At 50.1% G+C, this 57,671-nt stretch carries 51 protein-coding genes and 1 CRISPR repeat array (1 of these 52 running past the window's edge); of the genes, 20 read left to right on the top strand and 31 right to left on the bottom strand.

Translation table 11 applies throughout. From position 1 onward, the window contains the following. The 3 genes from RBT11_00415 to RBT11_00405 form a co-directional block, all read left to right on the top strand. Window positions 1–1,221: the 3' portion of a heparinase II/III family protein gene (locus RBT11_00415; protein MDX9785216.1), read on the top strand. 1,074 nt of this gene lie to the left of the window's left edge; 1,221 of the gene's 2,295 nt are visible here — the last part of the coding sequence; the start codon falls outside the window, past its left edge; its stop codon occupies window positions 1,219–1,221. 144 nt (window positions 1,222–1,365) lie between these two features. After that, window positions 1,366–4,086, top strand: a complete 2,721-nt coding sequence (locus RBT11_00410; GenBank protein MDX9785215.1) for a hypothetical protein — start codon at window positions 1,366–1,368, stop codon at window positions 4,084–4,086. 81 nt (window positions 4,087–4,167) lie between these two features. Further along, window positions 4,168–4,662 (top strand): caspase family protein, encoded by a 495-nt coding sequence (locus tag RBT11_00405; protein MDX9785214.1) that lies wholly within the window; start codon window positions 4,168–4,170, stop codon window positions 4,660–4,662. Window positions 4,663–4,746: 84 nt separating this feature from the next. Here RBT11_00405 and RBT11_00400 read toward each other — a convergent pair whose 3' ends face one another. The 3 genes from RBT11_00400 to RBT11_00390 all read right to left on the bottom strand — a co-directional run bounded on the left by RBT11_00400 (window position 4,747) and on the right by RBT11_00390 (window position 5,799). After that, window positions 4,747–5,148 carry a HEPN domain-containing protein gene (locus RBT11_00400; GenBank protein MDX9785213.1) on the bottom strand — a complete coding sequence of 134 codons (402 nt, stop codon included), beginning with the start codon at window positions 5,146–5,148 and terminating at the stop codon, window positions 4,747–4,749. Then, window positions 5,141–5,461: a nucleotidyltransferase domain-containing protein gene (locus RBT11_00395; protein MDX9785212.1), complete on the bottom strand. Its 321-nt coding sequence runs from the start codon at window positions 5,459–5,461 to the stop codon at window positions 5,141–5,143. Before RBT11_00395 ends, RBT11_00400 begins: the two co-directional genes overlap by 8 nt. Window positions 5,462–5,553: 92 nt before the next feature. Then, window positions 5,554–5,799 (bottom strand): type II toxin-antitoxin system HicA family toxin, encoded by a 246-nt coding sequence (locus RBT11_00390; GenBank protein MDX9785211.1) that lies wholly within the window; start codon window positions 5,797–5,799, stop codon window positions 5,554–5,556. A 546-nt stretch (window positions 5,800–6,345) separates the two neighbouring features. On the opposite strand from RBT11_00390, the gene asnB reads away from it, so the two are divergent. The 3 genes from asnB (at window position 6,346) to RBT11_00375 (ending at window position 10,941) form a co-directional block, all read left to right on the top strand. Beyond that, window positions 6,346–8,358 carry an asparagine synthase (glutamine-hydrolyzing) gene (gene asnB / locus RBT11_00385; protein MDX9785210.1) on the top strand — a complete coding sequence of 671 codons (2,013 nt, stop codon included), beginning with the start codon at window positions 6,346–6,348 and terminating at the stop codon, window positions 8,356–8,358. An 8-nt stretch (window positions 8,359–8,366) separates the two neighbouring features. Then, window positions 8,367–9,467, top strand: a complete 1,101-nt coding sequence (locus RBT11_00380) for a glycosyltransferase (protein ID MDX9785209.1) — start codon at window positions 8,367–8,369, stop codon at window positions 9,465–9,467. 70 nt (window positions 9,468–9,537) lie between these two features. Continuing rightward, on the top strand, window positions 9,538–10,941 hold the full coding sequence (locus RBT11_00375) for a hypothetical protein (GenBank protein ID MDX9785208.1): 1,404 nt from the start codon (window positions 9,538–9,540) through the stop codon (window positions 10,939–10,941). 241 nt (window positions 10,942–11,182) lie between these two features. Here RBT11_00375 and RBT11_00370 read toward each other — a convergent pair whose 3' ends face one another. Together RBT11_00370 and RBT11_00365 are read right to left on the bottom strand one after the other, a co-directional pair. Continuing rightward, the gene (locus RBT11_00370; protein MDX9785207.1) at window positions 11,183–11,602 is read right to left on the bottom strand and encodes a type II toxin-antitoxin system VapC family toxin; all 420 of its coding nucleotides are present in this window, start codon (window positions 11,600–11,602) and stop codon (window positions 11,183–11,185) included. Then, on the bottom strand, window positions 11,599–11,877 hold the full coding sequence (locus tag RBT11_00365; protein MDX9785206.1) for a type II toxin-antitoxin system Phd/YefM family antitoxin: 279 nt from the start codon (window positions 11,875–11,877) through the stop codon (window positions 11,599–11,601). Before RBT11_00365 ends, RBT11_00370 begins: the two co-directional genes overlap by 4 nt. A gap of 310 nt (window positions 11,878–12,187) precedes the next feature. On the opposite strand from RBT11_00365, the gene RBT11_00360 reads away from it, so the two are divergent. From RBT11_00360 to RBT11_00350, 3 genes are all read left to right on the top strand, one after another. Next, window positions 12,188–12,865: a CPBP family glutamic-type intramembrane protease gene (locus RBT11_00360; protein ID MDX9785205.1), complete on the top strand. Its 678-nt coding sequence runs from the start codon at window positions 12,188–12,190 to the stop codon at window positions 12,863–12,865. A 177-nt stretch (window positions 12,866–13,042) separates the two neighbouring features. Then, window positions 13,043–13,396 (top strand): four helix bundle protein, encoded by a 354-nt coding sequence (locus tag RBT11_00355; GenBank protein MDX9785204.1) that lies wholly within the window; start codon window positions 13,043–13,045, stop codon window positions 13,394–13,396. Between the two features lie 103 nt (window positions 13,397–13,499). Beyond that, window positions 13,500–15,779 (top strand): tetratricopeptide repeat protein, encoded by a 2,280-nt coding sequence (locus RBT11_00350; protein MDX9785203.1) that lies wholly within the window; start codon window positions 13,500–13,502, stop codon window positions 15,777–15,779. Window positions 15,780–15,802: 23 nt separating this feature from the next. Here the strand turns inward: RBT11_00350 and RBT11_00345 are convergent, their stop codons facing one another. The 3 genes from RBT11_00345 to tpx all read right to left on the bottom strand — a co-directional run bounded on the left by RBT11_00345 (window position 15,803) and on the right by tpx (window position 18,561). After that, window positions 15,803–16,654: a J domain-containing protein gene (locus RBT11_00345; GenBank protein MDX9785202.1), complete on the bottom strand. Its 852-nt coding sequence runs from the start codon at window positions 16,652–16,654 to the stop codon at window positions 15,803–15,805. A gap of 745 nt (window positions 16,655–17,399) precedes the next feature. After that, on the bottom strand, window positions 17,400–17,930 hold the full coding sequence (locus RBT11_00340; GenBank protein ID MDX9785201.1) for a tetratricopeptide repeat protein: 531 nt from the start codon (window positions 17,928–17,930) through the stop codon (window positions 17,400–17,402). A 115-nt stretch (window positions 17,931–18,045) separates the two neighbouring features. Then, window positions 18,046–18,561, bottom strand: a complete 516-nt coding sequence (gene tpx / locus RBT11_00335) for a thiol peroxidase (GenBank protein ID MDX9785200.1) — start codon at window positions 18,559–18,561, stop codon at window positions 18,046–18,048. Between the two features lie 299 nt (window positions 18,562–18,860). Here tpx and RBT11_00330 point away from each other — a divergent pair, with 299 nt between their 5' ends. Beyond that, window positions 18,861–19,103, top strand: coding sequence for a type II toxin-antitoxin system Phd/YefM family antitoxin (locus RBT11_00330; GenBank protein MDX9785199.1), 243 nt, complete (start codon window positions 18,861–18,863; stop codon window positions 19,101–19,103). After that, window positions 19,100–19,363, top strand: a complete 264-nt coding sequence (locus RBT11_00325) for a Txe/YoeB family addiction module toxin (GenBank protein MDX9785198.1) — start codon at window positions 19,100–19,102, stop codon at window positions 19,361–19,363. The genes RBT11_00330 and RBT11_00325 overlap by 4 nt, the downstream gene beginning before the upstream one ends. A 17-nt stretch (window positions 19,364–19,380) precedes the next feature. Here the strand turns inward: RBT11_00325 and RBT11_00320 are convergent, their stop codons facing one another. Next, window positions 19,381–20,814 (bottom strand): DNA integrity scanning protein DisA nucleotide-binding domain protein, encoded by a 1,434-nt coding sequence (locus RBT11_00320; protein ID MDX9785197.1) that lies wholly within the window; start codon window positions 20,812–20,814, stop codon window positions 19,381–19,383. A 364-nt stretch (window positions 20,815–21,178) separates the two neighbouring features. Here RBT11_00320 and ettA point away from each other — a divergent pair, with 364 nt between their 5' ends. From ettA to RBT11_00305, 3 genes are all read left to right on the top strand, one after another. Further along, window positions 21,179–22,858, top strand: a complete 1,680-nt coding sequence (gene ettA / locus RBT11_00315; protein MDX9785196.1) for an energy-dependent translational throttle protein EttA — start codon at window positions 21,179–21,181, stop codon at window positions 22,856–22,858. A gap of 440 nt (window positions 22,859–23,298) precedes the next feature. Then, entirely contained in the window at window positions 23,299–24,519 is a 1,221-nt protein-coding gene (locus RBT11_00310; protein ID MDX9785195.1) for an aminotransferase class I/II-fold pyridoxal phosphate-dependent enzyme, read from the top strand. A 208-nt stretch (window positions 24,520–24,727) separates the two neighbouring features. After that, a complete protein-coding gene (locus RBT11_00305) occupies window positions 24,728–25,483 on the top strand; it encodes a DUF4126 family protein (protein MDX9785194.1) in 756 nt (251 codons plus the stop codon). Between the two features lie 276 nt (window positions 25,484–25,759). On the opposite strand, the gene RBT11_00300 is transcribed toward RBT11_00305, so the two are convergent. After that, window positions 25,760–26,404 carry an OmpA family protein gene (locus tag RBT11_00300; GenBank protein ID MDX9785193.1) on the bottom strand — a complete coding sequence of 215 codons (645 nt, stop codon included), beginning with the start codon at window positions 26,402–26,404 and terminating at the stop codon, window positions 25,760–25,762. A 458-nt stretch (window positions 26,405–26,862) separates the two neighbouring features. Here RBT11_00300 and RBT11_00295 point away from each other — a divergent pair, with 458 nt between their 5' ends. Together RBT11_00295 and RBT11_00290 are read left to right on the top strand one after the other, a co-directional pair. Then, complete coding sequence (locus tag RBT11_00295) at window positions 26,863–29,970, top strand: CHASE4 domain-containing protein (protein MDX9785192.1); 3,108 nt, start codon at window positions 26,863–26,865, stop codon at window positions 29,968–29,970. 170 nt (window positions 29,971–30,140) lie between these two features. Then, window positions 30,141–31,544 (top strand): AAA family ATPase, encoded by a 1,404-nt coding sequence (locus tag RBT11_00290; protein MDX9785191.1) that lies wholly within the window; start codon window positions 30,141–30,143, stop codon window positions 31,542–31,544. Between the two features lie 93 nt (window positions 31,545–31,637). On the opposite strand, the gene RBT11_00285 is transcribed toward RBT11_00290, so the two are convergent. The 14 genes from RBT11_00285 to RBT11_00220 form a co-directional block, all read right to left on the bottom strand. After that, complete coding sequence (locus RBT11_00285; protein MDX9785190.1) at window positions 31,638–33,005, bottom strand: hypothetical protein; 1,368 nt, start codon at window positions 33,003–33,005, stop codon at window positions 31,638–31,640. A gap of 191 nt (window positions 33,006–33,196) precedes the next feature. Beyond that, window positions 33,197–34,555, bottom strand: a complete 1,359-nt coding sequence (locus RBT11_00280) for a LytR C-terminal domain-containing protein (protein MDX9785189.1) — start codon at window positions 34,553–34,555, stop codon at window positions 33,197–33,199. 173 nt (window positions 34,556–34,728) lie between these two features. Continuing rightward, the gene (locus tag RBT11_00275; GenBank protein MDX9785188.1) at window positions 34,729–35,688 is read right to left on the bottom strand and encodes a tetratricopeptide repeat protein; all 960 of its coding nucleotides are present in this window, start codon (window positions 35,686–35,688) and stop codon (window positions 34,729–34,731) included. Between the two features lie 5 nt (window positions 35,689–35,693). Continuing rightward, the gene (locus RBT11_00270) at window positions 35,694–36,662 is read right to left on the bottom strand and encodes a type II secretion system F family protein (GenBank protein ID MDX9785187.1); all 969 of its coding nucleotides are present in this window, start codon (window positions 36,660–36,662) and stop codon (window positions 35,694–35,696) included. Between the two features lie 8 nt (window positions 36,663–36,670). Beyond that, window positions 36,671–37,639, bottom strand: coding sequence for a type II secretion system F family protein (locus RBT11_00265; GenBank protein ID MDX9785186.1), 969 nt, complete (start codon window positions 37,637–37,639; stop codon window positions 36,671–36,673). Between the two features lie 13 nt (window positions 37,640–37,652). Further along, window positions 37,653–38,993 (bottom strand): CpaF family protein, encoded by a 1,341-nt coding sequence (locus tag RBT11_00260; GenBank protein MDX9785185.1) that lies wholly within the window; start codon window positions 38,991–38,993, stop codon window positions 37,653–37,655. Window positions 38,994–39,014: 21 nt separating this feature from the next. Then, window positions 39,015–40,172 carry an AAA family ATPase gene (locus RBT11_00255; GenBank protein ID MDX9785184.1) on the bottom strand — a complete coding sequence of 386 codons (1,158 nt, stop codon included), beginning with the start codon at window positions 40,170–40,172 and terminating at the stop codon, window positions 39,015–39,017. 212 nt (window positions 40,173–40,384) lie between these two features. Further along, window positions 40,385–41,689: a TadG family pilus assembly protein gene (locus RBT11_00250; GenBank protein MDX9785183.1), complete on the bottom strand. Its 1,305-nt coding sequence runs from the start codon at window positions 41,687–41,689 to the stop codon at window positions 40,385–40,387. Window positions 41,690–41,732: 43 nt separating this feature from the next. Then, window positions 41,733–42,155, bottom strand: coding sequence for a TadE/TadG family type IV pilus assembly protein (locus tag RBT11_00245; protein MDX9785182.1), 423 nt, complete (start codon window positions 42,153–42,155; stop codon window positions 41,733–41,735). Between the two features lie 15 nt (window positions 42,156–42,170). Continuing rightward, a complete protein-coding gene (locus RBT11_00240; protein MDX9785181.1) occupies window positions 42,171–42,449 on the bottom strand; it encodes a hypothetical protein in 279 nt (92 codons plus the stop codon). A 408-nt stretch (window positions 42,450–42,857) separates the two neighbouring features. After that, complete coding sequence (locus tag RBT11_00235) at window positions 42,858–44,294, bottom strand: type II and III secretion system protein family protein (protein ID MDX9785180.1); 1,437 nt, start codon at window positions 44,292–44,294, stop codon at window positions 42,858–42,860. A 25-nt stretch (window positions 44,295–44,319) separates the two neighbouring features. Then, window positions 44,320–45,198 (bottom strand): Flp pilus assembly protein CpaB, encoded by an 879-nt coding sequence (cpaB, locus tag RBT11_00230; GenBank protein ID MDX9785179.1) that lies wholly within the window; start codon window positions 45,196–45,198, stop codon window positions 44,320–44,322. Window positions 45,199–45,226: 28 nt separating this feature from the next. Further along, window positions 45,227–45,781, bottom strand: coding sequence for an A24 family peptidase (locus RBT11_00225; GenBank protein ID MDX9785178.1), 555 nt, complete (start codon window positions 45,779–45,781; stop codon window positions 45,227–45,229). Between the two features lie 234 nt (window positions 45,782–46,015). Then, on the bottom strand, window positions 46,016–46,189 hold the full coding sequence (locus RBT11_00220; GenBank protein ID MDX9785177.1) for a Flp family type IVb pilin: 174 nt from the start codon (window positions 46,187–46,189) through the stop codon (window positions 46,016–46,018). A gap of 889 nt (window positions 46,190–47,078) precedes the next feature. Here RBT11_00220 and RBT11_00215 point away from each other — a divergent pair. Next, window positions 47,079–47,789, top strand: coding sequence for a retropepsin-like aspartic protease (locus tag RBT11_00215; protein ID MDX9785176.1), 711 nt, complete (start codon window positions 47,079–47,081; stop codon window positions 47,787–47,789). A 158-nt stretch (window positions 47,790–47,947) separates the two neighbouring features. Here RBT11_00215 and panC read toward each other — a convergent pair whose 3' ends face one another. Further along, window positions 47,948–48,802: a pantoate--beta-alanine ligase gene (gene panC, locus RBT11_00210; GenBank protein MDX9785175.1), complete on the bottom strand. Its 855-nt coding sequence runs from the start codon at window positions 48,800–48,802 to the stop codon at window positions 47,948–47,950. Between the two features lie 258 nt (window positions 48,803–49,060). Further along, window positions 49,061–49,228, bottom strand: a complete 168-nt coding sequence (locus tag RBT11_00205; GenBank protein MDX9785174.1) for a hypothetical protein — start codon at window positions 49,226–49,228, stop codon at window positions 49,061–49,063. A 35-nt stretch (window positions 49,229–49,263) separates the two neighbouring features. Between RBT11_00205 and RBT11_00200 the strand changes: the two genes are divergently transcribed. Further along, a complete protein-coding gene (locus RBT11_00200) occupies window positions 49,264–49,866 on the top strand; it encodes a GAF domain-containing protein (protein MDX9785173.1) in 603 nt (200 codons plus the stop codon). A 122-nt stretch (window positions 49,867–49,988) separates the two neighbouring features. Here the strand turns inward: RBT11_00200 and RBT11_00195 are convergent, their stop codons facing one another. From RBT11_00195 to RBT11_00175, 5 genes are all read right to left on the bottom strand, one after another. Further along, window positions 49,989–50,831 carry an HDOD domain-containing protein gene (locus tag RBT11_00195; protein MDX9785172.1) on the bottom strand — a complete coding sequence of 281 codons (843 nt, stop codon included), beginning with the start codon at window positions 50,829–50,831 and terminating at the stop codon, window positions 49,989–49,991. Further along, window positions 50,828–52,738 carry an ATPase, T2SS/T4P/T4SS family gene (locus tag RBT11_00190; GenBank protein MDX9785171.1) on the bottom strand — a complete coding sequence of 637 codons (1,911 nt, stop codon included), beginning with the start codon at window positions 52,736–52,738 and terminating at the stop codon, window positions 50,828–50,830. Before RBT11_00190 ends, RBT11_00195 begins: the two co-directional genes overlap by 4 nt. 208 nt (window positions 52,739–52,946) lie before the next feature. Continuing rightward, window positions 52,947–54,527 (bottom strand): MBL fold metallo-hydrolase, encoded by a 1,581-nt coding sequence (locus RBT11_00185; protein ID MDX9785170.1) that lies wholly within the window; start codon window positions 54,525–54,527, stop codon window positions 52,947–52,949. Further along, complete coding sequence (locus tag RBT11_00180) at window positions 54,518–55,270, bottom strand: 4'-phosphopantetheinyl transferase superfamily protein (GenBank protein ID MDX9785169.1); 753 nt, start codon at window positions 55,268–55,270, stop codon at window positions 54,518–54,520. Before RBT11_00180 ends, RBT11_00185 begins: the two co-directional genes overlap by 10 nt. A 44-nt stretch (window positions 55,271–55,314) precedes the next feature. Then, complete coding sequence (locus tag RBT11_00175; protein ID MDX9785168.1) at window positions 55,315–55,635, bottom strand: carboxymuconolactone decarboxylase family protein; 321 nt, start codon at window positions 55,633–55,635, stop codon at window positions 55,315–55,317. On the opposite strand from RBT11_00175, the gene RBT11_00170 reads away from it, so the two are divergent. Both RBT11_00170 and RBT11_00165 read left to right on the top strand, forming a co-directional pair. Further along, the gene (locus tag RBT11_00170; protein ID MDX9785167.1) at window positions 55,634–56,014 is read left to right on the top strand and encodes a hypothetical protein; all 381 of its coding nucleotides are present in this window, start codon (window positions 55,634–55,636) and stop codon (window positions 56,012–56,014) included. The two genes, RBT11_00175 and RBT11_00170, sit on opposite strands and share 2 nt — an antisense overlap. A 91-nt stretch (window positions 56,015–56,105) precedes the next feature. Beyond that, entirely contained in the window at window positions 56,106–57,023 is a 918-nt protein-coding gene (locus tag RBT11_00165; GenBank protein MDX9785166.1) for a transporter, read from the top strand. Window positions 57,024–57,268: 245 nt separating this feature from the next. Beyond that, a CRISPR array of direct repeats spans window positions 57,269–57,671; the repeat unit is 37 nt; unit sequence GCTTCAATGAGGCCGGAGCGGTAACGCTCCGGAAAAC.

The following is a 57,671-nucleotide window of genomic DNA, read 5'->3' as shown; positions in this document are numbered from 1 at the left end:
AGTCATCAGCATTTTGATTCCGGGACTTTCACCCTTTACCGAAGAGGTGCGCTTGCTATCGATAGCGGCTCTTATACCGCCGGGTACAGCAGCGATCATCATATGAAATACCAGATGCAAACCATAGCTCATAATTGCATAACCGTAACCGACCCGCTTGATGTGGACACGAGTTCCAAATGGAAGTTGCCCAACGACGGCGGGCAACGTAGGGTGGGTTCAGGCGGTTACAACAATTCCCCCGACCATCTGGCAGCGTGGATGAAAAGTGTGGATGATTATGAAATGGGGGATATCGTAACCATTTCGATGAACAAGACCTATGTGCATGTCCTCGGCGATGTGACATCTGCATACACCAATAGCAAGACCGGTTCCGGTGATTATCGCGCGAGGACGCCACGAGTTGAAAAATGGCTGAGGAATTTTTTATATATTAGACCTGAAATTTTTATCGTGTTCGACCGGGTGTCTTCTTTTAAAGCGACATATAAGAAGAAATGGCTTCTGCATTCAATTAACGAACCTCTGGTGGCAGATGCGAAAATAACAATAGACAGGTTAGAACAGGTGGAAAACGGCAGGAACTGGCATGGATCCTTAAAACATGCGTCAGGGAAAAAAAGGAAACTATACCAATATAATGGCAGACTTTTTTTGTATCCCTTGCTGCCGGAAAAGCATGTAGTTGAAAAAGTCGGTGGTTATGGGAAAGAGTTTATTGTTGATGGGTTTAATTTTAATACGGGTAGAAAGGGGGTTATCTCTACCGACCCAACAAAGGGTCCGCAGGAACCCGGTGCGTGGCGGATCGAGATATCACCGAAAGATTCCAGGAAATATGATACATTTTTCAACATCTTAATCCCTCTTAATGCCGATGATAAGAATGATTACAAAGTTGAATTAAATTCTGTTATTCTTGGCGACATAGCTTCAACACACATAAGCAAAAACGACCAGCATTTTTACGTCTCTTTTAAAAGTACAATCGAAAATAAAGAAGACCCCGAACAGATCAGATATAAACTGCATAGTGAAAATAGCAACGGTGAACACTATCTGTTTGGTTTTTCTCCTGGCACCTGCTACTCTTTGAGCCATGATTCAAAGCAGAATCAAACCGTCTTTCTCAATAAGACTTCAATGCAAAAAGGAGTTCTTGTCATTTGCGCCGATAAAAACGGTGCTATCTTTTTTACTACTGATGCTACGAAGTAGCTCCGCGGACCACCTATTGCATAGCCGAAAAGGCTTTAAATAAAAGCGTCTTCGCTCTTGGCATATCTTCTGAATCCCTTTATGGCGTCGTGTTTCCAGTCAGCAAAAGATAGGCTTGGCGGGTGTTGGCGCGGAGCTATTTTGATGATTTTTCTTTCTGTCATTGCTTTGTCCCTGCTGTTGCTGCCTATCTCGGGGGGGGCGGCGGCGCCCCCGGTACCGGTTAACGCCACGCCCGATCAGGTATTGGTTCTTTATAATCTCGATTGGGAAAAAGATGTGGAGGGTTCCGAGCCCGGCCAGGATTCAAAGGAGGTTGCGGATTATTATGTGCGAATGCATACAGACCCGGTAACGGGGAAAAAGCCCTATTTGCTGGGACTAACATGTGTGCATGGTAAAAAACATCTGAACGACTGGGTCATTCGAGAGGACAGCCAGGATAATAAGAATGGCGTTGTTTTTATTGGAAAAGGGGCTGGACCTAATGTTGGCGAATGGGCGCGGGATTCCAGACAGGTGGAAATTGTACTGGATCCTGAAGGCGAAGATATTGCGTGGGAATCCGTTCACCTATGGTGCGCGTCGGACCAAAGGTCGGATCGAAAAGTGGTCACGCCGAGAGTTTCGGGGGCGCCGCGGCGGGAAGGAAGAAAAGAGAGTTTCCCTGCCATTGAAGAGGGGAAACCCAGATGCTATCGATTTGATGCCCACGAATACTTCAGCGGAACCGTATGGGTGGGGCTAACAGCCCAAAACCGAGCAGGCAAAACAGTAAAAGATCTGAAAATTAAATATTACGACCGGGATGATTTTAAGTTCTCCGCCTTTGGCAAGGACGGCGTCGTTGATGAAAAGAATTTTCAGGAGGATGTGGCTGTTCCGGTTAAACGGTTTTTGGAAGATTCAAAAAATGCGGTCAAAGGGGGTGCCGATCTCAAAAAACATATTTTATATATTGTCGTTTGTCACGGGCTGCCGTTTTCGTGTGAAGGTGTATTTGGTATTGAGCGGGGGGTCACCTCAAACCCCAAAGACCATGGAGATTTGGGGTCGTTAGAGCAACGGTTGCAAACCCTTTATTATGGGTGGGGCACCAAGATAGTTCCCCCGGTGTTTTCGTTCTACATGAGGGGGGGCGCTGATTCCGAAAAAGGAGTCAGAAATTATCGTATTACGAGCGGGATGCGGTATCCGATGGTGGCGCGGCGTTGGAATCCCTACATGCATCCTGATACCTATTCATTTTTAGGGAATAAGCAACCTCCTGAATTTATCAACATAGCCCCTCTTTCAGAGGTAAGAAAGCATTTGCCCGAGTTCCTGTTTGCATTTGGTGTGTCTCGCATCGACGGACAGGGCCCCGGGGAAGCCAAACGATTGATCGATTATTCCCTGTATGCCTCAAAATTTCTTCGGCCCGAGATGGATGCGGCAGTGAGGAGACGGCTTGAAAAAGAGCGAAAGACAAAGATAACGGCTTTTCCGAAGAAAATTGCCTTGGCGGAGAAAGAAAATAAGTGGGGAAATGAGGAGTTAAAGGCGTTGGGCTTTATCCCCGTCTCCAGGCACGGCAAAGACGGCATTCCATTTTTAAAGCGTTTGTGGGATGACGTGCCGGGCGTTGAAGATGGCCGGGCGGACGCAAAAGAGGAAGCTTCCTATCTGGGATATTATCCTGGCGGAATGGATCGCACGGTGGTCAGTTCAAACGGCTGGAATATGGGGCGGTCAGCCGATATTTGGCAACAGGTGGACAGCGGGGTGACGGTCAGCGCTTGCGGCGGACCGGCCTATGGCGGGGGGCCGCATATTACCAACGCCTCATTCTGGGATAATCGTATTTTGATGCGGTATCTGTTTCGGGGCCGGGATTTGGGGGAGTGTTTTTTGCTCTCCACCTATTATGTGAATTGGTCTACCTCCCTTATTGGCGATCCGTTGTATTCTCCGGATCTATCAAAGACCATCCTTGATAACCGACCACCGGAGGTGGCTTCGCGGGAGGATATACAGGTAACCTTTGTGCCGACGATCGGAAAGATTGCCGGGATGATGACGGTGCCGGTCGTATCGACAAAGGCCGCACCTGAAGTGGCGACTTTGAGGGTTTATTATGCAAAGGTAGGTCAACAACAGATGCGGGTCGGTATTTGGCCCATTTACTCGACTCGACCCCATGTGATCTTGCGGGATTTAGAACCGGAAACGACATACGATTTCAAACCCGAGCTGACGGATCCCTATGGGAATCGTTCAAATCTCGCCGATATGTCCGGCGCTATTACGGTTAAAACCCCGGGGTACCAACAGGAAATTACCCGTCAAAGCGCGAAAAAAAGGAAGAATAAGTGGGCGTTCGATTTTTTTAAGCTGCCCGGCGTCAATGAACAGGGGACGATCGTCATAACATTTGCGGCGGGGCAAAACGGATTAATCCCTGCCATTGAATCCAAGCAGTTAAACTTCAAAGTGAAAAAGTGGCCTGACGGGCGCATGGATCTTTCCCTGGGGGTGGGGGGGCCGGTTCGGCGATGGTTTGTCAAATCCTTCCTGGCCAAAGGGGAAACAGCATCCCTTGTAATGAGATGGCGACGATTTCCATTGACAAGGGAGGTCTTGCTTGTTGCCCGGGATGGGGCTGAGTTTACGCTTGTCGCGGATGTTCGGACCCCATGGGAGAAGATGGTATTGGGCGGCGGGATCGATATAAAAGAAGATTATGACGTAAAAGTGTTGTCTGCGGAATTAATGAGTAATGCTCTTGTCGCATCGGAAACGGCTTGTATGATAACTGTGCCGCCGGTCAGCAAGGCTGATTGGGTGAAGGCGAATAAATCAAGCATACAACCGGAAAGATATTAAAGCTGAAGACTTAAAAATATAGTTGTTTGTTGATTGCCGGTTTATCTCTCTCTCATCTTATCGTTCAGAAAGGGGCTCATCATGGCAAACAAAGCGCTTCTCGTCGGTGTCAACAGGTACAAGCTCTCCAGAGCCGATCTTCAAGGTTGTTTGAACGATGTTACCAACGTGCGGGATGTTCTGCTGAAGTATTTCGGTTTTACGGTCAAGCAGATTCGGGTTCTGGCCGATGGCCGGGCAACGAAAAAAGCCATTCTCCATCGCTTGGACTGGCTGGTGAAAGACGCCAAATCGGGAGATCGCCTCCTCTTTCATTTTTCGGGTCATGGCTCACAAATTCGGGACCGGGACGGCGATGAGTTGAAGGACGGGCTCGATGAAATCATCTGCCCGCACGATATGGACTGGGACGGCATAGACACCCACCTGTCCACAGACCGACTGTTCAAGATCAAAGAGATATTGGGCTATGGATGGATCAGGCAACATTTTTTTCACTGCTATTTCTTCTCAGTTGGTCCCATTTTTTATTCGTTTTGTCCATATGTTGTGCATTATATTGACGGATCATTTTAGGGCCAACACAAATTTTGTAACGTATCAGGCGGTTAGCGGTGGTTGTGCCGCTGGGAGGCGAGGAGGCGAGAGGCTGCTTGGAGGCTAAAAACTTATGGTATCCCTAAGGGTTCCCTTGATTATTAGGGCTATATTTTTTGCTGCTTTCTGTGCCATCAGTGCTTCATTTTTATCATATTCGCTTTGCCAGTGGGCCGGATAGCGAGTATCGATATAATATCGATTCAGGATGTTACAATCATTTAAGAGCGGTTTTATTGAGGGTTCCTTTTTTACGCATATCTTATGAAGCGCAATCAGGTCATGAATTTTTTTGAACTCCAAATCATGAGCGACGATAAAGGCCTTGAAGTATTTCTCAGATGCTTGATGGAAATGAAAACATAATTGTGCATAAAAGGCGGTGTCATCAATAATAGATGAAGCAAAATTAAAGTCCTCATCCGCCTTTTTAAGCCATTCTTTAACAATTTGAGGGCTAGCCATAAAGTACCCGGCCTTCCGCGATGATACTCAAAATAAACGGGTCACACAGATTTTTACGTTCTTCAATTTCATCTGGCCGGTAGACCAGCAGATCAACAGCCATGTTTCGATCGATCAGGCTGTCCAATTCCCGCAATCGGTTAATCCCAATGGCAGGTACGTCGTGCTTAATCACCATAAAATCAAGATCATTGAGATTGTCATATTCGCCACGAGCCGCCGATCCAAATAATATGATTTTGTTGGGCGCATATTTGCTGACGATCTGATCAACGATGTATTTAATCTCATGATCGATTTGTTTTTTATCCATGATTCTTTTTAGCATAGGGTATGCAAAAAACACAAGGTTAAGCGGATAATATCATCTATATGGGAATAACTACCCAATCCTTAAACCAGATTCTACTTCAGCATCTCAATAAGTTTGTCTTTGGGTATTTGGTTCCATATGGCTACCTTGCCGAGAATATCATTCAAAGTCCCCTTAGCTACTGGATTATGGTTTGGTATGGTTATTTTGTGGGTGCCGGCTGTTGTCACTTTTTCCATGCGAACGTGGCTTCCACGCTGGCGCACGGCCGAATATCCAACGCAATTCAGGAAGGAAATAAGCTTTTTGCCCGAAATGACAGGCAATTTATCAGACATGTATTTCTCCTAAATCCATCATCGTGAAAAGGGATGGATTCGGGCTATAATCTGAAAGGCTTTCCGGATCATCTTCGAAATGGAGCTGGATCGCCTCCTTTAGATTTTTTGCTAGCTCATCCAACGTTTTGCCTTGCGTAAACACATCGAAATCGATGCACCGGCCACAATAAAATTCACCATCAAAATATATGTCGGCTCTTATCATTTTGTTCATTGTTATCGCCCCATTGTTCTATATTTTAAGTTTTTAGAAAATTCGCCGATTTTTCAATCAATTGGCGCACCCTGGTGCCGCCCCAAACAGTATGATCTTGCTGGGCGCATATTTGCAGATGGTCTGATTAACGATATATCAATAACCGTTTTCTTTTATGTTATTAATGGGATTTTTAGCATAGGGCATTCAAAAACACAAGTTTGACGGTTTTGTAAAAAGCTTGATTCTCAGCACAAGGGCACAAAGATCACAAAGTTAAATAAGGAAAAAACCAAGCGTCGTGCTCTTTAAGCCGTGGTGGTTCCATAAATTGGTTAGGAATAATTATGTGCGGAATTTGCGGAATAGTTAATTTGGACGGACGACCGGTTGATCGTGTTATCCTTGAAGCCATGAACCGGACTTTGACGCATCGGGGGCCGGATGAGGAAGGGTATTTTATAAATGCTGGGCGGCAGAAAGGCTGGGAGGCTGGGAGGCTGGGAGGCAGAAAGGCTGGGAGGCTGGGAGGCTGGGAGGCAGAAAGGCTAGGAGGCTGGGAAGCTGGGAGGCTGGGAGGCTGGGAGGCTGGGGAAGGCAGGGGAAATGTGGGGTTGGGGCATCGGCGGCTTAGTATTATTGACTTGGCGTCGGGGCAGCAACCGCTTTGCAATGAAGATGGAAGTGTTTGGATTGTTTTTAACGGGGAAATTTATAATTTTCAGGCGTTGAAAAAGGAGTTGGAGGGTCATGGGCATCGGTTTCGGACAAATTCGGATACCGAAACGATCGTTCATGGCTATGAGCAGTGGGGGGAAAAGGTTTTTGAACGGCTCCGCGGTATGTTTGCCATCGCGCTTTGGGATGAGCGAAGACGGCAGTTGCTGCTTGCCAGAGATCGGATGGGGAAAAAACCGCTTTATTATTCGAACAATAAGGGCCGGTTGGTATTCGGCTCTGAAATAAAGGCGGTTTTAGAGGCGCCCGATGTCTCGCGCGATGTTGATTTGACGGCGATGTTTGACTATTTGTCTCTTCTTTATGTGCCTTCTCCAAAGACGATATTCAAGGCGGTTCGAAAACTGCCGGCGGCGCATTATGCCGTGGTGACCGCGGAGGCCATTCGCATCGAAGCATACTGGGATCTTTCTTTTTATCCTCAGCATGCGGTTTCTGAAAATCAAATGATGGATGAGATGATCGGCATACTCGATGAGGCCACCCGAATGCGAATGATCAGCGAGGTTCCCTTGGGGGCCTTTCTTTCAGGGGGGGTGGATTCATCGGGCGTGGTGGCGTTGATGGCCCGCGCCTCGAATAATCCGGTTAAGACAAATTCCATTTCTTTTAGTGTCGCAAAATACAATGAAATTGAATATGCCCGGAAGGTGGCGAATCTGTTTGGAACGGATCATCATGAGTTTCATGTGACGCCTGACGCTATTCGGGTTATTGAAAAACTGGCTTGGCACTATGATGAACCGTTTGCGGATTCTTCCGCGGTTCCAACGTATTATGTATCTGAAACCGCGCGAAAAAATGTTACGGTTTCCCTGTCCGGGGACGGTGGGGATGAAAATTTTGCGGGTTATAGAAGGTATTATTTTGATTTAAGGGAAAATTATGTGCGAAACCTTGTGCCGGAAGGGTTGAGGCGGGCTGTTTTCGGGACGATCGGAAAACTGTATCCGAAAGCGGATTATCTTCCCCAAATTTTCAGGGGAAAAGCGTTTATCTCCAATGTGGCCAGGGATCCGGTGGATGCATACTATTTTTCGGTCAGTTCGATGTATGGCGATGAGAAGCGCCGGCTGCTGCATCCCGATATTTTGCGTGAAATAGGAGACTACCGAACCCGCGATCTGTTTTATAATATTTATAAGGCAGCCCCTGCGCCGGACCATCTTTCAAAAATTCAATACCTGGATATTAAAACCTATCTTTGTGATGATATTCTGACCAAGGTAGACAGGGCCAGCATGGCGGTGTCCCTTGAGGTCAGATGCCCGATACTGGATCATGTGTTCATGGAATATGTGGCAAAAATCCCCTCAAAACATAAGCTGGTTGGAACAGATGGAAAGCATATTTTTAAAAAAGCATTAAAAAAATATCTGCCCGATGAAATCCTTTACCGGAAAAAAATGGGGTTTGGTGTTCCGGTTGAAGAATGGTTAAGAAAGGATCTAAAGGAATATGGTGGGAATTTTGTTTTGAAGGGGGCGGCAAGTAAGCAATATTTTCAGAAAAGCATGCTTGATAAATTTTGGAACGAACACCAAAAAGGGCTTAGAAACCGTTCCACGGAACTCTGGATAATCATGATGCTGAATCTCTGGCAAAAGAATTTTGCTGCTTAAATTGCCATATGAAAAAAATTAAAGTGGTTCACATTATTTATTCTTTCGGGATCGGCGGGCTTGAGAAAGGCATTGCAACCCTTGTGAACCATGGCGCACCGGACATTGCGCATATTATCGTAAGTCTCACGGGTACCAACGAATCTGAAAGGCTTCTTTCCAGGAAAACAAAGATCGTTTTATTGAATAAAAAGGATGGCAACTCTCCCGGGTTTATTTGGAAGCTGTCAACGCTGTTGCGGCAAATCAAGCCGGATATCGTTCACACAAGAAACTGGAGCGGTATGGATGGCATTTTTGCGGCAAAGCTTGCCGGTATTGACAAAATAATTCACGGTGAGCATGGATGGGATATGCTGGATCCTTTTGGCGCTAATGTGAAAAGAAAGCTTATCCGCAAGGTTTCGTCCGCCTTTGTTCATGAGTATACATGTGTTTCAAAACAACTAAAAGACTGGTTGCAGCATGATATTAACGTCGGGAAAAAAATCACGCAAATATATAACGGAATTGATACACAAACCTATCGGCCCGCCCAATTTGACGAAAAAATTGCTTTAAAACAAAAGCTTGGATTTTCTGCTGAGAATTTTGTGGTCGGGATTGTCGGCCGGTTGGATGCCATCAAAAATCATTCCCGTTTGTTCAAAGCGTTTAGACGGGTTGTGCAGAAAGATCCGTGTGCAAGGCTTGTGGTGGTAGGGGACGGCGCCGAAATGCACTGGCTTAAATCGGAAGCCTTCGAAAATGTAGTGTTTTTAGGGTATCGTTCCGATACGGCTCGTTTAATGCGATGCTTTGATTTGTTTGTATTGCCGTCTTTGAATGAAGGGATATCCAATACCATACTCGAAGCCATGGCATCCGGACTGCCGATTGTCGCTTCGAATGTTGGCGGCAATCCGGAGTTGGTGGCGAATGGGGAAACCGGTTTTCTGGTGGATCCTTATGATATGTCACGACTGGCGGAAATGATCGCTCAGTATAGAGCGGCCCCCTCTCTTGCCGAGAGGCACGGCAATGCCGGCAGGGAAAAGGCGCTGTCGCGATTTTCAATTGAGTCAATGGTTAACGCTTATGAGGCCACATATAGAAACATCCTCTTCTGACGCTGTGTCGGATACATCACAATAAGTTAACGGGTTAACGCTTCCGGCACGAAGCCGGTCAGGTACGACTATGCATTCACAATTCGTCAAACATGTCATATCACCCCTTCACGAATCCATATTCAGACGAAAAACCTTTACGTATCTTACAGATTTGGAAAAGCTGCAATGGGTTGATTCGGAGAAGCTCGCGCAAATAAGATTTCGCAAATTAAAAGCACTGCTGCTGCATGCAAAGGAAACTATTCCATTTTATAAAGAATGGGTTGATCATGCAGGGTTTGATCCTCTGCGGATGCAGGCGATAGAAGATATTCGCGCTTTGCCCCTATTGTCAAAGGCTGACATACGCAAAAATCTGAATCGTATGAAATGGGCGGGCTGCCCGGGGGGCCTAACGCGGTTTAATACCGGCGGGTCTTCGGGTGAACCGTTGGTATTTTATTTCGACAAGCGGCGCCAGGCGTATGACAAGGCGGCGCGAGCGATGACGCATCGGTGGTGGAACATCGATATCGGCGATAAGGAGCTTTATTTATGGGGCTCCCCGGTAGAGATATCAAAGCAGGATCGGCTTAAGGCGTTTCGGGATTGGTTGACCAATGAGCGGCTTATCAGTGCTTTTGAAATTTCGGCGGAAAAAATTCCTGAAATGGTTCAACAATTAAAGCGATTCAGGCCGGCGTGTGTATTCGGATACCCCAGTACGATTTCTCTTTTTTGTAAGATGGCGAATGAGAGGGGCTTTTCTCTCGCGAGCGCCGGGGTGAGCGTGGTGTTCAGCACGGCGGAAGTTCTTTACAAAGCGCAGAAAGAAACCATCAGCCGTGCTTTCGGCGGGATTCCGGTGGTGGATGGATACGGCAGTCGGGAGGCTGGGTTTATCAGCCATGAATGCCCTCACGGCAATTATCATGTCATGGACCCTAACTATATCGTGGAATATATTAAGGAGGGAAAGCCGGTCGGCCCGGGGGAAGACGGGGAAGTCGTGATTACCCATCTGGATGCCTGGGGGATGCCCTTTATCCGATACCGGACCGGTGATGTGGCGCAGCAAGGGGAAGGGGCCTGTCAATGCGGGCGGGTTTTTTCCACCATGAAGCATATACGAGGCCGTACCACCGATTTTATTGTCACGCCGGATGGCCGTTGGCAGCATGCGCTCTCGTTGATATATATCGTCCGGGATATCGAAGGCGTGGATCAATTTAAAATTATACAGGAAGATGTGGCGCATGTTCGGGTGCTATTGAAGATTCATGAGCGGCTTTTCCCGGAGAGCGGGCATCAGAAAATTGTTGATGGGTTCAGGAAGCGCATGGGAGATTCCGTTCAGGTTACGATAGAGAGAGTTGATGACATCGCCAGGGATGCTTCGGGCAAGTATCGGTATGTGGTGTCCAAGGTGGCCGGTTCCGGCACGGGGTTTTCTGAGCCACGGCAAGACAACCTGCAACTCGTTAAAAATTAAAACCATGAAACAGTTTTCCATTCAAACATTAGCCGCAAATCTGAAAACCATACCGGAAATTGACTTTGCGCTCCTTTTTGGATCATCACAATCGGGCATATTGGGAAATAACTCAGATATTGATATCGGGGTATATCTTCATACCCCGGTAAAACCGGAGCTCATTCTTTCGATCGTCAAACCTGTTGAAAATACGGTAAATGCTGAATGCGACCGGACCATTTTAAATACGGCGTCAAATCTACTTGAACCAGTTTTGTAATTTTAATTCTGAGAATTGATTGAAGTCGGTGATGTTCCGGGTCACTAAAATCAAGCCGTGGACTTTTGCAATAGCTGCGATTTGACCGTCCGTAAAAGAGGGCATTTGGCCAATGGCAGTTAGTCGCGCGCGCTCCCTTGCATGCCAGCTTGCCGCGCTTTCATCATAAGGCAGAATGATCATTCCGGGCTTGAGCACATCCGAAAGGAAGGATTGAATAATATCCCGTTTTCTTGAAATGGGTAAACGCGAGCAGCCAAATTGGAGTTCGTGCCATACCGGCGCTGCGGTGGAAATTTCATGTTGATGCCGGGAAAGCTTTAGGAGCACGGATTTATTCGGGACACTCTTGATCGCTTCAGAAATGACGTTTGTATCCAACAGATATTTTAGGGTCAAATGTTAACCTCTCTTCCTGAGGTTACATCCCTGAGGCCCGCAAAGTCTGAGTCCGAAATATCAATGCCTTCTTTTTCCATGCTATTGCGAAATTCCATTAACAATTGCCAGAAACTACCCTTATTTTTTTTTAAAAAATCATATTCCCGAATCGACAATAAGATCGCAACCGGTTTTCCGTGGCGGGTAAGTTTTACCGGAACACCTGTTTCAACATCGTGGATTATCGATGTCAGGCTGTTTTTAGCATCTGCAACAGAATACTGCTTTTCCATAATATTCTCCTTTTTAGGGACGATTATCTGTCCATTAATTTAGCCATATTTATGGACATGATCAAGGAGTTTTTTGTCCGCACAATGAAAACCAAGAAAAGGATATCTTGTTGTGTCCGTTGTGCCTTTTCGGTAAACACCAATGTACGGAACCCGGGGAATGCTATTTTATCAGCTTGCCGTATTTGTCCTGGAAAATGGTGCTGATTGGAGACCCGCTGTATAGGCCGTTTAAAAATAAAAAAGGAACTTCAAATTGACGCTATCAACGAATGAAAATTATCTTAACGGTTGCTCGGTGGACGGTGGAATGACAAACTTTCGACTGCTGTTCCTTTATGCGGTGCCTTATTTTACCTATGTGGCGCTGGGTTCGCTCGATAGTTACCTGCCGATCGAATGGATTTATGCTTTGCGCCTTATCATTGTGCCGGGTATACTGATTTGGACGTGGCGATGGTACCGGCCGTTAAGAGGCCCCAAAAGCCCCGTTATTTCAATCGCCATTGGTATGTTGGTTGGGGCGTTGGGCACGGTGCTTTGGATTTTATTGATTGCCCCCTTTGTCGAAGAAGATGCGACTGCATGGGGAAAACAGGCCTTTTATCTAAGAATAGCGGCATCAACCTTGATTGTGCCGGTATTTGAAGAACTTTTGATGCGGGGGTATGTGTTCTTTTTTGTCATGCAATGGGATTTGGCCCGTAAACAAGGCGCCCAGGCCGCCTTCGATGAAACGCTGCATGAGAAGAATATTGCCGATATGCCTCATGTGTCATGGCATGTGCCGGCGGTTGTGATCTCTACGATGGCCTTTACCCTCGGGCATCAGGTGGTCGAGTGGCCGGCTTCGATTGCCTATGGATTGTTAATGGCCATATTATTAATTGTTCGAAAAGATTTGTTGTCTTGTGTGATCGCACATGGGACAACCAATTTTTGCTTGGCGCTTTATGTTTATTCTACTGGAAATTGGCAATATTGGTGATAGGTGATAGGTGATAGCTCATAGCTGATAGGTGATAGCTGATAGGTGATAGCTGATAGGTGATAGCTGATGGGTGATAGGTGATAGGTGATAGGTGATAGGTGATAGGTGATAGGTGATAGCTCATGGCTGATAGGTGATTGTTGATCATTGGGGGTTGGCTGAGAGGGGGTGGCTGTGGCGTTTGCTTTTGAGGAGTTGCATGTGTATAGAAAGGCAATAGATTTTTCTGTTTCAGTTATAAACACTATAGATTTATATGAAACGCCTCGGAAACACTATCGACTTATTGAACAATTGGAATCGGCAAGTACTTCAGTGGCGTTGAATATTTCAGAGGGTAAAGGGCGATATTCAACTAAGGAAATTAAACATTTCCTATTTATCGCCAGAGGTTCCCTGTATGAAACAGTCACGATGCTTCAAATTTTTAAAATGAAATCGTGGCTTGGAAATCCAAAATACAATGAGTTGTATGCAGAAGCTGTTGAAATCAACAAGATGCTCTCAGGCCTTATAAAGGCCATATAATTTTTAAGTATTATCAATCACCTATAAGCTATCACCTATGAGCTATCACCTATCACCTATCAGCTACACCCATCACCTACCCAAGTTAATTGGAGGTTCGGTAATGAATTATGTTAAAAAAGTTCTAATTGTTGCAATGATCGCGCTAATTTCCCTTGCCGGCTGCAAGAGCGACGCAGAAAAAAAGGTGGCCCATCTTGAGAAGGGCAAGGCCTTTATGGAAAAAGGCGAATATAAGAGCGCGGAGCTGGAGCTTAAAAATGCGTTGCAGATTGATCCGAAATATGTGGACGCATTAAAGGTGTTGGGTGAATCCTATATGAAGCTCGGGGATGCCAAAAATGCTTATAGGGTTTATAACACAATTGGGGGTCTGATGCCCGAGGATGTGGACACCCAGTTGAAGTTGGCCACCTTTTTAATGTTGGGCAAACAAACCGAAGAGGCCAGAAAAAAGGCGGAAGCGGTTATTTTTAAAGAGCCGAGCAATGTCGATGCCTTATATTTATTGGCCGGGTTGCAGGAACAGGATGAGAAGTTTTCGGAAGCGGCCAAGTTATACGAACGGCTCGTGGAACTCGATGCGAACAACACCAAGCCGTTTTTAAATTTAGGACGGGTTTTGATCAAGTTGGGAAAAATAGATGAGGCCGAGCAGACGTTAAAAAAGGCGATTACCCTTGACCCGAAGGCAGTTTCCCCTCGCCTGGTTCTTTCCTCTTTTTATATTGCCAAAAGAATGCCGGATGCCGCGGAGGCCGAACTACTGGCGGCTGTTGCGAACAACCCCGACACGGCGGATGTTCAAATCGCACTGGGCAATTTTTATTTGATGCTCAGAAAGCCGGATAAAGCAGAAGCGGCCTATTTGAAAACAATTGAAATTGAGCCCAACAAGACGAAACCGTATTTAATTGCCGCCGGTTTCTATGAGGCCACGGCTAAAAATGATTTGGCCCTGACCATGTATCAGAAAGCACTGGCGCTGGCACCGGAAGACATCGGAATCAAAAACGCGCTTGCCATGTACTATTTCAAGAACAAAAAATTCGAGGAATCGGAAAAGCTGATATCAGAAATTCTGGAAAAAAGGCCGAACCATAATCCAACGCGCGTTCTTAAAGGAGAAATGCTGATTGTAAAAGGAAAACCGGAAGAGGCGGTTTCAATGTTGGATCTCGTCATCAATGACGAGCCCAATTTTGCCCGGGCGCATTATTTTCGGGGGCTTGCGCTCTATGCGAAAGGCGATGCCCGAATGGCAAAAGCGTCGGTCGCCAAAGCGGTTGAACTGGCGCCCCGTTATGAAAAGGCCAAGCTCTTATTGTCCGAGATACACCTGAAGGAGAGAAACCTTGCGCTCGCGCAAAAGGAGTTGGAATCGCTTTTAGAGATATTCCCGGCAAATTATCAGGCGAGTCTTTATCTGGGAAACGCGTACCTGGGTCAGAAAAAAGTGGAAGAGGCGAGGGCGCAATATAAAAGACTGATTCAACTGGCGCCGGATAATCCCACAGGTGAGCATCGAATGGGGGTTTTAGAACGGCTGACGGGAAAGATGGATGCGGCCAAAGATCATTTTGAAAAAGCGCATGCGATGAACCCCAAGTGGCTGGAGCCGTTTACGCAATTGGTATTGATTGATTTAATGAATAAAGAGGTGGATAGGGCGCTTGAAAGATGTGATGCGCAGCTAACGCTGCTTGCCGAGACACCGATCGCGCAGGGCGTTGTTCACAATCTGAAAGGTCGGATTTACCTTTCACAAAAAAAATACACTGAGGCGGAGGCCGCGTTTAAAGCCGCGCTGGCGGCAAACGATAATTACCTTCAGCCCTATTTGGCCCTGGCGCGACTGTATTTAATCAACAAGGAGGAAGATCGGGCGATTGCGCAATACAAAGAGATTCTCGAAAAGAATCCCAATCAGGTGCAGGCCAACATGAGTATGGGCATAATCTACGAAATGAAAAAGCAACCGGATATCGCCATGGACCATTACCGGAAAGCCCTGGCGGCGAATCCGGATTTTTCGCCTGCAGCCAACAATTTGGCGTACAATTTGGCTGAAGGAGGGGGCGATTTGAATGAGGCACTTTCGCTGGTGCAAAAGGCGAAAGAAAAGTTTCCGGAAGATCCGAGCCTGATGGATACCCTTGGTTGGGTGTATTATAAAAAAGGGCTTTATGACAGTGCGATTGCCGAGCTGACCGACAGCCTGGAAAAGATACCGGACAATCCCTCAGTGAATTACCATTTGGGCATGGCCTATTACAAAAAAGGCGAAATTGACGATGCCAAGGCCGCCCTGAAAAAGGTGCTGGAGCTTTCGCCGGATTTTGAAAAAGCGGATGAAATAAAAGGCATTTTAGCCGAGATTTAAGAGAAAAAGGGCGACGCTGTTGCCTATAACCTACGCAACTCTCTGTTGCAGTAAAAATTATGCAGCCGGTTTTCCAGAATATGTTGGTCTATAGCGGCCTTGTCGAGAATCCGGGCGTCTATAAAAAATTTGCCGAGGGGCAGGTTGAAGCTGCGCTGCCGGCCCAAAAGGACGAACCGCCGGTAATCATCCAGAAATCCGAGCCGAACCGCGGCCCGGCCGAATGGTTCCCTAAACCGCCTGTTTTTCAGTATGGCGTAAACATCCTGAGGATCCATGTAGTTCAGATCCAGGGCGATTTGCCCCAGCCTGGGCCGAACCCGATGCTGCCATACGATGGCCTGAATCAGTGTGTGCCAGGTGATTACCCGTTTGTAGAATAAATATTCTCCCAACCGAAGCTTGCGGCGAGGAAGCGTGCCTTTGAAGAAAAAGGACTGGCGGTGTTGCCGTTGAAACGGCCTTGGGCTTGCCGAAGTGTCTTTCGGCCGCGTTCCGGCGCTTGCGGGCGATGCCTTGCCGGAATGGGGGGCGGCTTTTGGGGGAGAAGGGCGGCTCACTGTTTCCGCCCGGTGATACCCCATGTTCGGCTTGGGGACAAAGGGTGAGCGGACAATGAGGTAATCATCGGCCAATGCGGCTTTGAGTATGCCATAGGCATCGGTGATTTCTTTAAACTTTTTTTCCAGCAACCCTCTGCTTTTGCCCAATAATATCGCTCTATCCGGATGGAACAGCAAGGCTTTTTTGCGGAATTCTTTTTTGATTTCTTCCATTCCGACGCGATAGAATTTCGCCCCTTGCTCATCGAGAAAATGATCGGCGAAAAAAAGATGAACCGCTTGCTCAATATCCGGGCTAATTGAGTGAATCATGTGGTTCCCGTAAAAAAAAGTTATCATTCGATAAAAACACAGCAGGACCTGTGCGTTATGATAAAAGTCCTTTTGTATGTCAAGCGAAACCATTCTGCAAGATATGGCGCCGCTCCGGTCACGGTGAATTTGTTCTAACCCCTGTTGGGGCTGAGCGATATCACCCGCGGCAATAACAGTCGAGACGATGGACTGGGCCTACTGCCCCAAAGGGGCTGCATAATCCAGCCCAGGGTTGCGGCGTATGCCGCTACCCTGGGAAAGCAAGATGCCAACCCATTTATAAACTACCCCGGAGGGGTTGTGTCAAGGCATTGGGAAGGACAATTTCCATGGGATTGACACAACCCCTTCGGGGTAAGTGGGTAGGGTTCGACCCAATTCCCCAGGGTAGCGGCATATGCCGCAACCCCGGGCTAGTGGACAAAGCCCCTTCGGGGCATGGGGATGAGATCGGAATCGTACATAATATACTGAATTATATTATGATTTATATTAGAACAAAATAACCGTGCCGCTCCGGTCAGGGCAATCGCATGTAGAAATGGACTGCCGGAAGCGAAAGCCTTGAGGGGGATCGGATGGAAGCTGCGGCACCGTTTGAACGCGTTGCCGCGTGAGTTTGCCGCAGCTGGAATCCGATTTTTCTCAAAGCTGAAGCGGACTATGGGTTACATGCGATTGCCCTGCGACTCCGGTCGCGCCGTAAGTTGCGCGTCATGGATTGAGTTCGGTTTTGTTTTTCTCAGCTTTGTTTATGCGGCGGCTTGATTTTGGCGGAGACCTCCTTGAGCAGGTCTTGATGCCGGGTGTTTTCTGGGTCGGCCGCCAACGCTTTTTCTCCCCATTCCCTTGATTTTTCCCAGACGTTCATCTGCCTGAAGTTTTCCGCGATGGCGTAAAACAGGTGCCCTTTGGGTACCCTGCGATGTTCGTCCGGGAATTGAAGCACTTTCATGAAGTCGGCAATGGCTTCAACGTGCTGCTTGCCAACGGTGTAACAACTGCCCCTGCCAATAAGACTCTCCTCATCGACCGGATTGACGGCCAGTGCCCGGGTGTAATAAAAGACGGCGCTCTCGGTTCGCCCTTCCACCTCATGAATTTTCCCGAGATAAAAATAAGGGTTGTCGCCATCCGGATGACGATAAAGCGGCTCTAAGTCAATAACGCGCTCCATGGCGGCCACGGCCGCGACGCCATCGGGCTTGCTGAAATACATTCGACCTTCTTCAAACCACTCGGCAGCGTTTGAAGGTGTCTTTTTTTCGGTCATGGCAGCCTCTTTCCTTTTGATGACGGTCACGCGTATTGAATAATAGCGGGCTTTTTTTAAAGCCGGGTGCCGGCGATGGCAAGTTTCAGGTGCCGTCGCCGGCGTTCTGAAAAAGCTATTGTAGTGATTTTACGGCTGTGAGGACCGCGTCATAATCCGGCTCGCTGGCGATTTCATTCACAAGTTGAATGTAACGGATAACCCCCGCTCGATCCAGGACGAAAACTGCACGGGCCAGTAGCCGAAGCTCTTTGATCAACACCCCGAAAGCGGTGCCAAAGGCGGCGGATTGATAATCAGACAAGGTGGTGAGTTTATCCACACCTGCCGCGCCGCACCATCTGCTTTGGGCGAACGGCAGATCCATGCTGATGGTGAGAATGCGCACATCCTCTCCCAGCTTTCCGGCCTCCACGTTGAACCGGCGCGTTTCCATGTCGCACACGGGCGTGTCCAGCGACGGGACGGAAGAAAGGATACATATCTTTCCCTTAAAGGAGGAGAGCGATACGGGGCTCATGTCGTTGGCCGTCAACACACAGTCCGGTGCTTGTTGCCCCACGACGACGGTTTGTCCGCTAAGGGTCAGCGGATTTCCTTTCATGGTGACGATTCTTTTGGATTCAGTCATTTTCGTATCCTCCATTGTTTGTGAACACTGATGAGCGAACATATGTCCCAAACTAATGATTCTTTCAGGACGGGTCAATGTTATAATCATGTTAAAACTTGTGTAAGGGGTCACGTTTTCATTTTTGACAATTTTGGACCAGGAGCGCCGAACATGTCGCTTAATCAGAGCGGGATTACCTTCGGTTTTTCATAGAAAACATCGTCCACCGCCTGCTTAGCTTTGCGTTCTGCCTTAAGATATGCCTTGACTATGCGTACGCAATGACGTACACATAGCAGAAAAAAGTGAGGTTCAACATGCCAACATTATCAGCCACCGAGGCCAGAACAAAATTGTATCATCTTATAGATCAAGCTTCGTCAACACACGAGCCAATCCTTATCACCGGCAAACGTAGCAACGCTGTTTTAATATCCGAGGATGACTGGCGTTCCATTCAGGAAACCATATACCTTTTAAACATTCCCGGCATGCGCGAGTCCATACGTGAAGGATTGACGACACCGTTGGAGGAATGTGAAGAGGAACTCGATTGGTGAGCTGGCGGCTTGTCTATACGAAACAAGCTCAGAAAGACGCTAAAAAGATCGCCGTGTCCGGTTTAAAAGCAAAAGCCGAAACAATTATTCAAATCCTTCGCGATAATCCCTGGCAAAACCCACCTCCCTTTGAGAAGCTTGTAGGTGATTTGGCGGGGGCTTATTCAAGGCGAATCAATATTCATCATCGGCTGATTTACCAGGTTATGAACGATGAAAAAGTCGTTAAAATCATCCGCATGTGGACTCATTATGAATAATGTGGCAGAACCTGTCATTAATAATGAAAGGCGTCTTTCAGGGGAATGGGCATTAGCGCGCAATTATTAGCGGGCTGCCAGCGGCACAGCGCGTTAAGTTCAACCCCTTCTTGAATCACCGAAACCGGCCGATCCGACGAGACCACGACCACCAGAATGTTATTATGCGCGGCGGTGAATCGAAGCGCGGAGTTATAGCGCGCGCCGCGGGAACGATCCTCACCGGCAATGGCCATGCCGTCCAGCAGACAGGCAAAGCCATGAAGATGCAGGTCTTTTCCGATGTGCAAGGCGCCGTCCACCTTTGAGAGCGATTGCGCCAATTGAAGGCCGCCCACGTTTTGAAGATCGATTGGGGCCTCCAGTTTTTGGCCGGATAGGTGCAACCGCTCCGTGTTCAGATCGAGCACCAGGGTGCAACCGTGCTTGGTGTTCTCGGCGTTATGAACAATGGCGGCGAGAATCTTAAAGAGTGAATTGCCGAGGGTTGAATCCAGGTCCGACTCCAGAAGCGCTTCTTCCACTTGAACGAGTTTGGCCTGATAGGTCTTTGAATGAAAGTTGCCGTCCGCGAAACTGCATATGGGGTTGGTGTTGAGGTTCAAAAACCCATGTCCGCCTCTGAAATCTGCGGTGATGGAGAAATTCGGAAGATCTTTTTGCGCAATCCCCACAAGGGTCTTTCCGTCGGAGACCAGCACGCGATCCGAGTTTTCCACCGAGGTTAATAATTTGCGCACATGTTTGTGATGGGCGAGAAAAGGGCGTTCCAGGGTCGGAAACCGTGCCAGAAAGGAGAGCGTGGCCAGCGAGCGGGGTTCGACAAACCGGAGTTTGCCGCGTGCCCAGGCGCCTTCTTCGACGGTGCGGGAGATACCCAGCACCGCATCCAGAATGGGATAGATCCTGAGCTGGGTGTCCCACCCCAGGTAAATATTCATTTCATCGACAAGGGTGTCCCGCACTGCATGGGTAGCATATTCTCTTAAAAAAGCCCCGGAAATACCCGTATACAGATTCGGCTCATTGGCCATATCATGGGAAAAACGCCAGGCGGCGTGCTCCAGCCAGCGTTCCGTGGGACCGATGGAACTCATCTCCGCGTGGTGTTCGGTAAACCACATTTGATAGCAGACCGATCCGGAGTGTGCGCCGTAGGAAATGAGCCCCGCCAATGCCAGCTTCTCTGCGGGTTGCATGTTCCGGAAGGAGTTGTTGTCGGCCGGTGGTATTTTTGAGTGCCGCCAGCTTTCGTTATCCAGATACAGTTCCTTGAGAATCGGTTCGTGTCCGTTCAACAGGCCCTGAGGATCGTATAATTGAATGGAATCTTCCGGAGAGATGGCGTAGATGACCGCCACACGGCTCGGCTCTGAGTAATGGGAAAGCCCGTCGCTGAGGCCATCGACGGTGTCCATGATGCACTTGCAGACAAAAGCATTTTGATTCACGGCCTATCCTTCGCATTTGGCAACCGGGCTTATCCACTGGGTTACCAGCGCATAGGGGGGAAGCAGGGCAATCGCATGTAACCCATAGCCCGCTTCAGCCTTGAGAAAAATCGGATTCCAGCTGCGGAAAACTTACGCGAAACGCGTTCAAACAGTGCCGCAGCTTTCATCCGATCCCCCTCGAGGCTTTCGCTCCAGGCAGTTCATTTCTACATGCGATTGCCCAGGGGGGAAAGACGTGGAGGTGTTGCTCGGCGTCTCTTTATCATATATATGGATATTACCAAGAATTTTCAAGTACGGAGTCATTTTCGCGGCGACCGGAATAACCGGCCGGCGTTTTATCTTTCAGGAGGAGTTCATCGTGAGCAATGAGGCCAATAAAATCATTTACACCATGATCAGGGTCAGCAAGTTCTATGACAAAAAGCCGGTATTACAGGATATTTCCCTGTCCTATTTTTATGGCGCCAAAATTGGCGTGTTGGGTCTGAACGGGTCGGGAAAAAGCTCTTTGCTGCGGATTCTGGCCGGTGAAGACAAGGCCTTTAACGGTGAAACCATTTTATCCGAAGGCTATACGGTGGGGTATCTGGAACAGGAACCCCTCGTGGATGTACAAAAAACGGTCCGCCGGGTGGTGGAGGAGGGCGTTCAGGAGACCGTTGATTTGTTGAAGGAATTTGAGGCCATTAACGAACAGTTCGCGGAACCCATGAATGATGAGGAGATGAACAAACTCATCGAGCGGCAGGGCGAGGTTCAGGAAAAACTCGACGCACTCGATGCCTGGGATCTGGATGCGCGGCTTGACATGGCCATGAACGCCCTGCGGTGTCCCCCCGAGGACACGCCGGTTTCCGTGCTATCAGGCGGTGAAAAGCGACGCGTGGCGCTCTGTCGCCTGTTGCTGAAACGGCCCGATATCCTTCTTCTGGATGAGCCCACCAACCATCTGGACGCCGAGAGCGTGGCCTGGCTGGAGCACCATTTGCAAGCCTACCCCGGCACCGTGATCGCGGTGACCCATGATCGGTATTTTCTCGATAACGTGGCCAGCTGGATTCTGGAGCTGGACCGGGGACAGGGTATTCCCTGGAAGGGAAATTATTCCAGTTGGCTGGAACAAAAGCAGGAGCGGCTGCGCCGGGAAGAAAAAGCGGACAGCGCCCGGCAAAGAACCCTGGCCCGGGAATTGGAATGGATTCGCTTGTCCCCCAAGGGCCGCCACACCAAGAGTCAGGCCCGTATCAACGCCTATGAAAGCCTGCTTTCCCAGGAAGCGCAGCAACGGGAAAAAGAGCTTGAACTGTTTATTCCGCCGGGGCCGAGGCTGGGAGATGTCGTCATCGAGGCGGAAAAGGTCAGCAAGGCCTTTGGTGATCGGCTGCTGGTGGAAAACATGGAATTTAAGCTGCCGCCGGGGGCCATCGTCGGGTTGGTCGGCCCGAATGGCGCCGGAAAAACCACTTTATTTCAAATGATTGTGGGAAAAGAGCAACCTGATAGCGGCACCATTCGCATCGGCGAGACGGTCAAGCTGGCTTACGTGGACCAGAGCCGTGAGCTGGATCCGGAAAAAAGCATTTGGGAGGAGATTACCGGTGGCAACGAGCAGATCGAGCTGGGCGATCGATTGGTAAACTCCCGGGCCTATGTGGCGCGGTTTAACTTTTCCGGCGCCAATCAGCAAAAAAAGGTCGGAATGCTTTCCGGCGGACAGCGAAACCGCGTCCATCTGGCAAAAATGCTGCGGGAAGGGGCCAATGTCCTGTTGCTGGATGAGCCCACCAATGATCTGGATGTCAATACTTTGCGAGCCCTGGAAGAGGCGCTGGAAAATTTTGGCGGGTGTGCCATGGTGATCAGCCATGACCGGTGGTTTCTGGACCGGATCGCCACGCATATTCTGGCCTTTGAAGGCGATAGCCGAACGGTCTTCATGGCGGGCAATTGGTCGGACTATGCGGCGGATCGAAAACGGCGTCTGGGCGCGGATGCCGATGTCCCGCGCCGGGTCAAGTATCGACAACTGACCCGATGAAGCCCCGTGCACGTAAACGTACACGTGCGCGTGCACGTGCACGAAAAAGCGCCTGCATTGCCGGTTTATAAAGAGCAAAGGGGAATCAGCGTGATGGAGGACGAGGAAATAATTTGTCAAAGCCTTTAGTTTTAATACGACAAGCGTGTGTCGGTTTTAAAGCCCCGTGCACGTAAACGTACACGTGCGCGTGCACGTGCACGAAAAAGCGCCGGTATTGCCGGTTCATAAAGAGCAAAGGGGAATCAGCGTGATGGAGGACGAGGAAACGAGTTATCAAAGCCTTCAGTTTTAATACGACAAGCGTGTGTCGGTTTTAAAGACCCGTGCACGTGCACGCGCACGTGTACGTTTACGTGCACGGACGGGAACGGGCACTTTACGGTTACGTGCACGGAGAACCCGGCCGGAGGGGGAGTGGCCCGATTCGGAGAATGCCAATGCAAAAATTCGATCCTGAGCAATTGTTGAGTGAAGCGCGGCGAGAGTTTGGTCCGCACGGTGACGTCAATCCGTCCGTGTCGAGATCGTCCACCTTTACGGTCTCGGAGCCATGCGACATGGCCGATATCTTCAAGGGGATTAAAGGGCCGGATGCCGATGGATGTTACCTGTACAGCCGGCATGGCAATCCGACCGTCAAGGTGCTGGCGCGGTATCTGGCGGCCATGGAAGGCACCGAGGCTGCTCACTGCACGGCCAGCGGCATGTCGGCCATCTCGTGCACCCTATCTCAGCTATGCAAAACCGGCGATCATATCGTGGCCAGTGATACGATATACGGTGGTACGCACGCGTTATTGGGAGATTTGTTTCCGGAGATGGCCATTTCAACCACCTTTGTGGATGTGACGGATCTATCCGCAGTCGCCGCGGCCATTCAGAAGACCACGCGGGTGATCTATGTCGAGACAGTGGGCAATCCGACCTTGAAAGTCGCCGATATCCCCGCCCTTTCGAAGCTGGCCCGGGAAAAGGGGATTCTCCTTGTCGTGGATAATACCTTTACGCCCATGATTTTTTCGCCGGCCAGGCTTGGCGCGGATATGGTTCTTTATTCCATGAGTAAATTCATCAATGGCGCCAGCGACGCCATTGCCGGCGCCGTCTGCGCGGGCAGCGAATTTATCGGAAAACTCGTGAATATGCGCACCGGCCGCGCCATGTTGTTGGGGCCGACCCTGGACGCCCGGACCGCCTTTGATCTCATTCAGCGGTTGCCGTATCTGGCGCTTCGCATGCGGGAACACGGCAGGCGAGCGCTGGCGATTGCCTCCCGGCTTGAGGATTCGGGCGTCACCGTGCGATACCCGGGGCTTTCCTCTCACCCGCAATATCGCCTTTTTCGATCCATGATGAATGAGGGGTACGGCTACGGTGGTATGCTGACCGTCGATTGCGGAACGGTGGAGAAAGCGGAAGCCTTGATGCGCGTGCTGCAAAATCAAGAGCATTTCGGGTTGCTGGCTGTTTCTCTGGGCTACTACGATACGCTGATTTCCTGTTCCGGGTCTTCCACGTCCTCGGAAATACCGCCGGAAAGTCAGCGCGCGATCGGTTTGTCGCCCGGATTGGTAAGATTTTCCGTGGGGATTACCGGCAGCCTTGAATCCAGGCTGGCGCAGATCACCCGCGCGATTAAAACGGTGGGGCTGGCGTAAAGGCAGTCTATAACGGGCATGGGAAAAGAGGGCGGATCATTTAAAGCTGACGGCTCAAAGCTTCCGGCTTTGCCGGATTAGACATATAATCTGAAACATGCACGTTGTTGCGTGTATATTCGCTGAAGGTGAAAGATGGCTTTCATGCATCCCAGCATCCCAGCATCCCAGCATCCCAGCATCCGGCTTTGCCGGAATAGGAGGAATCATGGAAGCTTATCAACACATCATCCACACACTGGCCTTAACCATGGGTGCCTCATGGGCCAGCGGATTGAACTTGTATGCCGCAATCGCCATGCTCGGGCTTTCAGGTGTCTACGGTGCGATTCAATTGCCGCCCGATCTTCTGGTGCTAACCAATCCCCTGGTTATTTTTGCCGCGTGCGTCATGTATGTGGTGGAGTTTGTCGCGGATAAAATTCCGGGCGTGGATACGACCTGGGATGGCCTGCATACCTTTATCCGAATTCCCGCCGGAGCGCTGTTGGCCGCCGGCGCGGTGGGGACGGTCAACCCGGCCCTGGCGATTGCCGCCGGTATTTTAGGCGGCGGCATGGCGACGGCGTCTCATGCCACCAAGGCGGGCGGGCGGGTTCTGATCAATGCCTCGCCCGAGCCGTTCACCAACTGGATGGCCTCCATCTCCGAGGATATCGCCGTTTTCGGCGGGCTTTGGGTGGCCCTGCACCACCCCTGGATTTTCCTGGGGCTTTTGGTGTTGTTTTTACTCTTTGCCATCTGGTTGCTGCCGCGCATCGGCAGAGGAATTAAAACGATTTTTAAATTCATCGGCCGTTTATTCGGCATGCGCCCGGCGGACGGCGTTCCGGCGGATTTGCCGCCGCAAGAAGCGGACCGGTTGGACCGATTAAAAAAACTCAAAGAGCTTCTGGACAGCGGCGTGTTGTCCGAGGCGGAATTCAACCGGGAAAAAGAAAAAATTTTAGGCACCGAAATCTAAAGGCCGTGATCAGTGGTCAGTGCACCGTGACGGGCAAGCCATGCCCATCTGATAGCATGGATATAAAAACCACACTTCGGCAACCGGCCACCACAGTGAATTTGTTCTAACCCCTGTTGGGGCTGAGCTATATGACCCGCGGCAATAACAGTCGAGACGATGGACTGGGCCTACTGCCCATAGGGGCTGCATAATCCAGCCCAGGGTTGCGGCGTATATGCCGCTACCCTGGGAAAGCAAGATGCCAACCTTTTCACCCTTCACTAGCTTTCTTCCTTATCCCTGACGAATGGGGGTAATGACAATATTGACGCGGCGGTTCATGGCATGCTCCGATGAGATCGGCTCCGACTCACCAAACCCGACGGTGGTTATTCGCTGCGGACTCACATTCCGCTGAACCAGCGCATCGGCGACCGCCCGGGCTCGCTTCTCGGACAGTTTTTGGTTATAATCTTCCGGCCCGGTTGCGTCGGTATGTCCTTCCACGCGAATGGTGGTTTGCGGATACTGGTTGAGAATGCCGGCGACACGGTCCAGCTCGGGCTGAGCGCCCGGTAGTAGCGTTGCTGAATCGACGTTGAAGAAGACATCGCTTTTAAACGTCGCGGTCAGAACATCCTGATCCCGCTGAACACTGGCTGCCTCCGATGTGGCCACCGCATTTCTTAAATCCCGCTCCTGCCGGTCCATGTAGGCCCCGATCTGGTTTCCGGCAAGCCCGCCGACCGCGGCCCCTATAGCGGCGCCGATGAGTGTTGATTCCGTATTGCGCCCGATTGCCTGGCCGAGGGCGGCACCGGCTGCGGCCCCAACGCCTGCGCCAACGGCGGTCCCTTTCTGCTGCTTGGTTTGAGTCGCGCAAGATGCGGTGATAAGCGTTATCCCCAAAAAGATCATAAACACTGTTTTTTTAATCACGAATTGTCCTCCTTGTAATAGTTGTGGCTTGAGTTTGTTCCTTGTTTGCGGCTAAAAGATAACACCGGTTGACCCGGAAGTCCACCCCTGGCGAAACGGGGCTTCAGGGCAGTCGCATTGAGCAAATAACCGCCGAAAGCGTAGGCCTTGAGGGAGATCAGATGGAGGCTGCGGCACTGTTTAAACGCGTTCCGCGTGAGTTTGCCGCGGCTGGAATCTGATTTTCCTCAAGGCTGAAGCGGGCTATGGGTTACATGCGAATGCCCTGAACGGGGCTTTTGGTGGGTGTCTTATCGGTGCAGTCTAGCGCAACCCCAAAAGGCGGGTTTTGCGCTTCTGACTCCTGAATACCTGAGCAGTTACGAAATCATGTGAGTTAAAGGCCTGTATTCGCCCAACCCATTGAGTGTTCGTATCATTTTTCTAAATTGAAGCATCTCGGAAAGTCGCCGGTGGACATGCTGAAAAAGATAACTTCGATAAAGCATAAGGTGGTTCTAATTTTAATCAGCGTTTGGTTGATGCTCGGCGCAGTGAATATCCTGGTCGAGTATCAGGTGTTGTACCCTCGCTTTGCAACACTGGAGCAGGAGGGGGCCGGGAGAAATCTCTTTCGTTCAGTGGATGCGATCTGGGACAACGTGGATCATTTGAATACGACGTGCCGGGACTGGGCGTTCTGGGACGATACCTGTCATTTTATTGCGACCCGGAGCGATGATTATCAGCGTGTCAATCTGGGATTAAGCACTTTCAGGAACAACGGCATTCATCTGATTTATTTCTATGATTCCCAAGGCCGGATGGTCTGGGGGCGGGCCTATGATAAAGATTTCAAGCATCAGGCTTCTATTTCGGCCATGGGTGACGGATTCTTGCCGGTATCTCACCCTTTTTTTGCCTATGAGCGGGAGAATGTTCCGTTGGTGAATTTCAGCGTCAGCGGATTTTTAATGACCCCGCAAGGGCCCATGCTTCTTGCATCGCGCCCAATTCTGACCAGTGATGGCGGGGGGCCCATTCAGGGAACGCTGATAATGGGCCGGTTTTTAAATGACAAACTGATCAGGGACTTTGCCGCGCGGCTGCATCAACCCTTTAACGTGTTGCCGTATACTGCCGATGCCGTTCCCGAGACGGCAAAAGTGTGTAACATTCCGGATAGCACGGGCAGATCCTGCCGGATGGTCCATCTGGATCGCAAAACGTTGGCGGCGTATGCGGTAATAAATGATGTGATGGGCAACCCGGCCGTTGTGGTCAAAGCCGAAACCCGAAGAGAGATTTCTTCAAGGGGGCGAGAAGCGATTCGCTATTCGATCGTATCGAATTTTATCGGCATGGCCGGAATGTTCATTGTCGCGCTGTGCCTACTGCAACGCGCGGTCATCGGACCGATTGAACGGCTTAGAAAACAGATTGCCGATCTTGCGTTTTCGGGAGCGACCGGTGCCCATTTGCCGCCGCAGGGAAAAGATGAGATCGGTTCCCTCGGTGAGGCTTTTGGCGGTTTAATTTCACAGTTGGACGCCAAGGCCGAGGAGTTGCGCCGCTTTAACGAGGTGTTGAGACGCGACATTGAAAAGAGAAAGAAAACCGAAGCGGATCTGCACGAGGCGCAAGCGCTTTTGCAGGCGGCTTTTGAGCAGTCTCCGGCCGGGCTGGTGATCGCGGACGCGCCGGATGTGCGGATTCGCTTGGCCAATCCGGCCGGTGTGGCCATTATAGGCGGCGAGGAAAAGAACCTGACGAATATTCCCGGTGAACTGATTCCAACCAGATGGCGTACTTTTTACCCGGACGGTCGTGCCTATGCGCCCGATGATCTGCCGATTTGCCGTGCAGTGAAATATGGCGAGGTGACGCGAAACCATGAAATGATGTTGCGCAATGCAGCGGGTGAGGACCGGTGGATTTATATTAATGCGGGGCCGGTCTACGATGAAGCCGGCCAGATCATTGCCGGCATCGGTTTTTATATGGATATTACCGAGAGCAAGCAGGCTCAGGAAGCGCTTCGCGCGAGCGAGGAGCGGTTCCGCTCATACGTGGAAAACGCCTCCGAAGTTATTTTCACGATGGATTCAACGGGAAACTATACCTATTTTTCACCCAATATTTTTGATCTGTTCGGGATTACGGAAAGTGAAATGACTGGTAGAAATTATAAGGAATTCACGCATCCGGATGATATTGAAGCGCGTGACGCCTACATGGCAAGGGTGCTTAAAGGAGAGAAGATGGCGCCCTTGCCCCATCGGGTGCTGGGAAAAGACGGCGAGTATGTCTGGCGCCAAACCAGCTTGTCAACGGTGCGCAACAGGAATGGAGAGATTACGTTTTTAGGCATTGTCAGGAGCATTGATGAGGAGCGGCGAATGCAAAAAGAGCAGGAAGCGCTTCGGGAACGATTGGGGCAAGCTCAAAAAATGGAGGCCCTGGGGCTTCTTGCCGGCGGCGTGGCCCATGACCTGAATAATGTGCTTTCGGGCATCGTGAGTTATCCCGAGCTGCTGCTTCTGGATCTGCCGCAGGACAGCCCCCTTCGTCAGCCGATTCTTACCATTCAGCAATCCGGCCGGAAAGCCGCGGATATCGTGGAGGATCTCTTGACCCTGGCCCGCAGGGGGGTCATGAACACCGAGGTGTTGAATTTGAATGACATCATTACCGATTATCTGGCTTCAGCCGAACACCGAAAACTGTTGAGCTTTTATTCCGGTCTGTCGCTTGACGTGTCTCTTGACCCGGACGCGTTGAATATTCGGGGGGTTCCCATTCATCTAAGAAAGACCGTTATGAACCTCGTGACCAATGCGGCGGAGGCCCATCCCGTGGACGGGAAAATCGTGCTGGCCACCGAAAACCGCTATCTGGACAGGGCGTTAAAGGGCTATGATTCGATTCAGCCCGGTGATTATGTCGTATTGCGGGTGGCCGACAAGGGCATCGGCATTGATAAAGAGGATTTAAAAAGAATTTTTGAGCCGTTCTACACCAAGAAAGTGATGGGCAGAAGCGGCACGGGGCTCGGCATGGCCGTGGTCTGGGGCACGGTTCAGGATCATAAGGGCTATATCGATATCGACAGCGAGCCGGGAAAAGGGACGGTGTGCGAGCTGTTTTTCCCGGTGACGCAAGAATCACGCCTGCAGGTTCCCGAAACGTTTGATTTCGATCGTTACCGGGGAAACGGCGAGATGATTCTGATCGTGGACGACATCGAGGCCCAACGGGATATCGCGTCAAGCATTTTGACCAAGGCCGGCTATCGAACGGTCAGTGTTCCCAGCGGCGAGAAGGCCGTCGACTATTTATCCCATGCCGCGGTCGATCTGGTGCTCCTGGATATGATAATGGATCCGGGAATGGACGGGCTTTCAACCTATCAGCAGATATTGGGCCTCAATCCGAAACAAAAAGTTGTTATCGCCAGTGGGTTTTCGGAAACCGACCGCGTCAAAGAGGCGTTGCGGCTGGGGGTTATGGCCTATATCAAAAAGCCCTATAGCCTGGAAAAAATTCTCACGGCGCTGGCAGCTGCGTTAGCGCCGAATCCTTTGTGAGCTGCGGCCGGTTTGCCCAGTCATCTTCCGGCTTTTATTCGGAAATTGACAATGGCGCATTCATTTTATACATTACGGTGCCGGTTGATTCAATTGGCCTTACCCCCCCTGAACGTTGGCATGGCGTATTCACGAAGAGAAATCTTTTGAATGGATTGAGAGCGTGCAACATGGAAAAATTATTTGGTGAACGGGTTCTTGAAAAAGGCTTGGTCTCGATTGACGACCTTCGAAGGGCATTGGACAGACAACACGCCTACGGCGGCAGACTGGGCCATCATCTGGTGGCCCTGGGATTGGTCACGGAGTCTGAAATATCGAACTTTTTTCAGTTTTTCCCGAATCCCCCGACCCTTGTGGCGGATACCAAATTAGAGCCCGCTTTCATATCCGACCTGCTGCTCAAGCACGCATTGTATTTCAAAAGCTTCACGATTGCGAAATTGGTCGACACCATGAAGCTGCCCCAATCCGTAATCGCGCAATGCATCGATAGTCTGCGGCATGATTCCATGGTGGAAATATCAAAAGCGGGGGCATCCTTTTTATTGAAAGATTATGAATACCGGATCACCGCCTCCGGAATCAACCGCGCCCTGAGCTTAATGGAGGAGTGCCGGTATATCGGGCCGGCGCCGGTTTCTTTGGCGGATTACCGTTACGCGGTCGAAATGCAGACCATAAAAAGTATAGAAATTAATAGAGATAAACTTGAAAAGGCGTTTGCCCGTATCGTATTGGATGGGAAAATGATGAATACGCTGGGCGCGGCCATCAATTCCGGGGCGCCGATTTTTTTATACGGCCCGCCGGGCAACGGCAAGACGACGATCGCCAAAGCGATCGGTAACTCCCTGGCCGGTGACATTTTTGTCCCATACTCAGTGCTTGTCGGCGGTCAAATTGTCCTTTTATATGATCAGGTCAATTATGATGTGATTGATTCCGGTGTTGAACCGGAAAATTACGATAAGCGATGGGTTAAGGTTAAGAGACCGGCTATCATGTCGGGCGGCGAGTTAACCCTTAAAGCACTCGATCTGGAATTTAATCCCAATGCCAAGTACTATGAAGCGCCGCTGCAAATGAAAGCCAATAATGGGATTATCATTATTGATGATTTCGGCAGGCAGTTAATGGATCCGCAGACCCTTCTCAACCGGTGGATCGTGCCCCTGGACCGCAGGGCGGACTTTTTGACCCTTCATACGGGAATGAAATTTGAGATCCCATTTGACCAGTTGGTGATTTTCGCGACCAACATTGAACCGAGGAAACTGGCGGACGAGGCCTTTTTAAGACGGCTTCGGTATAAACTGAAAATCGATTATCCTTCCGTCGAAGCATATGCGAACATTTATCGAAAGGTATTCGATTCCAATGGATTGAAATTCGATCCAGCCAGCTTTGATTACCTTGTGTCAAAATACGAGAGCGCCGGAATGAACTTGAGCGGGTGTCACCCGAAGGACCTCATCGATCACATTATTGATGAGGCCCATTTTCTCGGCCGTCCCCCTGAAGTCACCCCGGAAACGCTGGATATGGCGTGGCGGAATTATTTTGTGAATTGATCGCGTTTCTCCCCCCGCGGGTCAGGCGGGGGGAGAAAGTTTTAATGCCCTTTGACATCATGGGGAATTTGGACAGGCTGTTTTCTGACGGCGTCAATTATCATCTAAAACGGTTACGGTATTTGAAGCGAAACTTTTGTTGTCTAATGGCGTGGTGAGCGTTGCGCTTATAACCCCTTGCGTGCCATCATTCTTGCTTGGAACGATGGTCACGGCATAGGTAATTCGGCCTAATGTGTTTGGAATGATAAATGGGTTGTCACCCAGCACGCTTCCGTTGGAAAGGCTCAAATTGACTTCCGAGCCTCGTGGAAGCGGATTTCCGTTTTCATCGGCGATGGTCATTACCAGTGTACCTGAATTTCCTCCCCGCAAATCGAGGGTGGAGGGGGACAGGGTAAAGGTATCGGCAAAACTGCCGGACATGACAATTTTGATTTCCGCCCGAACATAAACCAGTTCTTTGGTGCACAGCCCCTGTTGTTCTGCTTCGTTCGAGCACAATGAGCCGTTATAAATGCCGTTCGGCATGTCATCATATACCCCGTTGGTATTATAATCCCAAAAAGGTTCACACTCATCCCGAATAGAATTGCCGTTGTCATCCCGGAAAGCATCAGGCGCCATGTCTGTTTTCTCATCGAAGGTATCCACTGGGTCAAAATAGGCATTACTGTTCGTATCAAAAAAACTTTCTTCGCCGATCAGAAAGGCGGTGATGGTAGATAATCCAACCCTATCTGGCGGACAATTGGCATACCTCGGGTCCCCGCTTCGCCATATCACTTCGCAGACGCCGTCTACCAATACACCGGATTCACTGATGGAGCCGAGTTCGGTTGTGAAATAGACAACAGTGCCGTCCGGAACGAAATTATTGAAGTGATCGGCCGCTTGAAAAGTGATCGGCACTTCAACGTTATTATAATCCCAAGCCTCCGGGTTGAAGGTTTCGGTGGAAATGCTGATGCTGTTCTGGTCCGGCAAGCCGGTGCTGATGATGAGCGTGTCGGATGCTACGGTAATAGCCGGATTGCTGTCCCTCACCGTTGCCTGAACCTTTATTTCAGTGGCGACCGAGCCCGAATTAACAGTTGTCTGCACAAGACCCGACGCATCGGATACATCCTGCGTTTCGGATAAGGATAGCTCGCCGATCTGTGTTGAAAGGGCAAACTCAACGATACTGTTAGGTACCGGATTACCATCCGAATCCGTTACTTTGAAAACGATCACGGACGTTTCGGATCGAGCGGGGCCGCCCGTATTTTTGAGGGCGATAAAATTGGGGGTTGCGGAAACAAAATTAATGTGGGCCGCCACACCGGCAGGTGCAGGCGTATCATCATCCACAGGGGGCGTCGATGTTCCATTAGAATCACTGCCACCACCACCGCCGCAACCGAAAAGCAACAGCAAGACAAACAACAAAAATACCGCATCTCTATTGAACCGCTTCATGTACCATACCCTCCTTCATCGGAAGCTTTTAGCTCTTGGATTGTTGTAAATTCAGCCAGAGAATTCATTTCTCACCTTCAATGCCAATTAATTTATACTTATCCGCAGATAACGCAGATTTCGCAGATGGATCAAACCGGATTTATTATTTGTCCGAGTCAATCCATCATTGAAAATGTGAACGCATGTATTTAGAAAACCATATCCGAACCCAGCAGCACCCTTATCCGCGATCCTTTTTGGGCGGACTCAACCAGACGCGCGGTGCAGTTTCCGGGAAGCTCTTTTGCAATGACCTTGGCGATAGACTGCTGGCCGGGTCCGTAGCTGACGGTTGTTTCCGTATATGAAAAATGATCGGCATCGCTCAGACGGGCGATTTGAAAGCCGCGATTCTTCAAATAGGCGCCAACCTTTCTCGCAATCCCCCGGACGCCGTTTCCGTTCGCAATCTCCAATCTGGATGTGTGGCTGAAAAAAGCATTCAATGACGCCATGTCTCGTCCGATCAGCAAGCGAATCTGCGACCGTTCAAGCGCTTTTTCGGTAAGTTGAAGACTTTTGTTCGCCCCTGTCAGGAGGCCGGCCACTTCAGCGGCCTGATCCCCGTATCCCTTTTGATAGTAGATTATGGTTTTGGCATGCCCGAAGTGGTCGGCATTCGCCGCCCGGATAGCATTGACGCCGCAGCGCTTGAGGTAGTTCCGCAGGTTGGTTGCCAGCCTTCGAACCCCGTTGCCGTTGAGCACCTCGACCCTGGCTTCCCCTATTTCGGTTTCTACGGGAATCACATTGATGGGGTGGGCGACAGCCGCCATGGGGATAGTCACCGGGGTTTCCAAAATTTGTACTTTTTCGGAAGTGTTGGGTTCTGCCCGGGGGGCGGCGGCACGCTTCGGCTCATTCCCGACCGGAAGAGGCGCAGGACCGGTCGACAATTTTGCCATCAGCCGATCCGCGTCGGCCTTGTTCGCGGCAGTTTGAAATTCGGTGGTTGCCCGGTCATAAGCCCCGGTCATGAAATAAGCCAAGCCCAGGTTTCGGTGATACTGGTTTTGCGTGCTGTTTTTGGCGATGGCTTGTTTCAATGTCTCTTTGGCGGATTCAAAATCCTTCTCCAAAATAAAGGAATACCCGAGGTTGTTGAGCACATGGTCCAGGTCGGGGTTGATGATGAGGGCGGCTTTATAACACCGTTGGGCCGCCTTATAATCCCCTAAATGATCAAAGGAGTAGCCCATGGCGTTATAAGCTTCCGCGTGATCCGGCGCCATGTCGACCAGTTCCTGCAAGACGCTGACGGCGAGTCTGTGCTTTGAAATGCCCTGAAAATACTTTGCCAGCTTGTACTTGGCCTCGATTTCGCCGTTAACGGGTCGCACCGAAGCCCCGAAGGTGGTGATGCCTTGCTTATCAATGCCATTGACATGCCGCTCTTCTGCTTTTGAATGCGGATAAAGCTTGTTGGTCGAAGAGGAGGAAATGCACCCCCCCACCAGAAGAATGATTGCAACCGTCAACGGAAGGTATTTATTTTTTCCGTGCATCATGAGCCCCCTCTCCCATTTAACTCAGCCATCCTGAAACCCTGTCACCCCATATAGCCCATAACCTAATCCGGCAAAGCCGGATGCTGGAATGCTGGGATGCTGGGATGCATAAAAGTTATCTTTCACCTTCGGCGATTATACACGAAAAAGCGTGCATGTTTCTGGTAAAGGGCCTATAGCCCCTCTGCTCCCCCCGCTCTTTTTGCCTCTTTCAAATTTTCCCCGGCTTTCACATAATAAGAGGGAGAAATCTCAATGGCTTTCTCAAAACAACGAACCGCTTCCGCATTTTTTCCCGCTTGCAGGTAAATACATCCTAAATTGTTGTATGCCTGCGCTTCTCCCACGCCTTTTTTGAATGCCGCCAACGCATCGTTATATTTCCCCTGGTTGGCCAATACCAACGCCAGGTTATTATAGACTTTGCTGTTTGCGTATTTTAGGGCCACGGCCGCCTGAAACGCCTCGGCCGCTTCCGGAAATTTTCCTTCCATTGAATAGGATACGCCGAGGTTATTGTAAAGGCTGCCGTTTTGAGGCTGAATTTGCAGGGCCGAGTGATACTGTTGAATCGCGCGGGGGTGGTCTTTTTGAATATCGTAAATATTCCCCAGATAATTATAAGACTGCCAAAGCCGGGGATTCAGTGAGGTGGCTTTCAGAAAACAGTCTTCGGCGCGCTCGTAGTCTTTTTCCAGGAGATACACGCGGCCCATGCCTTCCCAGGCAGGAGCGAAAACCACTTTCTGATCGATGACCTTTTGAAATTGCTGGCGGGCGTCAGTCAATTTTTTGCCCGCTAAAAAGGCCACCCCGATCTTGTATTGCACCCGCAGATTGTCGGGGGTTTGTTCAAGCGAGCGCTCATATTGCAGATACGCCTTGTGGAGATTGCCTTTTTTGAGCATGGCGTCTCCGAGCACCTCATATTCGTCACCGGTCATTTCGGGCAGCTCCGGGGTCGGCGGATCATTGTAGCCCAAGGCTTCGGCTTGATTTTCAGGAATATTTTTTACGTGCTGGTAGTCCGGGTTTCCGTATTGGACGAGGGAATCGGTTTGGTTTTTACCGGTGGCGCAGCCCAGGGCGATGAATAATAGCAAGGCCAGGGTGATCGGGTAGAAAATGCCCATGCAGTCTATTGCCCCATTTTGATAAATGTTTCGTAAATTCTGATTACACCGGGTCCGACCATGATCAATAAAAACGAGGGGAAAATAAAAAATATTAAGGGAAACAGCATCTTGACCGGAAGCTTGGCGGCGGCTTCCTCCGCTTTCTGAAATCGCTCGTTCCGGTAGGATTCTGAAAACACCCGCAACGCCTTGGCGATGCTGGTGCCGAATTTATCCGTTTGAATGATCAGGGTCACCAGGCTGTTCAGGCTGCTGATATTGGTCCGCAATGACAGCGCCCGCAAGGCATCCTGCCGGGATTTGCCGGCCCTGAGTTCAAGATTCAACAAATCGAATTCACTGCTCAGTTCCGGGTGAGTGAGCCGCATCTCCTTGGAAATTCGTTTGATGGCGCTGTCCAGACCGAGGCCGGCTTCAACGCACACCACCATCAGGTCCAGGGCATCGGGCATGGCCTTGATAATTTTTTGTCTTCGGACCTGCGCCCTGATATAAAGCCATAAATCCGGCGTATAGAACCCGATCACGCCCAGTCCGACGGTCAGCCCCATGAACACCTGCCCGGTCATCGGCTTTAAGACGGTAAATTTCAGAATGAAAAACCCGATACAGATCAGAAAAAGCAAAAAAACTTTGGCACCCCAGAACATGGATGGCGCGTTTTGGGATCGGATTCCCGCCCTGAGCAGCCGAAGTCTCAACGCGGAATATTGCGCGGTGCTTTGATCGTTAAACCCCGGCGCTATTTTACCGATAAGGGTAAACAGCCGCTGAAAAAAGGATGCAGCCGGCGTTTCTTCAGGTTCTCCATCATATTCCCATGTGTCCCTGCTCTCCTGAATCTTTTGCTTCATCTCGCTGCGCCTGGATAAAGAACCGGCAAGTTTCCCAATGCCCATCGTCATCAGGAACAAGGCCAGAAACACAGTGGTGATAAAGGCATACATGAGATAAGAATCGGTGATATTCATAAACCCCCTCACACCTCAATAGCCGCCAGTTTGTTGACCAAGATGATGCCGATGAGCAGGAGCCCGCCACAGACACCGATCATGACTCTTCCTATGGGATGCTCTAAAAGAAAGCCTAAATATTCCGGACTCCTGACATGGAAAAAAAGCGCCAGCAAGAAGGGCAGAACGGACAGAATCACGGCTGAAAACTTGCTTTCCGCGGTCAAGGTTCGAACCTTTCCCTTAAATTCGAAATTTCGTCGCATCAAGTCCGCCAGTTTTTCCAGCAATTCGGCCAGATTCCCGCCGGTCTCCCGTTGCAGGGTGACGGCGACGACGAAGTACTTTACTTCCGGGCAATCGACTCGGTTGGCCAGATTTCTCAGGGCGTCCGTCATGCTGACGCCGAAATTGACTTCCCTGAGAACCTCGTCGAATTCCATGGAGAGAGGGTCTTCGAATTCATCCGCCACCAGCTTCATGGCGCTGGTCAGGGCGTGGCCGGCTTTTAGCGCCCTGGCCATCAGGTCCACCCCTTCGGGCAGTTGCGTCTGGAAGTTTGCAAGCCGCTTTCTTTTTAATATGATTAAATAAACATAAGGAAGCGCGGCCAAAGAAAAAGCGGTCACAACGGCCAGAAGCCGGTTATGCAGCAAGGCCGATACGCTCCAAAAGGCGATTGCGCCCAGCAGCAGGCTCAAAAGAATATAAAATCCCATTGAATAGGGCGCATTGGCCTGAGTGGTCAATTTTTCCAGGGAACGCAGCGGGGAGATCGCGAGCAGCAGCCTGTTCAGAAAAGGCACATCACTTAAAACTCGTTGTTTGACGATATCCACATCTTCGGTGGGATCGGAAAGGAAAATGTGCTTTTTGATGCGTTTTCGAATGCCGGCCCGCTTGACGGCGTCAAGGTTTCGGTAGGCATATTGGATCAATTCAATGATGCTGATGGCGGCAATGAACAGCAAAAGGCCGATCACGACTTGATTCATAATAACCCCTTCATCAAACGTCCAGGACGTTGGACGGATCAAAGATCTCATTGGGCAGGTGAATACCGGCCGCCTTGATTCTTTCGGCAAATTTCGGCCTGACGCCGTGAAACCGGAATTGACCCCGCGCGTTGCCATCGGCATCGATTCTGGTTTGCTTAAAAGAGAAGATTTCTTGCATGGTGATGATGTTGCCCTCCATGCCCACAATCTCCTGCAGGCTGACCAATCGCCGCTTCCCATCGACCATGCGGGAAACCTGAACAATGACGTTGATGGCCGAGCTGATAAAGCGCCTCAAAAATTCACTCGGAATTTCCAGATTGGCCATGGCAACCATGGTTTCAATTCGCATCAGGGCATCCCGCGCGGTGTTGGCGTGCACGGTGGTAAGGGAACCGTCGTGCCCGGTGTTCATGGCCTGAAGCATGTCAAAGGCTTCGGCTCCGCGGACCTCACCGACAATAATGCGATCCGGCCGCATCCGAAGGCTGTTTCGAACCAGATCCCGTTGAACCACCGCTCCCGTCCCTTCGATATTGGCCGGCCGGGTTTCCAGTCGAACCACATGTTTTTGCTTGAGTTGAAGCTCGGCCGCATCTTCAATGGTAACAACCCGCTCTTCCTCGGGAATGAAGCGGGAGAGAATATTGAGCAGGGTGGTCTTGCCGGAGCCGGTGCCGCCGGAAATAATCACATTCAATTTGCTCTGGACGATTCCTTTGAGCAACTCGCCGATTTGTGGCGTCAGCGTTTTAAACCCGATCAGATCTTCCAGCTCGAGCGGTACCACGGCAAAGCGCCGGATCGATACAATCGGTCCATCCAGGGCCAGCGGCGGAATAATGACGTTTACACGGGAGCCGTCTTTAAGCCGGGCATCCACCATCGGGGTGGATTCATCGATGCGACGGCCCACGAGGGAGACGATTTTGTCGATGATGGTCATCAGGTGCCGGTCATCTTTGAACCGGGCATTGGTTTTTTCCAGTTTCCCGCGACGTTCCACATAGATATTTTTATAGGTATTGACCAGAATATCCGAGACTGTGGCATCCTTCATCAACGGTTCGATGGGCCCCAAGCCCAGCACCTCATCCAAAATTTCCGAAAATATTTTTTCGCGTTCCGCCAGGTTCAGCGGCAGGTTTTCGGACTCTTCCCTCAGAATCCTTTCCACCACCGGTCTAAGCTGCAACCGGAGCGCTGCATCTTCGAGGGTATAGATGACCGACAGGTCGACCAGATCCAGTAAGCGGTTATGGATTCTGCTTTTCAGTTCAAAATATTCATCGGGCAGGGGCGTGTCTTCGGCAACTACAGGCGGGACGGCCTTCGTGGGAACTGGTTTCAACGTAATCTCCTCTTAATAAACTTAACGGTCAAAAAGGCGCCACCCTTTTTTGGCTTTTTTTTCGGGTTGCGGTAGCATCTGATGGGTCATATCCAGCAGGCTCTTTGCAATTAGTGAATTCGGCGACATCTGCGATACCGGTTTGCCCTGATTGATGGCGGTAATGGTCGTGGTGTAATCATTGGGAATGGTCCAGAAAATCTCACTACCGATGCCTTCCGCCGCGTCCTTGAGGGAGATCTCGCTTTTTTTCAGATACCGGTTAATCACCACCTTAACCTGGTTTCTCGATACGTACCCCAAATCGAAAAAGGATTTAAGCAGCCGATTGGTGTTGCTCAGACACGGCATGCTCAGCACCGCGATCAATAGGGTGCTGTCGGAAATCTGAAGGGTGCGCAACGTGGAATCCCCCAGGGATTGCCCGCCGTCCACAACGACAAAATCGAACATGGTCCGCATCAGCCCCAGCAGCACGTCGATGATTTTAGGGGAGGGGGCGATGTGACCGTTCAAGTAGGCGGGGGAGGGTAACAGATGAACCCCGCTGGAATGTTTGGACAATACATTCATCAGAAACATATCATCCAGGCGGTCGATGTTTTTAGTGATTTCGCCCCAATGGTATTTTGGCGTCAGATCTAAGAAAAGCGGAGTGTCCCCGAAAAGGGTGTTCAAATCCAACAGGCAGACCGTGTTATTTTTATCGAGTTGGGCCAGCGTCACCGCCAGGTTGACCGCCACGGTGGTCGTGCCCACGCCGCCCTTGCTGCCCACCACGCTGATAATTTGACCGGATTTTTTTGGGGTGATCTGCTCGACCGGCCCTATCCGGGTTTTAAAGCGCTCGATGGCCGCTTCAAACTCTTCCGGCTGAAAGGGCAACGGGAAAAATTCTTTGACGCCCATTCGCATCAAGCGCATGAGCAGGGCCGAGTCCGAGCTGTTCGCCAGGACAAAGAGCTCGGTGGCCTGTTGCCTGGATTTTAGTATGGTTTCAATTTGTTGAAGCGCCTGATCATCCGTTCTGCTCAATTCTATGATGATCAGGTAGGGCATTAGCCCGGCGTTTGGCGCCAGCACATGAAACTCGGGATCCTTACGAAGTATTTTGTTTATTTCCTCGAACAAGGATGCATTTTTAACAATCAGTTTTACTGGGTACTTCATTGTGTCCATGATAATCTCAATAAAATAGAGCGGTTAAATCAATTGAAAAAGGCACCCTGCGGCTGCTAATTCAAAAGAGATGATAAGATCCTGTAATTTTTTATTAACTTGAAAAAGCCTGATAATAAACTGTTTCAATTCGGTATGGATTCATATTTTTTAAGTTAGCATTTAACACCAAACCTTAAAATTTGCCGAATTCGCGTTTTTTTTAGTCAAACTCAATCCACAAGTACCGGTATTTTTGCCAGAATACCATAGTTGCGCCCTCCTGTTAATCCAATGGGGGGTTGATCCTCGTGGCAAAGGGGAAGAAAATAAATAGATTTTTTAGCGTAAGTCGCGGGAGTGATGCCGTCGGGATTTACTAGATCAAAATGATTTGTAAAGCTAATCCATCTTCTTTCCCCGGCTGCATCTTTATCCTTAGGTTTGTCATATAATTCATCTTTATCGAGGGGGTCGCAATCCCAATCTCCCATTTTCTCAGGTGCTTCCGCTATGTTATCTTTCTCGTTGACCCAAACAATTGTCACAGAAACCGCTCCTCTATGAATGTTGCAAGGGCCAGGGTTTTTCCCATCGCAGTCGATCACTGGCAGTGTGAACTTAACTGGCTGTGGATTATCAGGGTCAAGGGTATCGATCCAACATTTATAAAGCGGTCCAAAAACTGGACCTTGAATCTCACCACCCCGCGTGGACATTGGGGTATTCACGGTTAACTTTTTGGGATTTACTCCGGTATTTCCTTCATCAGTACAGTAATCTGCATAATCAGACATGGCTTCGTTTTTTGCATTTCCAGGGCACGATCCGTCTTCATTTTGATTGAAATCGGTCCAACCGGCTGTCTCGCTGGTTTGATCATCATTACCACTGTTTATCATTCTTCCAATGTTGCATGCCAACTTCCCGCTCACCCACAAACTTTCGCTGCAGATGGCAATGGGGAGATCGACTTCTTCCGGGAATAAAGTGCCGGCAAATCCTATGTAGGCTATCGATGAAGCTTCCATTTCGAAGTCTTTTATTCCAAAAATTTGTGCAAAATAGGATGCTACGGTCGAATTTTTTCTTTCGACGGACACTTTAACAGCGTTAATAAAGCTTGGCAAACCATCAAGCTCTTTTTCAGAAAAATTTGATATATCAGTTACATTTAGTACTAATTGGGTTTCAAAACCTCTTTCCGAGATGGCATTTAGTCCAAAACTCCAATGTCCAATTTCGACAGCTTTAACTTCAACCGCAACGTTTTCGCTTTTATTTGCCTCGGCTGCAGCTTTGCCTGTCGATTCGGTGGTTTCTTTCTCAATTGAGGTGCCGTCGTCACTGTAAAGAACCCGCGCAGCAGCCAACGCACCTGCATCCGCAGCGTTTTTTAGCTCATTTCTGGCCACAACCAAATGGGAGACGTCAATCGCAAGTGCCGCCATACCGAGCAGCATTACCATTGCACAGACGACCATAATCAGGACAGCGCCACTTTCATTATTATACTTTAAAGGGTTTGTCGTTTTCATGACGGCCTCAATTTGCTGGTTAATGGTTATAGTTAGACGCAGGTTACTCATTGCGCATAACAGAAACACCGGTCAAAGTGATGCTCGGGTCGAATCCGGGGATAAAGTTCGGTATCACTAAAAAGTCATAGTCATATTCGACAGTTACCGTCAAGTTGTCACCAGGTTCATCTCCCTCGCGTAAAGGTTTTATTTTAAGATCGTCTGCACTCGCGTCGCCAAAGGTTATCAGATGGGTTTCACAGTAATCTTTCGCTATGGTTCTAATCTCATCTATGGTAAGCCTGGCCGGTTCATTATAAACAATCCCCGCGCGCGCGCCTTCTCTACTGGCGTTGGTGATCATGGCCTTGTTGAAAAACGCCACGCCGAACTCAATGGACGCAAACAATAAAAGAAGCAATAACGGCAAAACCAGGACAAACTCCATCAATACGGCACCGGTTTGATCTTTAATTGGTTTCATTTTAATCACCTGCTATCATTTTATGGTATATACGTTTAACGTTTCTTTTTTGGGTGCGGGTCTTGTAAATGTTTTTCGGTATTCGTCCGTGATAACTTTAGCATTTTGTCCGTCCATACCCTCAACGGCAGTAAGATCTTTCCCCGCATTGGGATTGGCTGTTTGCAGATAAACCATGCTCTCATACGACCGGCCCCAATTTCTTTCCAGAGCCGTGTCTTTGGTATTTGCGCAACTTGTAAGGGCCATCAGGGCGATACCGGCAAATATCCACGCCATCAACTGTTTATCCATTTTGAACTCCTGTTCCGGCTGCCCCGGAAATTGAAAGTTGTAAGGGGCACTGAATTTTTTGATATACCGTTTATGTAATGCGCATTGTCGATTGATCGTCGGCATTGTAGGGGCGAACCTATGTGTTCGCCCTGATTACGAAGGGCGGACACACAGGTTCGCCCCTACGGGGTTGCGGGCAATAGTCAGTGTTAGGCCCTTTATCAGAAACATACACGTTTTTGCGTGTATGTTCACTGAAGGTGGAAGATGTCTTTTATGCATCCCAGCATCCGGCTTTGCCGGATTAGGTATATTGGCATTTTCTGATTCCCTAAACCTACCGACAACCCGCGCCAAGGGCGTTAATTCCCCTGCCTGGTGTGCAATTCCAACGCCTCACGCCTTACTCCTCACGCCTCACTCTTTTTATTCCGGCATCGTGTGCCCGAAATCCCCATCCATTTTCAGACCGGCCGCTGAAACCGCCACCGGTGATTTTCCTTGCAGCACGCCTTCCAGATAAATTTCAGAGTCCCCGGGTTCAACATAAAAATCTGTGGGGAGTGTCTGTGCCGCCAAGTTCAGCGGTTTAACCAATCTAGGCGTTACCACAATAACCAGCTCGGTTTCTTTTTTTTGAAAAGAGCGGCTCCTAAACAGGACGCCCAGAACAGGGATATCTCCTAAAAACGGATACTTTGATATGCTGTCCCGAATATTCTCGTTCAGCAGGCCGGCGATGGCGAAGCTCTGACCGTCTCCCAGTTCGACGGTGGTGGATGCACTTCGAGAGGTAAGGCCCGGAATAACAAAACCGGAGAAACGGACGGCGGTCGTAAAATCAAGCTCAGATATCTTTGGCGTCACATTGATGCTGATGCGGTTATTACCAAGCACAATCGGGGTGAAATTAAGTTTCACGCCGAAATCCTTGTATTCGATGGCGACGGTTCCCAGACCCTGCGGAACCGGCACCGGAAACTCTCCGCCCGCTAAAAAACTCGCGCTTTGACCGCTCAGCGCAACCAGGGTAGGTTTGGCCAAAACTTTTGCCATGCCGTCCTCTTGAAGCGCATCGATGAGGGCCGTATAAGTGACATCATTTGCGCTGAAACGGTACAGCGCATTGACGTTGGAGGAAACAAGGTTGGAAAATGTCGGGCTGATCGTTCCTATATTGGCGTCATCCGACCCCACCAGTTGCGTGAGCCCGCCCAGCATGCTGACGACGACATTATTGAGATTGTCTTCATTGACCGCACTGAAATTGATGCCGAGTCGTTTCCCGGTTTGTTTGGATATTTCCGCCACCCGGACTTCCAGCATGACCTGGTGACCGCCGCCGACCTCCACGAGATTATTCACTTTTCCCTTGAGCGCGTAGGATTCCGCCAGGGCGACCGCCTGCGCCAGGTTGTTGGTGTTTGACATTCTGCCGGACAACATGATGGTGTCGTTCATTCGAAGCACCTTCAGCTCGGTTTCCGTCGGAAAGAGGGTGTGGAGTTGCTCCTTTAAACCGGACAGGTTATAGCCGACTTCCAGATTATAAACGGCAAGGACGCTGTTGTCTCTCCAAAGGGTCAGATTGGTCGTGCCGGCGGTTTTACCGGTAATATAGAGTTCCCGCGGGGAGAGGAGCAGGTAATCCGCCACCTCCGGGTCCGCCACGGACACCCGTTGCAGCGGATACGTGCTGCGAAGGATGGTTGATTTTCCGGAATCCAGATGCAGCCTTTCTACCGACGTGTTGTCAACCACCACCGAATCCACGGCTGACGCTATGGCGGGGCAAACCAATAAGCCGGCGAGCCATAAAAAACATACCGAGCGAGTAAGTTCAATTTTTAGAAGCCGAAACATAGGGTCCATTCCTTCTCGGGTTAGCTTATTTTAAAGAGCTGGTGTTCTTTGTCATCTCGGTGCCTCGGATCATCTCGACGGTCACGGCGCGCCGTGGGGCCCAGGTGCTCCTTCGCTCCGCCTTTTTTTCTATTTTTACGGGTTTGGGCTCCGGTGCTTGCGGGGCATTCAGCATCAGAGAGGCGAGGGTTTGCGAAATGGTCGTGCCCCGGGTTAAAATATTTTCGAAATCAAGCTGGTTTCGAAGCGCAAATTGCAGTTTGCCTTGCGCCGCGGCCAGCGCCAGTTTTTCCGATTCTTCCGGTGTTACCTCCAGCGCATAGACATCCACCGGGGCCGGCTCGCCCTTTTCGTTCTTTTGAATCTGTGTGCCGGTGGCCAGAACAAGAATATTTTCCAGAACAATTTTGGTTTTGTCTAATTTCTTTTCGGTTTCTGGATCTTGCATGGTCACCAGGACATCGACCCGGTTGCCGGGGTTGATGAGGCCGGAGATGCCGATAACCTTGTCGCCCTTGACCGCCACTGCCCGCTTTCCAGTGGAGAGGACCGCTGAGACACCTCCGGTTTTAATGTCAACCGGCGCGAGGCGGTGTTCCACCACCGGGTCTCCGGGTTTGAGCGGAGAAACAGTCACCCGGTCTTTCAGCAGGGCAACATCGCTGAAATAGCCGTTAGGCAGGCTTTCCTTTAAATAAGGGTTTTTTTTGAGCATTTCGGGGGTTAGTTTGGTGCCCCAGGGTATGTCGATGGCCGCCACGGCGACGGGAACCGCGTCCGACTCAACCCGAACCATTTCTTTTGGCGCGGTTTTTTTCTGAATCCATTGATACGCCAAAAAGCTACCCGCAACCGCAATAACCAGCGAGAGCAGAATAGGGAAGATTGCTTTCCAGTTGCCCATAATTTTTAACTCCTGTTAATTGATCCTTTCAGCCGATCAACTGGTGTCCTGTCAATTCAAGAACGACATAGCAAATGGTGCCCAATGCGATGGGAATGCCGTAATACACACGGGGCCTGCGCCGTTGCTCCGATTCGGGATCGGGAATAAATTTCCGGAATACCCATAGCAGATGAAACGTAACCGCTAATTGTTTGAAATAACCTTTAAACAACTGCCGGTTGCATGCAACTAAAATAACGGCGTAAATACAGCCGATAATTCCAATGTAGAGGAATGCCACCACGGTGGCTCTGGCGCCGATGAAAGCGCCGACAGCGCCCAGTAGTTTGGCATCTCCCGCGCCCATACCCCCCAGCAACCAGGGTAGGATCAGAAGGGCAATGCCGATTCCTATGCCTTTCAGGCTGAAAAAAAAACCCTGCCAACCGTAAACGCCGGTATAATAGCCGAGCGCTATCACCATTGCCGGAAAAGTAAGGGCATTTGGTATCTTCTGTATCCTGAAATCGATAACGGCAGCAATTGTAACTGTTAAGAAAAGGGCTGCGATAAGATATATCTCTCCTGTAGGGTTAATCAATAACATATACCTAAATCAGCTCTCTTTTTTTTGAGCCAAGCGGCGCATTGAAGCAATACATCCATAAATTTGAGAATAACCAGGATCCTTTCAGTATTCTTTAGGCAAGGTGTTAATAATTGGCTTATAGCCGATGAGATTTCTTGCCTACCGCAGTCATTAAACTGATAGAGCTGGCTATGTTGTAGGGCATTCCTCTTTTGCAAAAGAAATGCCCTACAAGGTAACGAAAGATCATTCTGCTGGGGGGTTTATTTGACCTTGGACATATTGCATCGTATCTTCTGACTTTGTGCCAACTAATGTCATTCCCCCAATCGCCGCCACCCCAATCAAAACTGCCAAAAGCACATACTCAATCAATGACGCACCTTCTTCATCCTTCAAAAAAGCCATAATCTTTTTCATTTTTCTTTCTCCTTTGCAATTTTATTTTTATTTGGCAAAACGCAGGAAGACCCTGCAATTAAAAAACACTACATTCTGTTGATTGACCTTTGGCCCCCTAATCCGGCAAAGCCGGATGCTAGAACGCTGGGACGCTGGGATGCATAAAAGCCATCCTTCACCTTCGGCGAATATACACGTAAAAGCGTGTATGTTTCTGGTAACGGGTCAAAACAGCCACAAAAATTATTTCTTCTCTTTACACGTTGATTTCAGCAGCGCGCTTTCAATTTTTCTAAAAAGGGATAAAGCAAAGCGTGTGCCAAAATATAGATCAAACCTGTTTTTAAACCTCGGCCCATTGGCCTGAATGGCTATGCAGCTCACTCCGGACAGCATTCTATATAGTGGTTTATCAGTTCACAAACACTACAAGTTGCGTAAAATGGAAGAAATGAGCATATGCACATTCCATTATTTCTTCTCAATTTAAAAAAACAACAACCGGCATCATATCAAATTGTTATCAAAAAATTGGGCTCATGAACCAGCAGTCAAACCAAACGGGTGATAAGCAGACATCTATTCTCTCCGTATACTCCCGTAAAGCCCGTTTGGGAATAGTTTTTCATAGCTTTGGGTAAAAAAATACACATAATGGTGGTAAAAAAAGTAACAAAAAGAAAAGCTTATAAATTGTTTGACAATAGTTTCCTGTCGGGTGATTTCTGCACGCGAGGCGCTTTTTCAGCAAGAAAGTCCCTTTTTCAGGTGAAGTTGTTACTCATTCCGCCCTTGCGCTATTCAAAAAATTCATGAATAAACCAAATTGGTTAAAATAATCATTTTGGCAACAGGCCCCATTTGATACGATGACGAAAGAAAACTTTTTTCAAACCGGAGGAGCCGGATGCGACCCAGCACCTTGTTACTTTTTATGCTCATATGCGTGTGGACCCCTTCGGCGTATGCCGCCGATAACTACATTATCGGCAGGGATGGGGGCGGACTTTATTTTGAAACCGATCGGGGAGACAGTTGGTATATCGGCGGGAAGGATTTAAAGTATTTTAAAGTGGGGGACAGCGGAACCTACACCCTTCATCAGGATGCCGGTGGCGCCTACATCCTTACCGACCAGCGAAGAAAATTTTATGTGGGACAAAATTTGGACATTGGTGCCGAAAAAACGTCACTTTCTCCTGGCGGAGAACACCCGGCGCAAAAAGGCAAAAAAAAGGAAATGAAGGTTGTTGTCAACGGCAACCAGGTGCTCGTTCCGGTAACCATTAAAAACAACTATCATAAGGTCGATGCGCTGCTGCTCCTGGACACCGGGGCGTCCATCGTGATTTTGCACCGGGAAATCGCGGACAAACTGAAGCTCAAACCGATTCAACAGGCGCAGATCATGGTGGCGGGCGGCGCAACGATTCCCATGTCGGTCGTTTCGTTAAGCGATATGGCGGCGGGCCCGGTGCGAAAGAAAAATATATACGCGGGTGTCATAGACAATCAAGGGGGGGACACGCCTTACCAGGGGCTTTTGGGGATGAATTTTTTAAAGGGAACAAGGTACCAGATCGATTTTAAAAAACAAACGATCCGGTGGGAGGAATGAAGGCTTTGTAATGGTTCCTGCAATACGCAGTTCAGACCATTTACCGGAAACATGCACGCTTTTGCGTCTATATTCGCCGAAGGTGAAAAATGGCTTTTACGCATCCCAGCATCCCAGCATCCAAGCCTCCCAGCCTCCCAGCATCCGGCTTTGCCGGATTAGGTAGATTCGCCACCGGCTTCCACCGTCATGTTATCAATCAACCGTACATTGCCCAGAAAAACTGCCATGGAGAGCAACACGTCGCCCTTGATGACGGTCATCTCTTCAAGCGTTTGCGCGTGGGCGACGCTGAGGTAGTCGATACGGGCGTCGGGCGCTCGATGGATCACTTGCGCCATGATCTCCTTTAGTTTGTCGGCATCTTTTTCCCCGGAAAGGCAGGCCGCTTTCGCAGCGGTAAGGGCTTGATACAGGCAAACCGCCTGCTTTCGGTGCGCTTCGGTCAGATTGACATTCCGCGAACTCATGGCCAGCCCGTCCTTTTCCCGCTCGGTTGCGCAGGGAATGATTTGAATATTAAAATTAAGATCCTTGACCATTTGTTGAATGACCGCGACCTGCTGAGCGTCTTTTTGCCCGAAATACGCGCGATGCGGCTGGAACACATTAAAGAGTTTGGCCACCACGGTGGCAACGCCTTGAAAATGGCCCGGCCGTGAAGCGCCTTCCAGCACTTGGGTGATGGTATGGACCGTTACCTGCGTCTGATATCCCGGTGGGTAAGCGATCTCGGGCGTGGGGGTCCAGACCAGATCGACCCCTTCCTTTTCGAGCATGGCAAGATCCCGCTCCAGGTTGCGGGGATATTTGGCCAGGTCGTCCGGATTATTGAATTGGGTCGGGTTTACGAAAATGCTGACGCCGGTTCGGTCATTCTCGGCTTTTGAGCGACGCACCAGGGTCATATGCGCTTCATGCAAAAAACCCATGGTGGGCACAAGTCCCCATGCCTGGATAGGCTCATTCCATCGGAATTGCCGAATGGATTCGATGTCGGAAAATACGTTCATAGTGCGGGCCACCGTTATCGTGAACTGATGGAAGATCAAAGCCCGTTGCAAGGCTTGTCTTGAGAAAAGAAATCTGTCGTCTATCCTTATGATGAATATGACTATAACGAATTTAATTATAATTCAAGGCTCAACCGCAACGCGGCGGTCTCTTGGCGCTCAAGCTGCTTGACACGGAGTAAAATACTAACTTATAGTTTTAACCAAGAGGGGCTGTAACAATTCCATTGACAAAGCACCGGGTGTGGCGTTGGCGCGTTATTCCTTTTCAGGCCCTTCGCGGAGATACCGGAACTTTTTTTGCTTCGAACGGTTCAGCGAGGTATCTCTTTTTAAAGCTCGCCAAGTTGAAGCCACCAGCGCATCACCTTTTTTAATCGTTTCTTTTTCTCGAAGTTCCATCACATCGAATGCTGCTTTTTTCATATGGTGTTTAATCATTAACCCGAGGAGGAAAAACGATGGAAAAACACGCGATGTACTATGACATGCTGGTGAAGGTGACCAACGCCATTTCACAGTGCAAGGATCCAGAAGAGGTTGCGTTATTGACGGTGGAAAGCGTCACCACCGCGTTGAAAGTCAAGGGGTGCTCGGTGTTTCTTGTGAACAGAGAGACCGGTGAGCTGGGGTTGGCCGCATCCTATGGGCTCAGTCAGGAGTACCTGACCAAGGGGCCGGTCCGCTATATGCAGGAGCTCGGCGAAGTAAAAGACCAGGTGCCGATCGCGATTTACGACGTTCAGGACGACCCGAGAATTCAATATCCGGAGGCCGCCAAAAAAGAGGGAATTTCTTCTTTGCTGGGGGTACCCATCGTCGCGCACAATCAGGTGGTAGGCGCGTTGCGCATTTATACGGCTGAACCGTGGGAATTTTCCATGCAGGACATCACCTTGGTTCAGGCGGTCGGGCAAATTTGCGGCATGGCGATGGACATGTGCCGGTTGTACAAAGGCTACAAGACGAGCATTGAAATACTGAAAAACCTGCGGGGAAAGGAATATTACCAGTCTCGCGGGTGGACGCCGTATGAAGGGATTCCCAAGAGCTATACCAAATAGCATCCGTCCAGTTCCGAATGAAGCTATCAGCGATCAGCTACGAGCTATCAGCTACGAGCTATCAGCTATCAGCTATCAGCTATGAGCTATGAGCTATCAGCTATGAGCTATCAGCTTCATACTTACAAAGCCAGGATGCTCGAATCCTCAAGCGCGATTTCCAGTTCGGCGATGTCCAGCTCCGATAGGCCGAGAAGTTGCGCCACCGGCGTTGCGGCCAGAATCAACTCGCTCGGGTCATGAAGGCCGATGCCCATCTTATTGCAGGTGATGTCGGCCATCTGAACCAGGAGCAGTATCATGGGGGAATTGTCCGAAGGGTCCTTGTGGTGTTCCTTTGCCACGTCGCAATAGGCTTCCGGCAGATTCCATTGCGTCATCAGCATAAACCCGTGCTCGGTGTGCAGGCTGTCCATGATTTCGTTCATGAAGGTGTCGGACGGATTGAAGTTGAGTTTTGGATCGCGCCGAATGAATTCGATCACGGTGAGTAAAAATAATTTTCCGACATCATGCAGCAACCCCGCGACAAAGGCCTGATCTTTGAGTCGGGGATAGCCGCACCGGACGGAAAGCCAGCCGGCGCCGATGGCCGTGCCGACGGAATGTCGCCAGAGGCGGGTCATGTAGGTTTGAATCAATTTATCCTTGGACTTGAAATTGGCTTTTTGCGTGACCAGAATAACGATGGCGCATACCTGGTCGGTACCGAGCCGCACGATGGCGTCCCGTACGGTTGCGACCTTGGTCAACCCCCGAAAAAAGGCCGTGTTGGCCATTTTGATGACCTGACCGGTAAGCGCCTGGTCCGTAATGATCAGACTTTCAATCTCGGCGATATCCGGTTCCGGTTTGGCGGTTTCCTGCTGAATTTTCAGGGCGGTTTTGTCAAACACCGGCAATTCGACCTGGTTCGATGTCAGGTGCGCGTCGATGATATCTTTAAAGGAGGTTGTTTCGTTCATATCTTTTCTCCGGAAATGCGCCGCAGCTCCGCCAGGGGCCTGGGCCGGATGACCTGGGGCAGGCATCTGAGCACTTCATCCAGGGTGGTGATTCCCCGGGCCGCCTTCAGAATGCCGTCCTCGATCAAGGTAACGAGCCCGCTTTTTTCAATGCTCATCTGGCGGAGCTGATAGGTGCTTTGCCGGTCAATCACGGCATTGCGCAGAAATTCGTCCATGATGAGGATTTCCAGAATCGCCGCACGCCCCTTATAGCCGGTAAACCGGCATTCCGGGCACCCCTTGCCTTTTTGGAACTCGCCTCCGAGCACATCCTTGGCACTATAGCCCAGGCGGCGAAGCGCGGCAAGACTGGGTGTTTCCGGTTCCGCGCAGGCTTTGCACGGTCTGCGGACCAGGCGCTGGGCTACCACACCCACCACCGTGGCGGCCACCAGGAATGCCTCGATGCCCATGTTGAGCAATCGAATGAGCGCGCCGATGCTGTCCTCCGTGTGAAAAGTGGTGAGAACCTTGTGACCGGTCAGGGCCGCGTTCACCGCGACATCCGCGGAGAACTTGTCCCGAATCTCGCCGATAACGACCACATCCGGATCCTGACGGACAATATGGCGCAGGGTTTCTTCAAACGTCAGGTCCAGTTTCGGATTGATGGAACATTGGGCGATGCCGTCGATGATGTATTCCACCGGATCTTCAGCGGTGATGATACTGGTGGTGGGGCTGTTCAGATAGTTGATGCAACTGTAGACGGTGGTGGTTTTGCCCGAACCGGTGGGGCCGGTCACCATCAGCACACCGCTGGGCCGATCGAGCGCCTGATATTGAAACCGTTCGAAAATTCGAGGGGATATGCCGACATCTTCGATATTGAGCAGGGTGGCCTGCTGCTTGAGCAGGCGCATCACGATTTTCTCTCCGTTAATGGTGACGTAGAAAGATACCCGCAGGTCCACCTGCGTGTCGGCGATATCAAACAGAATGCGGCCCCCCTGATGCCGGCGCTTTTCCGCAATATCCGCGCCGCACATGATCTTGAGCCGGCTGGCTAAGGGCAATATGAGCTCCCGTTCGTAATCCTTGTATTGCACCAGCACGCCGTCCTGCCGGAAACGAACCCGCAACCGGTCGTTCATCGGTTCGATATGAATATCGCTGACATCCTCATTCACCGCGGTGATGATAATGTTGTTGACGATGCCGACGACCGTGTCATGAGCGACCTCGGCCTTGTTCACCATGCGGCTGCTGCGCTCCATCTGTTTGAGGGCTTCCTGTATGGAGGTTTTCAGCGCAATGGCCGGCCGAATGTTCTGGCCGAAAAATTTTCTGGCCTCAGCCAGTTCGTGCTTGTCCAGCGGATCGGCAAAGGCAACGATGATCTTGTCCCCTTCTCGGCGGATCGGAATCAGGCGATGATCCTCATACCATTTGTGCGGAACTTTGCGGTAGAGTTCCGAATCTATTTTTGTAAATTGGGGGTCGATATACTCAAAGCCCATTTGCATGGAAAGCACTTCGATGAGCTTTCGCTCGTCGATGAAATTATGCTCAACCAGAATTTCTCCGAGCTTTTTGTTGGCCTTCTCTTTTGCTTTGATGCTTAGCGCGGCTTTCAAATCCCCTTCGGTCAACCGGCCCAGTTCGACCAGCATACGCCCGATTCTCAACTGAACCCGGTGATCGTGAATGGCGTCCCGGATTTGCTGATCGGTTACCTGCTTGAGTTCTTTAAAAACCTCCAGGACGGTTTTCTGCGTGGGAAGCTTGGCTTGAATGCGGCGGGCGTACTGGGCCTGCTCTTCGGTAATATAGCCCTCTTCAATCAGGGCGCGAACAATATCACCGGATTCCGGGAAATCCATGTCGGTTGGCGGCGTGTCCTTAGCGGTGTCTTTTTTTGTCATTCCCGTTTCCCTGTGGATCAATGATGATAGGTCCGCAAAAATAAATGCTTCACGCAAAGCCGCCAAGAACGCCAAGAAAAGGGGATAGTTCTGGGGTGGGCCGCGCATGGAAAAAAGGCCGGGAGAGAAAGCGAGGGGGGCGCCACCCCGTTACAATGGTCATGCCGACGAATTGATGCTACATGTGAAGCCGTTTGGAACCGCATAATTATTTTAGCTGCAAAGATTCGCCCGGTCTGGGAACCGATACCTGATACCCTTGCGATGCCAAATGCGCGGCAAAGGATACCGATTGTTCTTCCTCACCATGAACCAAGGCAATTTTTTTCACCGTTAAATTCGATGTTTTCAGGAACCGGCAGATTTCATCTTTATCCGCATGGGCGCTGAATCCGTTGATGGCAACGACATGCGCCCTTAATGGATAGATTTTATTAAAGAATTTCATCATCGGCGCCGGATCGGGACGTCCGGCTTTTTCATAGGCGGTGCCTTCCTCGAGAAGTCTTCTTCCCAGTGTGTTTTTGGCCATGAACCCGACAATCAGAATGGTGTTTTTGGGGTTGTGTATCTTATAGCGCAAGTGGTGAAGAATGCGGCCCGCCTCGCACATGCCCGCGGAAGCGATCACGATATGCGGGCGCTCCTCTCGCATCAGGGCCATGGATTCCTCTACGGATTTAACAAAATTGATATTGCCGAACATGAACGGGTTGATTCCTTTTTGCAGGAATGCTTTATGGGTTTCATGGTCATAGAGCTCCGGATGCTCTCCGAATACCTTTGTTAAGTTGGAAGCCAACGGGCTGTCCACATAGATCGGTACTTTCGGGACCTCATTTTGGTTATAGAGTTCGTGAAGTTCATAAATAAGTTCCTGCGCCCGGCCGAAGGCGAAGGCCGGTATCACCAGCGTGCCGCCCCGTTCCACCGTTTCGGTGACGACCTTTTTCAGGCGTGCTTTCGTGTTCTCGGCCGATTCATGAACGCGGTTGCCGTAGGTGCTCTCCAGAATGAGCAGGTCGATATTCCGGTCCGATGCATCGAATTGAAGGTTCGGATCTTTAATAATCGATTTACCGAAACGTCCCAGGTCGCCGGAATAGCAAACCGTGAATGATTTGCCGTTTTCAGTGGCTTTGAGAATGCTGATGGCCGAACCGAGAATATGACCGGCTTCGTAAAAGGTGCAGGTAGTGTCATGGCCGACGGAGATGGCCTGCCCATAAGGATAGCCATCAAAAAACTGGAGCGCTTCGGCGACATCGGCCTGATCGTAAAGCGGTTCCACACGTTCCAGATGGTATTGGGTCAGCAGGGTATCGATGGTTTGCCGGTTAAGTTCATTTCGGCTCAATTTTAACAGTTTTTGAACCTCTTTTTTCCGGCGCTTGGACACCGTGCGGGATGCCGTGAGATGACCGGAATGATGAAGTGCCGCGCGGACCGTTTTATAATTGAGATACTCGGCATCCGACTCCTGAATATGCGCGCTGTCCCGCAGCAGATACTCACAGGCATCTTTGGTGGCGCGCGTGCAGAGCACCCTGCCGCTGAAGTTGTTTTTGGTCAACAAGGGAATTCGCCCGGAATGATCCATGTGGGCATGGGATAATACCACATTGGTGATGAGGCCGGGGTCAAAGGGCAGTGTCTTGTTTTTTTGCTCGCTTTCCTTTCGTCGGCCCTGAAACATGCCGCAATCAAGCAAAATCCGGTCTGAGTTGCTTTGCACCAAGTGCATGGATCCGGTGACTTCCCTGGCCGCACCGTAAAAAGTTAGGAACATGATATCTCCTTATCCAGTTGAAGTGGAACGGTTTCATATGTTGTTAGATCGTACCGGTGCGCCGGTCGCTGACGCACTGATACGGCCAGCAAATGGCGTGAGGTCGGCTGCAACGACCAGAATCGCCACCGGGTTTCCTCTTCTCTCATCGACGGGTCGCAGGTGACGTGCCAAGCGCCGTCTGCCGATGAGTGAAAGCTATATTGATTGAGCGCAAGCGTCAAGCCCAATCCTTTGGCCTTGCTGAAGGATTCCTTCAGCGTCCAGTATTGAAAAAACCGAAATTGTTGATCAGTTCCGGAAAGTGCGGTGAGCGCCGTGATTTCCTGCTCTGAAAAATACCGTTTGGCGATTTGCATGGCGTTGATTTTTCGTCTGGCGCTCTCCGCATCCACACCGATTGGCTGCTCTAACACGACGGCGCAGGCAATGATGCCCGCTGTATGCGAGAGATTGAATCGAAGGCGTGCCACGCCTTCCGGCAATATAATTTCGGGCCGGCCGTGCTCGTTTTTGGAAAATTGCCAGCATTCCGGCGGATAATCCGCATACCGGGAAAGCGTTGAACGGACCAATGCGCGGCTGACAAGGTACTGGTGCCGGTGCTCGGGGAAAATAAACCGCTCTTTCCGTGCGTTTTCCTCAGGGGAAAGCAGGGTGCCATAGGTTGAGAGAAGAGTTGCATCCCGTATCTGATCCGGGTAGCAGATCCACAAATGCACCTGATCCGGTTCAAGTTCCATTCGGCAAAACAACCGGTGCTTTTTTTCGCATTTTTTCCAAAGTGCTATGGTTTTCCCTGCTCAAAAACCTCATCGGCCCAATTCATGGCCGCCATCATGTTGGAAAAGCCGGAGGAGGTCAGCGACAGCAAGATGGCATGGGTAATTTCTTCTTGCGTCACACCGGCGGCCAACGCCTTTCTCGTGTGCGACATGACACCGCCCCTGGAGTTGACGCCGACGGCAATTCCAAGCATCACCAACTCCTGAACTTTTGCGTCCAGGGGGCCCGCGGCGCGGCAGACTTCGGCCAGTTGTTTATATTTTTCCTGAATGTCCGGGTAGTTTTGAGCAAACTGCGTGTAGAGTTTGGGTAGGTACATCATGACCTCCTTACTATGGTTAAATGAGGGGGATGGGAAAAACATTTATTTCGATGTTGTGATTATCCGTATCGAAGAGCGTAAAAGCAAACAAAAATTGCGGCGAATAAAAAAAGCATCACCCGAAAATTCAAAGATGCTTCTTTACGGGTTGATTTTTTCATTCACTTGGACTTATGCGTATCCGCTATTAGACCGATTATCAAAACCTTGTACGAAAAAGCGGCCTTCATTGGAGAAGGCCGCCGGCTGCCAAGCATCCCAGCATCCCAGCATCCCAGCATCCCAGCATCCCAGCATCCCAGCATCCCAGCATCCCAGCATCCCAGCATCCCAGCATCCCAGCATCCCAGCATCCCAGCATCCGGCATTGCCGGATTAGGCACTGAATCTTCCTTGACATTCGGCGCATCTTAAAGCAATTTACAAGGCATTTTTTAAGCCCTTTTGTTTAACCTAAATAGTGGAGAAGAATGATGAAACGCACGTATACCATTGGTTTGACGCTTTGCCTGTTCCTTCTTGCGCTGTGTCCGGTGCCGGCTGCCGCCTATGATCAGCCCTCGGTCAATCTCGGGTTTACCAGCTTTATGGACGGGGCGCCTCCGGCCGGTCCAGGCCTCTATTTTGCTGAATACATTCAATATTACACAACGGACGATTTTGCCGACCTGGCGATTCCCGACCCGGAACTGGATGTGTGGGTCAGTCTGAACCAGTTTCTCTATCAGTCCAACCAGACCGTGTTGCTGGGCGCCAAATGGGGAATGGATGTGATTGTGCCGATTGTGTCCCTGGACAGCTCGCCCTTGCCGGATAACGGAACCGGCATGGGAGATCTGCTGGTGGGGCCGTACTTGCAGTGGGATCCGATAATGGGACCCAACGGACCGAAATTTATGCACCGCATTGAATTTCAGTTTATTTTCCCCACCGGAAAATACGATGATGACAAGGTGTTAAACCCCGGCAGCAACTTTTTCTCGTTTAATCCATACTGGTCGGGCACCTATTTTTTCACCCCCAAACTGACGGCTTCCTGGCGACTTCATTATCTGTGGAACGCGGAAAACGATGACCCATTTATCGGATTCGGCGCTGATGACACGCAAGCCGGCGAGGCCATTCACTGCAACATCGCCGCCTCCTACGAGGTCATTCCCCGAATGGTGAGAATCGGCGTCAACAGTTATTATCTGAAGCAGATTACCGATTCGAAGGTGAACGGCCATTCGGTCTCGGGCAAGGAAGAAGTGTTTGCGATCGGACCCGGCGCGCTTTTTAGTTTTTCACAGGACACGCATCTTTTCCTGAATACCTATTTTGAATCCGAAGCGGAAAATCGGCCCGAGGGAGAGCGTTTCGTTGTCAGACTGGTGCACCATTTTTAATGCCGGGGAACACGATTATAGCTGCATTCTGATTTATTTTCAGTTACCGCCGGCGGACCGTCTGATCAGTGGAGGCCGCCGGCGTCCTGCAAAAACGCCAGCTCGGTCATGTGTACCGAACTTGATGGTGCCCCCTCCCAGGCAAGGATTACACACCACGGCGGATCATGTGGTTGTCCAACCTCCATTTTTTAACAATACCGGAAACTACATGGTAATGATGGGTGGTGCAGGTATGTTATGCCGCTTCAATGAGGCCGGAGCGGTAACGCTCCGGAAAACATGGGCGGCAGTGAGCACATCAATCGAGACACTTGCGCTTCAATGAGGCCGGAGCGGTAACGCTCCGGAAAACAAGCCGTTTCGCATGGTCCGGATCATCGAAACAGTTGCTTCAATGAGGCCGGAGCGGTAACGCTCCGGAAAACAAGTGATAAGTTTCTTTATGTCACTGGCCACAATACTGCTTCAATGAGGCCGGAGCGGTAACGCTCCGGAAAACCGCCTTGGCGGCCTTCGAGGACCCGGTGATGGTGGGCTTCAATGAGGCCGGAGCGGTAACGCTCCGGAAAACGCCTGGTTCTTTTCAGGGCAATCGATGCCGTATAGCCGCTTCAATGAGGCCGGAGCGGTAACGCTCCGGAAAAC

The organism is Desulfobacterales bacterium (genome assembly GCA_034003325.1).
Taxonomy (GTDB): Bacteria; Desulfobacterota; Desulfobacteria; order Desulfobacterales; family JAFDDL01; genus JAVEYW01.
The sequence above is the reverse complement of the archived record's forward strand: the minus strand, read 5'-3'. Positions and strand labels throughout refer to the sequence as shown.

What these genes read in the sequence shown, in the direction of transcription:
- RBT11_00405 (MDX9785214.1), top strand. Translation starts at nt 4,168, where the DNA reads ATGGCAAACAAAGCGCTTCTCGTCGGTGTCAACAGGTACAAGCTCTCC.
- RBT11_00190 (MDX9785171.1), bottom strand. Translation starts at nt 52,738, where the DNA reads ATGACAAAAAAAGACACCGCTAAGGACACGCCGCCAACCGACATGGAT.
- RBT11_00285 (MDX9785190.1), bottom strand. Translation starts at nt 33,005, where the DNA reads ATGAAGCGGTTCAATAGAGATGCGGTATTTTTGTTGTTTGTCTTGCTG.
- RBT11_00310 (MDX9785195.1), top strand. Translation starts at nt 23,299, where the DNA reads ATGCAAAAATTCGATCCTGAGCAATTGTTGAGTGAAGCGCGGCGAGAG.
- RBT11_00215 (MDX9785176.1), top strand. Translation starts at nt 47,079, where the DNA reads ATGCGACCCAGCACCTTGTTACTTTTTATGCTCATATGCGTGTGGACC.
- RBT11_00375 (MDX9785208.1), top strand. Translation starts at nt 9,538, where the DNA reads ATGCATTCACAATTCGTCAAACATGTCATATCACCCCTTCACGAATCC.
- RBT11_00330 (MDX9785199.1), top strand. Translation starts at nt 18,861, where the DNA reads ATGCCAACATTATCAGCCACCGAGGCCAGAACAAAATTGTATCATCTT.
- RBT11_00240 (MDX9785181.1), bottom strand. Translation starts at nt 42,449, where the DNA reads ATGGATAAACAGTTGATGGCGTGGATATTTGCCGGTATCGCCCTGATG.
- RBT11_00220 (MDX9785177.1), bottom strand. Translation starts at nt 46,189, where the DNA reads ATGAAAAAGATTATGGCTTTTTTGAAGGATGAAGAAGGTGCGTCATTG.
- RBT11_00365 (MDX9785206.1), bottom strand. Translation starts at nt 11,877, where the DNA reads ATGGAAAAGCAGTATTCTGTTGCAGATGCTAAAAACAGCCTGACATCG.
- RBT11_00180 (MDX9785169.1), bottom strand. Translation starts at nt 55,270, where the DNA reads ATGGAACTTGAACCGGATCAGGTGCATTTGTGGATCTGCTACCCGGAT.
- RBT11_00265 (MDX9785186.1), bottom strand. Translation starts at nt 37,639, where the DNA reads ATGAATCAAGTCGTGATCGGCCTTTTGCTGTTCATTGCCGCCATCAGC.
- RBT11_00175 (MDX9785168.1), bottom strand. Translation starts at nt 55,635, where the DNA reads ATGATGTACCTACCCAAACTCTACACGCAGTTTGCTCAAAACTACCCG.
- RBT11_00410 (MDX9785215.1), top strand. Translation starts at nt 1,366, where the DNA reads ATGATTTTTCTTTCTGTCATTGCTTTGTCCCTGCTGTTGCTGCCTATC.
- RBT11_00360 (MDX9785205.1), top strand. Translation starts at nt 12,188, where the DNA reads ATGACAAACTTTCGACTGCTGTTCCTTTATGCGGTGCCTTATTTTACC.
- RBT11_00245 (MDX9785182.1), bottom strand. Translation starts at nt 42,155, where the DNA reads ATGAAACCAATTAAAGATCAAACCGGTGCCGTATTGATGGAGTTTGTC.
- RBT11_00380 (MDX9785209.1), top strand. Translation starts at nt 8,367, where the DNA reads ATGAAAAAAATTAAAGTGGTTCACATTATTTATTCTTTCGGGATCGGC.
- asnB (MDX9785210.1), top strand. Translation starts at nt 6,346, where the DNA reads ATGTGCGGAATTTGCGGAATAGTTAATTTGGACGGACGACCGGTTGAT.
- RBT11_00205 (MDX9785174.1), bottom strand. Translation starts at nt 49,228, where the DNA reads ATGAAAAAAGCAGCATTCGATGTGATGGAACTTCGAGAAAAAGAAACG.
- RBT11_00270 (MDX9785187.1), bottom strand. Translation starts at nt 36,662, where the DNA reads ATGAATATCACCGATTCTTATCTCATGTATGCCTTTATCACCACTGTG.
- RBT11_00275 (MDX9785188.1), bottom strand. Translation starts at nt 35,688, where the DNA reads ATGGGCATTTTCTACCCGATCACCCTGGCCTTGCTATTATTCATCGCC.
- RBT11_00400 (MDX9785213.1), bottom strand. Translation starts at nt 5,148, where the DNA reads ATGGCTAGCCCTCAAATTGTTAAAGAATGGCTTAAAAAGGCGGATGAG.
- RBT11_00340 (MDX9785201.1), bottom strand. Translation starts at nt 17,930, where the DNA reads ATGACCGAAAAAAAGACACCTTCAAACGCTGCCGAGTGGTTTGAAGAA.
- cpaB (MDX9785179.1), bottom strand. Translation starts at nt 45,198, where the DNA reads ATGGGCAACTGGAAAGCAATCTTCCCTATTCTGCTCTCGCTGGTTATT.
- RBT11_00195 (MDX9785172.1), bottom strand. Translation starts at nt 50,831, where the DNA reads ATGAACGAAACAACCTCCTTTAAAGATATCATCGACGCGCACCTGACA.
- panC (MDX9785175.1), bottom strand. Translation starts at nt 48,802, where the DNA reads ATGAACGTATTTTCCGACATCGAATCCATTCGGCAATTCCGATGGAAT.
- tpx (MDX9785200.1), bottom strand. Translation starts at nt 18,561, where the DNA reads ATGACTGAATCCAAAAGAATCGTCACCATGAAAGGAAATCCGCTGACC.
- RBT11_00250 (MDX9785183.1), bottom strand. Translation starts at nt 41,689, where the DNA reads ATGAAAACGACAAACCCTTTAAAGTATAATAATGAAAGTGGCGCTGTC.
- RBT11_00200 (MDX9785173.1), top strand. Translation starts at nt 49,264, where the DNA reads ATGGAAAAACACGCGATGTACTATGACATGCTGGTGAAGGTGACCAAC.
- RBT11_00305 (MDX9785194.1), top strand. Translation starts at nt 24,728, where the DNA reads ATGGAAGCTTATCAACACATCATCCACACACTGGCCTTAACCATGGGT.
- RBT11_00185 (MDX9785170.1), bottom strand. Translation starts at nt 54,527, where the DNA reads ATGTTCCTAACTTTTTACGGTGCGGCCAGGGAAGTCACCGGATCCATG.
- RBT11_00290 (MDX9785191.1), top strand. Translation starts at nt 30,141, where the DNA reads ATGGAAAAATTATTTGGTGAACGGGTTCTTGAAAAAGGCTTGGTCTCG.
- RBT11_00395 (MDX9785212.1), bottom strand. Translation starts at nt 5,461, where the DNA reads ATGGATAAAAAACAAATCGATCATGAGATTAAATACATCGTTGATCAG.
- RBT11_00165 (MDX9785166.1), top strand. Translation starts at nt 56,106, where the DNA reads ATGATGAAACGCACGTATACCATTGGTTTGACGCTTTGCCTGTTCCTT.
- RBT11_00235 (MDX9785180.1), bottom strand. Translation starts at nt 44,294, where the DNA reads ATGTTTCGGCTTCTAAAAATTGAACTTACTCGCTCGGTATGTTTTTTA.
- RBT11_00345 (MDX9785202.1), bottom strand. Translation starts at nt 16,654, where the DNA reads ATGATTCACTCAATTAGCCCGGATATTGAGCAAGCGGTTCATCTTTTT.
- RBT11_00295 (MDX9785192.1), top strand. Translation starts at nt 26,863, where the DNA reads ATGCTGAAAAAGATAACTTCGATAAAGCATAAGGTGGTTCTAATTTTA.
- RBT11_00390 (MDX9785211.1), bottom strand. Translation starts at nt 5,799, where the DNA reads ATGTCTGATAAATTGCCTGTCATTTCGGGCAAAAAGCTTATTTCCTTC.
- RBT11_00280 (MDX9785189.1), bottom strand. Translation starts at nt 34,555, where the DNA reads ATGATGCACGGAAAAAATAAATACCTTCCGTTGACGGTTGCAATCATT.
- RBT11_00170 (MDX9785167.1), top strand. Translation starts at nt 55,634, where the DNA reads ATGACCTCCTTACTATGGTTAAATGAGGGGGATGGGAAAAACATTTAT.
- RBT11_00350 (MDX9785203.1), top strand. Translation starts at nt 13,500, where the DNA reads ATGAATTATGTTAAAAAAGTTCTAATTGTTGCAATGATCGCGCTAATT.
- RBT11_00255 (MDX9785184.1), bottom strand. Translation starts at nt 40,172, where the DNA reads ATGGACACAATGAAGTACCCAGTAAAACTGATTGTTAAAAATGCATCC.